Source organism: Flavobacterium agri, assembly GCF_013401995.1.
Taxonomy (GTDB): domain Bacteria; phylum Bacteroidota; class Bacteroidia; order Flavobacteriales; family Flavobacteriaceae; genus Flavobacterium; species Flavobacterium agri.
The window spans coordinates 494905-552358 of record NZ_JACBJI010000001.1; the positions used below are offsets into that span (position 1 = coordinate 494905).

The following is a 57454-nucleotide window of genomic DNA, read 5'->3' on the forward strand; positions in this document are numbered from 1 at the left end:
TAAACATCCTGACAGCGAAGGAGGAAACTTTAATTCGAGATCTTTCTGTCCATTCTGTCAATATATAGAACAGATCCATTTTGTCAAGCATTTCACATTTTACATTTCACCAATTACCAATCACGAATCACCAATCACTATTCACCAATCACTATTCACCACCAATCAATCAAAAAATTCCCTAAATTCGCCCCCATGCTGGTCAACCGCCCAAACATCACCGAAAAGAATTATCGCAAGCTCAGTGTCCGTGTGCGTCCCGACGGTTTTACGTTCTGTACGACCGATACGCTAAGTGATACTATATTGTCTATGAAGGACATCCGTTTTACAGATGTGGGCAACGGTCACAATGCCGAGGATTTTTATTCGAAGGCGTTTACCCAACACGAGGAGCTACACCAAAAATACGACGAGGTCGTGGTCACGCACGAAAACGGCTTGAGTACGTTTGTGCCACAGGCGCTGTTCGACGAGAATTTCCTCGGGAGCTACCTGCAATACAACGTCAAGGTTTTCGAAACCGACCTTGTGGCGTTCGACGAGCTTCCGAATTACGGCATGAACAACGTGTATCTTCCGTTTTCGGGTATCAACAATTTCCTGATCGACAAATTCGGCGATTTCGAATACAGGCACGTGAGCAGTATTTTGGTTTCCAGATTGCTCGATTCCTCTAAAAATATCGAAGAAAAACAAGTGTTCGCACATTTTACCGATAAGCGCTTCGACCTCGTGGTCGTACAGAACCAAAAGCTGTTGCTGTTCAATACCTTCGAGTACAGGACCAAAGAAGACTTTATTTATTACCTTTTGTTTGCGGCCGAACAGCTCAACCTGAATCCCGAATTCTTTAAATTGCAGCTTTTGGGAGATATTTCGGAAGAAAGCGACTGTTACCGGATTGCCTACACGTATGTGAGGCACGTGTCGCTTCTCGACGTTTCGCGTCTGCAGTTGCGCAACGAGTTTACCGAAGCCGACAATCGCAAGCACTTCATACTTTTCCAATCGTGAGGATCATTTCCGGACAATTCAAGGGCCGTCGCATCAGCGCGCCCAAAAATCTTCCCGTGCGTCCTACGACCGACATGAGCAAGGAATCGTTGTTCAATATCCTCAACAACCATTTCGATTTCGACGGATTGCGCGTGCTCGACCTTTTTTCGGGAACGGGCAACATCAGTTATGAGTTCGGATCGAGAGGCGCGGGCCAGATCGTTTCGGTGGATGCCGATTTCGGTTGCGTCAAATTCATAAAACAGACTTCGGCCGAATTCGATTTTCCTATAACGGCCATCAAAAGCAACGTGTTCGCGTTTTTGGAAAAAGCCTCGGGCGAATACGACATCATTTTTGCCGATCCGCCTTACGACATGGCACAAAAAGACTTCGAAAAAATCGTGCTTTCGGTTTTTGAAAAAGGATTGTTATCGCCAGAAGGCATGATGGTCATCGAGCATTCCAAATACACGAAAATGGAAAGCCTGCCCAATTATTCGTTCCAGAAAGGATACGGAGGTTCGTTTTTTACGTTTTTCGAATTCGCTTCAGAAGACGAATAATCAAAGCAATTCACCTACATGCCTGCGGATGTTCTCCGAAATCTTTCGCGTAGGCAAATCGTTTTCGTCGTCTCCGAACGGTTCCTCGATTTCTTCGGCGATCAATTCCAAACTGGCCAATACGTAAAATATGAAAACGACCACGGGAACTACATAATAACCCAGGCTGAACGCGTATCCGAACGGCAAAGTCAATACGTAAATAAAGATGAATTTCTTGATGAACGCGCTGTACGAATACGGGATCGGCGTGTTTTTGATGCGTTCGCAAGCCCCGCATATATCGGTAAACGACTGGATTTCGGCATTTAGGATGATCAATTGGTCGCCCGTGATTTTCCCTTCGGCATACAACGCATTGACGCGCTCGAACAATTGGGCCGCGATCTGGTTAGGTTTGTGCTTGTGATGGTCGATTTCCAAATCTAAACCGTCGAACAATTGCTGTGCGGTTTCGCTGTCGTTAAGGTGCGTATGCAACACGGCCGCGTAATCGGGAATCATTTTCCTGAAAAAAGCCTTGTCGTTCTCATTTTTGAGGATCACACCTAGTTTTAGCGCAAAATTGCGGCTGTTGTTGACCAATCCGCCCCATAATTTTCGGCCTTCCCACCAACGGTCGTAAGCGGTATTCGTCCTGAAAACCAGCAATAACGAGATTACGAATCCGAGCATGTTGTGCATCAGATTGATGTTCCGGATATAGTTTTTCTCGGACAATTGCCAATATTCCACTTCAAGCCATCCGATGACGCCCGAATAAACGCCGATGCCTAACATGAGTGGCCACAGTTTATGGAACGTGTCCGATTTTTGGATCAGGAAAATAAACGAAAACCAATCTTTGGTGTTGTACGAACGCATTCGGCAGTTTTGAGTTTGAGTTATAGGTTATGGCTTGGCCGATGCGAATTTCTAAATTTTGGATGGAAATACGAAATCAGAACGTCAAGTTTCCTGCAAGTTCGCGCAACGTGATTTCCGAAACCTTGGCGTTGTACTTGGCGATGCTGTGACGCACTTGGGCATTCACATAGTTGAGTTGGGCCGTTCGGTATTCGATAGTCGGAATCGTGCCGATGCGGTATTTGTCCATCGTGATGTCGAGGTTTTGCTTGGCGATCTGCTCGTTTTTCGATTCGAGCTCGATCAAGCTGATGTTCGTCAGATACGTCTGGTAAGCCGAATTCAATTGAGATGAGATCACCTGTGTTTGCTGGTCGATCAGCAATTTGGAGTTCTCGATCTGAAGTTTGGCGACCTTTTCGTTTCGGTTCTGGTTGAATCCGTTGAAGATGTTCATGCTTGCCGCGAATCCGTACGCTAGACCATTTGCTGAAGTTCTCGACGTAAACCCAAGGCTGTTGCGCGTTTCCACGAAATTATAACCGGTACTCACGCTCACGACCGGCAAACGTTGGGCTTTTACGGCCTTGAGGTTGTATTCGGCTATGTTTTTATTGATGAGCTGCAATTGTAATGACGGATTCTGTTTTTGAGCCAAATCTTCGAGAGTAGGAAGCAACAGTGCATTGTCTACCGAAATTTCATCGGCGACGCGGAAATCGGTCTTGACATCGCGTGCCATCAATTGGTTGAGCGCGATCTTGGAATTGGCGAGCATTTCCTTGGCGCGCAACAGGTTGGTCTGGTCGGTGTTCAAATCGACCTGCGCATTGAGTTCCTCGAGTTTGCTCGCTTTTCCGATCGTATAACGGTTGTGCGCCAATTCGACCCGTGCGCGCGAAATGATAAGCGTAGAATCGAGAGCGGCCAATTGTTGTTGCTGTTGCACAAGGTCGTAATACGCGGCCAGCACATCCGAAACGCGTGTCATGACCATAAGCTGCAATTCGACCTGTCCTTGTTTCTCTATGGCTTTGAGTTGGTCGTATCTCGCGAACATGCCGAATCCGTCAAAAACCGTCCAATCGAGCGCGACGCCGTAATTGAGGTTGCTGTTACGCGCATTGTCGAGTTCCTGTGTCGTGCCGTCGCTGCGCGTTTGCGAACTGCTTTGGATGCTGTTATTATCGGTGACACTTCCGACTACGCTTGGCAACATGCCCGCATTGCCGATCGTATTGTTGGTCTTGTCAATGTTCAGGTCGTTTTTCGCGATGCGGATGTCGTAATTGTTTTCGACGGCAATCTTAACGGCATCTTCGGGCGTAATTAATTCTTGCGCGTCCGCACCGAAATAAATAATTGAAATAAAAAATAAAAGAATACTTCTCATATAGCGGCCTGGCTTTCTTTTTCATATTGTTCGGCGTGTTCGAATTCTGGACGATGCACGCGCTGTTTTGACCAAAGCGAATAAATCGCGGGAATCACGTAAAGCGTGAGCACGAGCGAAAAGATCGTTCCGCCCACGATCACGACGCCCATTCCGATACGGCTTGTAGCGGCGGCACCTAACGACAACGCAATCGGCAAAGCACCTAACGCAATGGCCAGACTCGTCATCAAAATAGGACGCAGACGCGCTTCGGAAGCTTCAATGATCGCTTCCATTTTAGGTTTGCCTTGTTCGCGCAACTGGTTCGCGAATTCGACGATCAGGATTCCGTTCTTCGTCACGAGCCCGATCAACATCACCGTTCCGATCTGGCTGAAAATATTCCACGTCTGGCCGAAAAGCCACAGCGACAATAAAGCTCCGGCAACCGCCATCGGTACGGTCAAAATGATGATGAACGGATCGAGGAAACTCTCGAATTGGGCCGCGAGGATCAGGTAAATCAAGAGCAACGCCAACCCGAAAGCGAACAACGTATTCGACGAACTTTCTACGAAATCACGCGATTCTCCACCCAAATCGGTGGTAAAAGTATCGTCGAGCACTTTGGCTTTGATGCGATCCATGGCCTCGATACCGTCGCTGATCGAATTTCCGGGAGCCAAACCTGCAGAAACCGTCGCCGACATATAACGGTTGTTGTGATACAACTGCGGCGGACTGCTTTGTTCGTTGACTTTTACGACGTTGTCCAGCTGGATCAGTTGCCCGGCCGAATTCTTGACGAACATAGACGTCAGATCAAGCGGTTTCGAACGGTCGACTTCCTCGAATTGGCCCATGACCTGATACTGTTTGCCGTTTCGCATAAAATATCCGAAGCGTTGTCCCGACAGCGAAAGTTGCAACGTCTGGGCGATGTCCATAACCGAAATGCCAAGACTTTCGGCCTTTTCACGATCGATCGTCACGTTGATTTCGGGTTTGTTGAACTTGAGGTTGACATCGGAATTCGAAAACGTGGGATCGTTGCTGACTTCGTCCATAAATTCGGGAATCTTTTTCTGCAATTGCTCGAAATCCTGCGCTTGAATGATGTATTGGATCGGGAATCCGCCGCGACGGTTCACCGCAATCGTCGGTTGCTCGGAAACGCTGACTTTGGCCTCGGGGTAACGCTTGGTCCATTTGGTAAGCTTGTCGGCGATTTCCTTTTGGGTGCGATCGCGTTCGTCTGGTTCGGTGAGTGCGATCCTCACGCGTCCGCTGTTGACCGAAGAAGACCCGAAACCGGGAGAAGTGATCACGAGCGACACTTTCTTTTCGGGAATCGAATCGTCTATCAATTGCGACATTTCGGTCATGAAACGATCCATGTATTGATAGGTCGCGCCTTCAGGTCCGGTAATGTTCATCCCCACGAAACTGCGGTCGTCGTAAGGCGCGGTCTCTTTCGGAAGTATCGTGTAAAACAACACGATGAATCCTATACACACGACGATTATCGGAAAACTCAGCCAACGCCTGCCCATGAATTTTTGCAGTGATGCGGCATAGCCTGAATTGAGTTTTTCGAAATAGGGTTCGGTGAATTTATAGAATCTGGATTTTTTTTGTTCGCCTCCTTTCATCAGGTACGCGTTGAGCATTGGCGTGAGCGTCAGGGAAACGAAGGCCGAAATCAGGACCGCCGCGCCGATCACGACGCCGAATTCCCGGAACAATCGCCCCACGAAACCTTCGAGGAAAATGATCGGAAGGAAAACCGCGGCAAGCGTGATCGAAATCGAGATCACGGCAAAGAAAATCTCGTTCGAACCGCGAATCGCCGCTTCGATCGGAGACATGCCTTCCTCGACTTTCTTGAAAATGTTTTCGGTGACGACGATTCCGTCATCGACGACCAACCCCGTGGCCAAAACGATAGCGAGAAGCGTCAAAACGTTGACCGAAAACCCTAACAAATACATGATGAAGAACGTCCCGATAAGCGAAACCGGAATGTCGATCAACGGTCGGAACGCAATCGCCCAATCGCGGAAAAACAGGTAAATGATCAGGATGACGAGCACGAGCGCAATTCCTAACGTTTCCACCACTTCGGTCACCGATTTCTTGATGAAAACCGTATTGTCGATCGCGATGTTGAGCTTCAAATCTTTCGGAAGCGTCTTTTTTAGCTGGTCGTATTGTTTGTAGAATTGGTCGGCGATGTCGATGTAATTCGTCCCAGGTTGCGGCACGATCGCCAAACCGACGAGCGGCAAGCCCGAAGACGTCATTTTCGTCTCGAGGTTTTCGGGACCGAGTTCGGCATAACCAACGTCGCTCAAGCGCACGATCTTTTCGCCTTGCGCCAGTATGATGATGTTGTTGAATTGCTCGGGTTCAGACAGGTTTCCCATTGTCTTGACGAGCAACTCGGTATTCTTTCCCGTGAGTTTTCCCGACGGAAGTTCGATGTTCTGTGCGTCCAAAGCGGTGCGTACGTCCGAAACGGTAACACCGTATGAATTGAGTTTTTCAGGGTCGAGCCAGATGCGCATCGCATAGCGTTTCTGTCCCCAAATCTGTACCGAGGAAACGCCCGGAATCGTCTGCAAACGCTCGGCAATCACGTTTTCGGCATAATCGGAAAGTTCGAGCGGGTCGCGCGAATCGCTTTGTACGGTCATCGTGATGATCGGTTCCGAATCGGCGTCGGCTTTAGAAACCACGGGCGGCGCATCGATGTCCTGAGGCAAACTTCTCACGGCTTGAGAAACCTTGTCGCGCACGTCATTCGCGGCTTCCTCAAGATTTTTTTCGAGCTCGAATTCTACCGTGATGTTGCTCGAGCCTTGGTTGCTCGACGAGGTGATGTTTCGGATTCCGTCTATCGAATTGATCGCTTTTTCGAGCGGTTCGGTAATCTGGGATTCAATGATGTCGGCGTTCGCTCCCGTGTAATTCGTGCGCACCGAAATCTGTGCAGGATCGATCGACGGAAATTCGCGCACACCCAAATACGTGAATCCGACCACGCCGAAAAGGATGATCGCCAGATTCATCACGATCGTCAACACCGGACGTTTGATACTCAGCGTCGAAAGGCTCATGATTTGGTCGTTTTTTGGATTCGGACTTTTACGGGCGCTTCGTCCTTGAGTGTCATGACACCGGTCGTGATTACGGTATCGCCGGCTTTAAGACCGGAAAGGATCAGGATTTCGGCATCGGTTCTCGTCGCGGTCTCGACCTTGATTTCCTTGGCTTTTCCGTTATCCGAGATAAATACTTTTTTTCCGTTTTGGATCGGTACGACGGCTTCGGTAGGAATCACGATGGCGTCCTTGATTTTTTGAAGTGGCAACTGCACATTCGCAAATGTTCCCGGAAGCAGTTTTCCATTGGGATTTTGGGCAATCGCGCGCATCCTCAACGTTCTCGTGTCTACGGCGATTTCGGGTTCAATCGCGTAGATTTTGGCCGATAAAGTATCGGTATTTCCGGCAATGGTAAAGGCCACAGTTGAATTGAGCGTCATTTGGGATGCGTATTTCTCGGGCACAGAAAACGTGATTTTCACATCGGAACTGTTTACGAGTTTGGCGACGATGGTTTCGGCCGTCACATATGTTCCGGGAGAAATCGAGCGCAGTCCGATTTTGCCCGAAAAAGGGGCGCGTACCGACGTTTTTCCGAGTTGCGCCTGTATCAATTGGGTTTCGGCTTTCGCGGATTTGAAATCGGCGCTTGCTATGTCGTATTCTTCACGGCTGATGGCTTCTTTCTCGAGCAGCAGTTTGGCGCGTCTTTCGTTTTCAGACGCCAATTGCTGTGCGGTCTGTGCTTTCGAAAGTTGGGCGCGCAGCTCTACATCGTTTACTTTAAAAAGGATTTGGCCTTTAGAGACGACCATACCCTCACTGAAAAAGATTTTCTCTACGATTCCGGCGACTTCACTGCGCACGTCTATCGATTCGTTGGCTTCGATCGAACCCGAAAGCGATAAGTTATTGTCAAAATCCTGAGGCTTGGCAATGACGCCGGCGACCGTTTGTGGTTTCTTCGGGCCTTTGTCTTCTTTCTTGGCTTCTTTGTTGGCCGAAATCCGATAGAAAACCAAAGCGCCGACACCTACGGCCAAAAGTGTATAAACAATGTATTTAACCTTCATTTTTGTGGGAGCGAATGTGAGTTTCACGTACAAATCTAAGCGAATGCAAAACGGTTTTCGGGAGTGTTAATTTTTATTTAACAACTGTTTGGGAAACAGCTAAATCCCGCGTTGTTGCTGGAAAACTCAATAAGACGAAGGCTTTTGGTAAAGGTTTAAACGGTTGGATGTTAATTTTTGCACTGTCAGAATTAATTTTCTGAAATACAGCGGTTTGTGTTTGGTTTGTTTTAAGCCCGAAAAGTAGAAATCCGTTCTGTTTTAAATCAACTGATATAATTCCAGATATTCTTTTTCCTCGTCAATTCCATATACACCTGACGCATCGTAGCATGTTCGGGTTTTTGCATCGCCGGATCGTCCTTTAGGATTTCGAAGGCGAAATTGCGCGCATGGGCCAAAATGTCACGGTCGCGCACGATGTCGGCGATCTGGAGGTTCAAAACGCCGCTTTGTTGCGTTCCCATCATGTCGCCAGGGCCGCGCAGCTTGAGGTCGACTTCGGCGATTTCGAAACCGTCGTTGGTGCGCACCATGGTTTCCATACGCGTTTTGGAATCGTGCGAAAGCTTGTGTCCCGTCATCAAAATACAATAACTCTGTTCGGCACCGCGACCGACGCGACCTCTTAGCTGGTGTAGTTGCGACAATCCGAAGCGTTCGGCCGATTCGATGATCATCACCGAAGCATTGGGCACGTTCACACCGACCTCGATCACCGTCGTGGCGACCATGATGTTCGTCTTGCCTTTTGAGAAGCGCTCCATTTCGGCGTCCTTGTCGGCGGGTTTCATCTTTCCGTGGACGATGGAAACCGAATATTGCGGCAACGGGAAATCGCGCGAGATGCTTTCGTATCCGTCCATCAAATCTTTGTAATCCATTTTGGATGATTCCTCGATAAGCGGATACACGATATAAATCTGTCGTCCTTTCGCGATTTCGTCCTTTATGAATTTCCACACTTTGAGGCGATTGGCGTCGTATCGGTGAACCGTTTGTATAGGTTTGCGTCCCGGCGGAAGCTCGTCGATGACCGAAACGTCGAGGTCGCCGTACAAACTCATCGCGAGCGTACGCGGAATAGGAGTGGCGGTCATCACCAGAACATGGGGCGGAATGTCGTTTTTCTTCCACAGTTTCGACCGTTGCTCGACTCCGAAGCGATGTTGTTCATCGATCACGGCCAAACCTAAATTGTGGAATTTGACTTTGTCTTCGAGCAACGCGTGCGTACCGATCAGGATGTGCAACGAACCGTTTTCAAGTTCCTCGTGAATGATTTTCCGATCTGGAGCTTTGGTTGAACCCGTGAGGATTTTAATATTGATTCCCAATCCGGTAGCCATTTCGCTCAATCCTTTGAAATGTTGGTTCGCGAGGATTTCGGTCGGCGCCATGAGACAGCTTTGGAAACCGTTGTCGAGCGCGATCAGCATACTCATCAAAGCGACCATCGTCTTGCCCGAACCTACGTCTCCCTGAAGCAGTCGGTTCATTTGGGCCTCATTGCCCATGTCGTTGCGGATTTCCTTGATCACGCGTTTTTGGGCGCCAGTGAGTTCGAACGGCAGGTGGTTTTGATAAAAATCGTTGAAGTATTTGCCGACTTGTTTAAACGGATGGCCTTTGATTTTATGCTTGCGGATCAGGTTTTTCGTAATCAGCTGCAATTGGATGAAGAACAGTTCCTCGAATTTGAGGCGAAATTGCGCCTTAGCCAAAACCTCGGTACTTTTCGGGAAATGGATGTTGAACATCGCGGCTTTTTTCGGGATCAGATGCGCGTCCTTAAGCAATTGTTCGGGCAACGTTTCGGCAAAATTCGCCTGTGTCTCCAAAAACAATTGTTGCATCATTTTATTCACGGTACGATTGCTGATGCCGCGATTGGTAAGGGTTTCCGTCGACGGATAAACGGGTTGCAAAGCCGTGCGCAGACTTTGTTCGTGTTCGGTGAGCAGTTCCATTTCGGGATGCGCGATGTTGTAAAATCCGTTGAAAGCCGTAGCCTTTCCGAAAACCACCAAAGGAACGCCGATCTTGATGCTTTCGCGAATCCATTTGATGCCCTGGAACCAAACGAGGTCCATTTGACCCGTATCGTCGGCGAAACTGGCGACCAACCGTTTGCCTTTGCCTTGCTCGACGGTTTTGACGTGTACGATTTTGCCGATGATCTGTACTTCGGCATTGCTCTGGTTGAGCTCGTTGATCTTGTAATATCGCGTGCGGTCGATGTAGCGGTTCGGGAAGAAATTCGCGAGGTCGGCATACGTCGAAATCCCCAATTCCTTGCGCAATAGCTGTCCGCGCGCCGGTCCGACGCCTTTGAGGTATTCGATAGGAGTTTGCAGTAAGTCGGCCATGGGAATCGTATGCGAATATAGTGAAATGTCGAAAGTCGAAAATCGAAATGTCGTCGGCACCGATCTAAAATTACGTTTCCCAAAAACAACATCATTATAGTTTTTCTGCCTCAAATCATAAATTCTCAAACTCTTGCAATCTTTCCACCTCAAAATACCTTCCGTCATTTCCCAAAAACTTTTCCTATTTTGGACACATGGAAAACCAAAACTCAAGCCGTCGCCCGATTGCTTCAAGAGATTCGGGTTGGGCACGTAAAACCGCAGCGGCATTGGCATCGGCGGGATTGACGCCTAATTTCATTTCGGTCCTCAGTATCGTATTCGCAGCGGTTTCGCTTGTCGCTTTCGTACTTTGGAAAGATTGCGGTCTTAGCGGATTCGTCGCGTTCCCGCTTGCGATAATCGGTATCCAGGGTCGTTTGGTGATGAACTTGTTCGATGGTATGGTCGCGGTAGAATACGGCAAGAAATCGGCTGTCGGCGGATTGTACAATGAAGTGCCCGACCGCGTGAGCGACACGTTGATCCTGATCGGCGCGGGTTATGCCGTAACCGATATGCAATTTGGCATGACGCTCGCGTGGGTAGCGGTTTGTCTTTCGGTTGCGACGGCTTACATCCGCACTTTGGGCGCATCGCTCGGAACGCCTCATTATTTCATCGGGCCTATGGCCAAGCAACATCGAATGGCCTTGCTGACTCTGGCTTGTGTCGTGGCTTTGTTTTACGTTCCCGCGATTTGGTATGCGCTGATCGTGATGAATGTCGGATTGGTCGTGACGTGTTTCCGTCGGCTTTCCAAAATCTCCAACTATCTCAACACCAATTTCCCCGTAGACAATGGATAAGATTTTCCGCCTCGATTTTTGGCAAAAGAACGACCTCATGATCGTCGTTTCCCTGATTTTCGCGATTTTGATTTTCGCGACGCTGCTGTTTTTCGTCATGGGATTGATAAAATCCAAAGCCAATCTCACAGAACTCAAGGCCAGGACGCGTTCGTGGTGGTTCATGTCGTTGATTTTCATAGGAGCGACGCTTATCAACAGCACGATTTCGTATTGCGCACTCGCGTTACTGTCGTTTTTTGCGTTCCGCGAACTGTATTCCCAACTCGATTTCAGGCATTCGGACAGGCGTGCGGTCTTTTGGGCATTTTTGGCGATCCCGATCCAGTATTATCTCGCGTATATCGGTTGGTACGGCGCGTTCATCATCTTCATTCCGGTGGTAATGTTCCTGTTTTTGCCGATGCGTCTCGTACTCAAAGGCGATACCGACGATATCATCAAATCGATGTCGCTGTTGCAATGGGTGTTGATGCTCACGGTTTTCGGAATCAGCCACATGGCGTATTTGTTGTCGTTGCCCGAAATCCCGACGTTCGAAAGCGGTGGCCGAGGATTGCTGCTGTTTCTGGTTTTCCTCACCGAAATCAACGACGTGATGCAGTTCACTTGGGGAAAATTGCTCGGCAAACACAAAATTATCCCGAAAGTGAGCCCGAACAAGACTTGGGAAGGTTTTATCGGCGGTATTTTGTCGACGACCGTCATCGGATATTTCCTTGCGTTCCTGACACCTCTCGAACCGTTGACGTGCGCTTTGGTAAGTTTCGGTCTTGCGATTTCAGGATTCGTGGGCGATATCGTGATGTCTTCGGTAAAGCGCGACATCGGAGTCAAGGATTTGGGTACGTCGATTCCGGGACACGGAGGCGTTTTGGACCGTATCGATTCGCTCGCGTACACGGCTCCGGTTTTCTTTCACCTCGTTTATTATCTCGCTTATTAGATATGCAGAAATACGTTTTGCGTTTTACGTACAAATGGGCATTGCGTCCGTTTTTGAGGTTGTTCGTCGGCGTGAATTTCGACGCGCCCGAATTTCCGCCGGCGGGCGAAATCTTCATCGTCGCGGCCAACCACAACAGCCATCTCGACACGATGACGATCATGGCGTCTCTGCCGCGTTCTGTGTTGCACAAAGTACGTCCGGTTGCGGCCGCCGATCATTTCGGAAAGACGAAAACGAAGGAAAAACTCGTCAATTATTTCGTGAATACATTGCTTATCCAACGTAAACGCGACAAAGACAACCCCGAAAACGATCCGATCAACCGTATGATAAAAGCCATAGACGACGGATATTCGCTCGTGCTTTTCCCGGAAGGCACGCGTGGAGAACCCGAAGTGCGGCAACCGTTAAAACCCGGAATCGCACACGTTCTTAGAGCGCGTCCGCACGTGCATTACATTCCGGCCTATATGAGCGGTATGGGAAAAGCGATGCCCAAAGACGACAGCCTGATCGTGCCTCATACTTCGCGCATCGTGTTCGGGAAACCGCAATTGGTCGGCCAACACGAGATCGAACACATCATGGAACGCATCGAATCGGACTTCGAATCGTTGAAAGCGCGAATCAACCCTGTTAAAAAGACACCGTAGTTTTTGGCTTTTCCGATTGCGCGCGTTTTTCTATTTTTACCGTGATGCGATCCAACTACATTTTTTTGCTGCTTTTCGGCACTTCTATTTTTGCACAGGTGCCGAATCCGGTCGATTTCAAAACGGCCAACGGAAATCTTTTCCCCGATTATGCCAACCGTTCGATAAAAGGCGAGGCGCGTTATGAATTCGACGTGGCCAAAAAGCCCGATACGATTTTCATCGATGCCCAGAATATGGATTTTTCGGAAGTGGAAATCAACGGAAAAGCCGTCAAATTCGCGCATTCGGCCAAACAACTCAAGCTTTTCCAAGGTTACAAAAAAGGCAAAAACGTACTTACGCTGCAGTATTCGGCCAAACCCAAACAGACGCTGTATTTCGTCACGGCCGGAAACGACCATCAAATCTGGACGCAAGGACAGGGAAAATACACGAGCCATTGGTTTCCGAGTTTTGACGACGTAAACGAGAAAGTCGTTTTCGGATTGACGATTACTTACGATAAAGCCTACCAAGTCATCTCGAACGGTTCGCTTCAAAGCAAATCAAGCGACGGCCAATCGACCAAATGGAGTTTCCAGATGAAACAACCGATGAGTTCGTATTTGCTTATGCTCGCCATCGGGAAATTCGAACGGCACGACGTGGTCGCCAAATCGGGAACGCCTTCGGAATTGTATATAGAACCCGGCGATGCGTCCAAATTCGAACCCACGTATCGCTATTCCAAACAGATTTTCGATTTTTTCGAGAAGGAAATCCAGTTCGATTATCCTTGGGACGTGTACCGACAAATTCCGGTGCGCGACTTTTTGTACGGCGGAATGGAAAACACCACGGCCACGATTTTCACTCGCGATTACGTTTGTGACGACATAGCGTTCAACGACCGCAATTACGTGAACGTAAACGGACATGAGCTCGCGCACCAATGGTTCGGAGACGTGGTCACGGCAAAATCGGGCAAGCACCATTGGTTGCAGGAAGGTTTCGCGACGTATTACGCACTTTTGGGCGAACGTGAGGTTTTCGGTGACGATTATTTCTACTCCAAATTATACGATATGGCCATCAACCTGCAACAGGCGGCCAAAACCGACACGATTCCCGTGATGAACGAAAAGGCGAGTTCGCTTAGTTTTTATCAGAAAGGCGCGTGGGCGTTGCATGTTTTGCGCGAGAATGTCGGTGCCGATAATTTCAGGAAAGCCGTAAAGACGTATCTCGAAAAATACAAATTCCGAAATGTGGAAACCGACGATTTCCTTAACGAGATCGCCAAAGTCTCGAATTACGACGTGGCGGCGTTCAAGAAACGATGGTTGGAAACCGCCGGATTCGAAGTCAACGAAGCGATCGGACTTTTGAAAAAGAACGCCTCGATGCAAAAGTATTTCGAAACGGGCGAGATGGGAAGCCAACCGTTCGCCGAAAACAAATCGGCGTTCGAGGATTTGATGCGTTCGGATGCGTATTTCCCGATCAAGGAACAAGTCGTTTATTTGGTCGGAGACGTGCCGTTCGAACAAAAAAAGGAGCTGATCGATTTGGCGATGAAGACCAACGAGGTCAACGTACGCCAAGCCGTCGCACGTACGACCAAGAAAATCCCGGCGGAATTCCAGGCGCAATACGAAACGCTGCTCGACGACAAATCGTACATCACACAAGAGATCGCATTTAACGCATTGTGTCGTGATTTCCCTGAAAACCGAGCGAAATATCTCGACAAGATGGACGGGCGCATCGGCATGAACGACAAGAATATCCGGCTGTTGTGGCTCGCGCTCGCATTGTCGACAAAAGAATACCGACTCGAAAAAAAAGCGGGTTATTACGACGAACTTTTTGGTTATGCGCAGGCCGGAGAAGAAGCATCGGTGCGACAGGATGCGATCGAAAAACTGTTGTACATTGATAAAGGCGACAAAAACGTGCTGCCGTTGCTCGTCAATGCGACCGTACACCACAAATGGCAATTCTCGAAATACGGACGCGACAAGATCCGCGAAAAGCTCAAATTGCAGAACACGCGCAAATTCTACGAGGAATTGCTGCCGACATTGCCCGAAAACGAAAAAGCCCAACTTCAACGCTTAATCGACGAAAAATGAGAGCGCTCGTAATATCCGGAGGCGGAAGCAAAGGCGCTTTCGCAGGCGGCGTCGCCCAATACCTGATGGAAGTCAAAGGCCATAAGTATGACTTGTTGCTCGGCACATCGACGGGAAGTTTGTTGATTCCGCACCTGGCGCTTGGCAAAGTCGAAAAGATTCACGGGATTTACACCAATGTCACGATGGACAAGATCTTCAACGTGAATCCGTTTATCGTCAAAAAACGCGATGGCGTGGAAACCGTCGCGATCAACCACTTCAACGTGATCTGGCAATTCCTGCGCGGAAGAAAGACGTTCGGCGAAAGCAAGAAGCTGCGCAAATACATTCGCAAAAGCTTTACACGGGCCGAATTCGAAGAACTCAAACACTCGGCCTGCAACATCGTCGTCACGGTTACGAACCTGTCCAAAAACGAATGCGAATACAAGTGCATCAAGGATTTTTCGTACGATCAATTTTGCGATTGGATTTGGATTTCATGCAATTACGTGCCGTTCATGAGCCTCGTCAAAAAAGGCAAATCGGTTTACGGAGACGGCGGATTTTCGGCACTTGTCCCGATCCGTGAAGCCATCCAAAGAGGCGCGACCGAAGTAGACGTCGTCGTTTTGGAGACTGAAACCTTGACTTCGCCGAGGGCCGTCGGTAAAAATCCATTCTCGCTAATGGTCGATTTGTTCGGGACGTTGCTCGATCAGGTCGAAAAGCACGACATCACGATCGGAAAACTTTCGGCCAAGAACAACAACGTCAAACTCAATATTTTCTACACACCGACTTCGCTTACCACAAACGCGCTGGTCTTCAATAAGGACGCGATGAAAAAATGGTGGGAGCAAGGGTATGAGTACGCGCAGAATAAGAGTGAGATCATGAGTGAGGTGAAGGAGTTGTAGGATTCCAAGCAGCAAATTCCAAATTCCAAATTCCAAATTCCAAATTCCAAATTCCAAATATTTCCGTTACTGGACCGGAATACTAAGTTTACACGCAGAATGAGTGAAGTGAATGAGGCATCGATTTAACATTGGTATTTGGAATTTTATTTTTTGGAATTTTCTACGGTAGGGTATTTCCATTTTCAACTGTTTGGTTACTATCAACTAAAACCATAACGTATGAAAAAGACCAAATTACTCTTAGCCTTGTTTTGCGCCGCGAGCCTTTTCGTGAGTTGTAACGAAGATGACGGAAACAACAACGGCGGGCCGTCGGGATCCGATTTCGAACAGAATTTCGGCGCTACCGTTTCAAGAGATTTTATCGGACAGGTCGTAAACGTCAACAACCAGGCGGTTTCCGGAGCGACGGTAAAAATCGGTTCGACGACCACACAAACCGACGAGCGCGGCATGTTCGCGATCAACGGTGCTTCGGTACACGAAAAATTCGCGTATATGACCGTCGACAAGATGGGTTATTTCCAGGGTTCGCGCTCGCTTGTGCCGACTTCTGGCAAGAACAGCGTGAAAATCATGCTCGTTCCGAACACGCCGACCGCAACCGTATCTTCTGGAGCTTCAAGTGAGGTCACGACCGATTCGGGCAGCAAAATCCTTTTTGACGGATCGTTCGAGGACGAAAACGGAAATGCGTATTCGGGAGACGTTTCGGTTTCGGTATTCCATCTGAAACCGTCTGATGACAACATTTCGAGCCTTATGCCAGGCATGTTGTACGCCGAACGCGAAAACGGAAACGAAGCCGCGCTCGAGACTTTCGGTATGATCAACGTAGAACTTCGCGGAAGCGGCGGACAGATCCTGCAACCGGCCGAAGGACATCCGGCAGGTATCGAGGTCGCGATCGATAATGCGCAGATGGCATCGGCTCCAAGCACGATTCCGTTGTGGCATTTCGATGCTGCCAAAGGTTGGTGGAAAGAAGACGGTGTGGCCATTCGCCAAGGAAACAAATACGTTGGTGAGGCTTCCCATTTCTCATGGTGGAACTGCGATGCTCCGTTCCCGACGACACAACTCACCATAACTGTCAACGACGCCGACGGAAATCCCATCGCAAATGCGGGAGTAGGCATCACGTTCGGAGGCTGGAATTGGCCGAATATCGGCTACACGAGTATGAACGGACAAGTCAGCGGATTGGTTCCTGCAAACGAAACTCTAACGATTACTGTTTACGACATCTGCGGAGGTATCGCTTACACGGCGACCCAAGCCCCGATTTCATCGGCTACTTCGGTTACGCTTACGGTTTCGGGTGGTTCGGCACAAACGACTTTGGTCGAAGGGACGCTTCAGGATTGCGACGGGAATAACGTCACCAACGGCTATATCTACATGCATTACGGAAATACGTCGAGCTGGGCGAACGTGACCAACGGCAATTTCAGTTTCACGACTTTGGTGTGTAGTCCGGGACAGACTTTTACGTTGCAGGCTGTCGATTTGGCGAACTTCCAGGAAACCGATTCGATCACGTACACGTTCACGACTCCTGTGACCAACGTCGGCAATATCCAGACTTGTAATGCGATCGACGAATTCATTTCTTACCAGGTAGACGATGAACCGACAGTATATATCGTACAGGAAGTGAGCGCCTATCTCGGCGGACAAGGCCAGGTGAACGGCCTAACCATTTCGGGTTGGAACGAAACCCCGAACACACCGAACGGATTCGAATCGCTTTACATCTACAGCGGAAACACGAACGTTCCGGGTGTGTATTCGACGGCACAATTTTCACTCGAGGGCACTTTGGGATACATTTTCTCGGGCACGACGAACGATATCGTGTTCAATTTGACCAGCGTTGGTGCGGTCGGCGAATATGTAGACCTGAATTTCAGCGGAACTTACGTCGGACAAGACATGCAAACCCATACGGTTACCGGTGTCGCCCACGCGATCCGGACGAATTGATGAAAAAGAAGTTTTTAAGAGCCTTCCAGTTTGGGAGGCTTTTTTTTACTTGATCGAAAAAGAAAAGCCTCCGTATTTGGAGGCTTGCTTTTATATCAAATCCCTGACTTCATTCCTGATGTAAGCCAGCGCCGCCGTACTCGGGCTCGGATTGTCGAACGATCCTTTTATCACGGCTTCGCGAAGATTGTCGGCATCGGTGACTTCGGCCTGGGCCGCATATTTGCGCAACAATTGAACGGTAGCGTTTTTGGCCGTGACGACAACGCCCCAACATTCGTCGCTCATGTAAATCTGTTGGGTCAGGTTGTGCTCGAATTCCTGGTCGATCTGGGCGACCACATAATTTGCGTAATCTTCTTTCTTGTCTGAAATCGGAGCGACGCGAATCAGGATTTTTGCCGGGTCGATGCGCTCCAAAAACAAGGTCATGCGCTCGTACGCCTGTAATTTCAACGGAAGCGAATCCTGTCGGTTCTGTCGCAACAGCGCGAAACGTCTTTTATTTTCGTCGTTCTTCATGAAATTGTTGAAAACTCCGTAAACCGTAACCGCGGTGATTGCAGCGGGAAGGCAGTAAAAAAGCAGTTCGAATAATTTGTCTTCGTTCATTATTGATGTCGTTTGAAGGCAAAAGTCGGAATTAACCCGCAATCTGCCAATGTTAGCGCAAAGATTTAAAAATTCTGTCGAGTTGGGTTGTATCGATGGCACAAAATTGAAAAGTAGGAATTCTGGAAACGTTTGGCGCGTGGTGACTTCCGAACTTTCCGATTGTTAATAAAAACCACTCGATTTCTTTTCGGACTTATCGGTTTTTTAGCACTTTGCCATTTGGAATTTGCCGTCCGGAACTTTAATTTTGCGCGCTTGGAACCTATCGAAAAATACATCTCCGGACTTAACGACGCCCAACGCGCCCCGACCTTGCAGAAAGACGGCCCGATGATCATCATCGCCGGTGCGGGATCAGGAAAAACGCGTGTACTGACCATCAGGATCGCCTACCTGATGTCTCAGGGAATCGACGCCTTCAACATTTTGGCTCTCACGTTTACCAACAAGGCGGCACGTGAAATGAAATCGCGTATCGCATCCATTGTGGGAAACAACGAGGCAAAGAATCTTTGGATGGGAACTTTCCACTCGATTTTCGCAAGGATTTTGCGTGCCGAATCAGACAAACTCGGATATCCGTCGAATTTCACGATCTACGATACTCAGGATTCCGTTAGGCTTATCGGAGCGATCATCAAGGAAATGCAGCTCGACAAGGATATTTACAAACCAAAGCAAGTTTTGGGCCGTATTTCGTCGTATAAAAACAGCCTGATCACGGTCAAGGCATATTTCAACAATCCAGAGCTTCAGGAAGCCGATGCGATGAGTAAAAAGCCGCGTCTCGGAGAAGTCTACCAAAATTACGTCGACCGCTGTTTCAAGGCCGGTGCGATGGATTTCGACGATTTGCTTCTCAAAACGAACGAGCTTTTGGCGCGTTTTCCCGATGTCCTGAACAAATATCAAAACCGCTTCCGATACATCCTCGTGGATGAGTACCAAGATACGAACCATTCACAGTATTTGATTGTTCGTGCTTTGTCGGACAAATTCCAAAACATTTGCGTGGTCGGTGACGATGCGCAGAGTATTTATGCGTTCCGGGGCGCGAACATCAACAACATCCTCAATTTCCAAAAGGATTACGAAGGTGTGCAGACGTACCGCCTCGAGCAGAATTACCGTTCGACGCGCAACATCGTCGAAGCCGCGAATTCCATCATAGACAAGAACAAGACCAAGCTCGACAAGGTCGTTTGGACGGCCAACGACGACGGGCCGAAAATAAAAGTGCACCGTTCGCTTACCGACGGTGAAGAAGGCCGATTCGTGGCCGGCGAGATTTGGGAACAGAAAATGCAGCAACAGTTCAACAACGGGCATTTTGCGATCCTGTACCGAACCAACGCCCAATCGCGCGCCATGGAAGACGCCTTGCGCAAACGCGACATCCCGTACCGCATTTATGGCGGCTTGTCGTTTTACCAGCGCAAGGAAATCAAAGACGTTTTGAGTTACCTGCGGTTGGTCATCAATCCGAAGGACGAGGAAGCTTTGGTGCGTGTGATCAATTATCCGGCACGCGGTATAGGCGATTCGACTGTGGAAAAACTTACGGTCGCGGCCAACCATTACAAGCGCTCGATTTTCGAGATCATGGAAAATCTCGACAGGATCGATCTCAAACTCAATTCGGGTACACGCAAGAAACTCGACGATTTCGTCACGATGATCAAGAGTTTTCAGGTGCTTAACGAAACCCACGATGCGTTTTTCCTGGCCGAACACGTGACCAAGAAAACCGGGCTTGTCATGGAACTCAAAAAGGATGCGACGCCCGAAGGAATCGCACGTATCGAGAACATTGAAGAGCTTTTGAACGGTATCAAGGATTTTATCGAAGGCCAGAAGGAAGTGGACGGCGCCAGAGGAGCGCTTTCGGAATTCCTCGAAGACGTCGCGCTTGCCACCGATCTCGATAAAGATACGGGCGATGACGACCGTGTCGCACTCATGACGATCCACTTGGCAAAAGGACTTGAGTTTCCTTATGTTTTTGTCGTCGGGATGGAAGAAGACCTGTTTCCGAGTGCGATGAGCATGAACACGAGAAGCGAACTCGAGGAAGAAAGACGTTTGTTCTATGTAGCGCTCACACGAGCCGAAAAACAGGCGTACCTAACCTATGCGCAATCGCGTTACCGTTGGGGAAAACTCACCGACAGCGAGCCTTCGCGTTTCATAGAGGAAATCAAACCCGAGTATCTCGAATACCTCACGCAGCCCGAAACGAATTACCGTTACAAGCCGATGATCGACATCGACATTTTCGGTGACGTCGACAAATCGAAGTTGCGCCAGACCAAGCCTACGAACGGCACGCCTCCGAAATGGGTTACCGATAACGAACCGAAGCCGGACATGAACATCCGTAAGCTGAAACCTGTGAACAGTAGCGGTAGTAGTGGCAGTTCCGCGAATCTTTTCGACGGAAAGCTCGTTCCCGGAAATATTGTGATGCACGAGCGTTTCGGCAAAGGCGAAATCCTCAATCTCGAAGGAGTAGGAGGCGACCGCAAAGCCGAAATCCGATTTGAAGTAGGCGGAATCAAGAAATTGTTGTTGCGTTTCGCGAAGCTTGACGTGATCGGGTAATTTTTGGTGGATTCCGTTTATCTTGCAAGGATAATAATCAATCATGGAAATAACGATCCGATACAGGAAGAATCAAGTGTTGTGGCCGTTGACCATAGGTTCGTCCCTTGTCGTTTGCGGTGTAGTGTCACGGTTTTACGGCTCATCCGAAGTGGTCGGATTTATTGGCATCGGTGCGCTATGGATCGGCATAGCGCTTCATAAATGGCATTCTGGCTACCTGACATTGGGCGAAAATTTCATCCGACGCAATGATTCACCTTTTTTCAAAAAAATCGAGTTGTCTCAAATTACCGAAGTGAAAAAGTTCGCGGGCGACTGGATCATAAAACACGGAAATAGCAAAGAACTTGTGATTTCTCCTCAAGTCATGGATGAGCAAGGTCTTGCCGATTTTGAAAAATTCCTCACGAAATTGGATTGCGCTAATGTTTAGAAGACTGTTTCCCATATTCGCCATTTTGATGGTTTGCGGTGTGCAAGCCCAGGATTTCCGCGAACAATTTAATGGGTTTTTCAAAGACAAGGACACGATCGGCCAGCAAAAAACACTTAGAGAATGGGAAGCGAAACGAAAAAACGATCCCGAATTGTACGTGGCGCGTTTCAACTATTACTTTTCGAACGCGCGCCAGGAATTGCTGCATCTGGGCAATAATCCAGAAGGGAAAGAAGCTTTTGCGCTACAGGATTCCACAGGAAATACAGTAAGTTACCTGTATCAGGGCGACACGAGTTACGATCCGAAAAAGTTGGGATCGGCGATGAAAACCATAAACGAGGCGATCGCCAAATTTCCAAAAAGGCTCGACATGCGTTTCGGAAAGACATACGCACTTGGCGAACTGCGCGATTGGAAAAACTTTACCGACGAAATCATCGCGACCATCGATTATTCGGATAAAATCAAGAACCAATGGCTTTGGCGCGACGGTAAGCCTGTAGACGACCCTAAAAACTTTATGCTCGGCAGCATCCAAGGCTATTTCAACCAATTGTATGAAACCGAAGACGACGCGCTTTTGGTCAACATGAGACGTATCTCGGAAACGGTTCTTAAGTATTATCCCGACGACGTGATGAATTTGTCGAACCTTGCGATCCTCAAACTTCTCGACAAGGATTTCGACGGCGCATTGGTACTGTTGCTCAAAGCCGAAAAACTCGCCCCCGACGATACGGTCATTCAGAACAACATCGCGATGTGCTATTCCGAAAAAGGCCAATACGACAAAGCGATCGCTTATTACGAGAAAATGTTGCCTAAATCGGATGAGGAAAGCAAAGTGAGGATACAAAAACGCATCGAGGTGCTTAAGCAGAAGAAATGACTTCTTCTATTTGAAACCGGCACAACAGGAATCCATCTAAAGTATTCCGGCCGTCTTAAAATTGCGATTTCAGATTTTTGGTCGTATCTTCATTAGCAATTGAAATCATCATTCAATATCCCAAAATGGCCCAATTCATAAAAATATACGAAGACAAACCCAGTGAAGCCGCCATACAACGCGTCGTCAAAATATTGCGCGAAGGCGGCCTCGTGATTTATCCGACCGATACGGTTTACGGTTTGGGTTGCGACATCACGAATTCGAAAGCGCTCGAGAAAATCGCGCGCATCAAAGGAATCAAGCTCGAAAAAGCGAATTTTTCTTTCGTGTGCAGCGATTTGAGCAATCTGTCCGATTACGTGAAACAGATCGACACGGCCACGTTCAAACTGCTCAAGCGTGCGTTGCCCGGCCCTTATACGTTCATTTTGCCCGGAAACAACAACCTTCCGAAGGAATTCAAAAAGAAGAACACGGTCGGTATCCGTGTGCCCGACAACAATATAGCGATAGAAATCGTGCGTCAGTTGGGCAATCCAATTGTTTCTACCTCTATTTACGACGAAGACGAAGTGCTCGAATATTCTACCGATCCCGAATTGATTTTCGAAAAATGGCAGAATCTCGTAGACGTCGTCGTCGATGGCGGCTATGGAGGCAACGAAGCGTCCACTATCATCGATTTGTCGGGTTATGAGCCTGTCGTAGTTCGTGAAGGTAAAGGCGACGTGGACATTTTTTAGTTTGGCCGCGAATGACACAAATTTCACTAAATCTATTTGTGATATTCGTGTCATTTGTGGCTAAATCATTTAATGCGCAGCTTTTTTAGGCATATAGACATCTTGCACTTTAGCGCTCCATCACTACCTTTGCCCAAATGAACAACTCCCGCTACTACCTTAGTGCCGTTTCGGCTTTCCTCATTTGGGGATTGTTCAGTTTGGCGCTGCGTCCGATCAAACAATTTCCACCACTCGAAATTTTGTTCTACCGCATCATCACGTGTTTGGTTTTGCTTGTGGTGTTGGTATTCGTATTTCGGAAGAAATCGGTTTCGGACACGAAAAATTTCCTCAAGAATCTGTCGGTTACCCAAAGACGCAGCCTTATCCTGTGGAATCTGCTCGCCGGACTATTGCTGACTTCCAACTGGTTCATCTTTATCTACGTGATGAATTTCGTGAGTGTGAAAGCCACGTCGCTCGCGTATCTCGTATGTCCGATATTGACGGCCGTCCTGGCCAATCTTCTGCTCAAGGAACAGATGAAGAAACTGCAATGGGTCGCGCTTCTCGTTGGCGCAATCGGTTGTTCGATGCTCGCGCTGGGTCATTTTATGGATTTGCTGCTGAGTATCTTAATTGCTTTCTCGTATGCGTTATACTTGATTTTGCAGAAAAAAAACGCCGGTATCGACAGTTTCGTAGTCCTTACGCTACATGTTTCCATTGCGGTTTTGGCGCTGTTGCCGGTACTTCCGTTTTTCGAGGTAGGAATGCCCACGGAGCCGAAATTCTACACGTTCATCCTGATTATCGCGACCTGTTTTACCATTTTCCCGATGTTCCTGAGTTTGTACGCGCTTAAAGGGATAAAATCGTCTACCGTCGGTATGCTGATGAACATCAACCCGATCATCGCCTTCGCGCTTTCGGTGTTCCATTTCAATGAAGAAGCCGATGCGTGGCAATATGCGGCGTATTCGGTGGTTTTCGTGTCGGTGGTTTTGTTCAATATTCCGGCTTTGATAGGAAGAAAAGAAATTGCTGCCTGACGAAATTGACCGTTCGCTTGCGCCAAATCGCCATTCGCCTTTTTTCTTTTTCTACCGCTTTTTCACAATCGTAGGTTTGCCAAATAAATTCCGACGTTATGAAATCTCTTCGTTTGTTCCTTTCGCTTTGGCTGATACCTTTGGCAATCTCAGCATTGATCATGTTTTTGGAAGGCGGTTTTTCAGATCATCTCAATTGGCCGGCCATGCTCATGGTGGCTTGTATCCTTGGTATTCCTGCAGTTGGCGTGGCATTCGTATTGCCCGTTTTTGAAAGTAAGATAGGAAAGCGATTTGCTTCCGTAGCGCTTACGGCTTTCGCCATGGGATTGGTGTCGATGCTTTCGACGGGGATTTTCTTTTATGCCACAGGAAACGACGACAAGCCCGAACTTCCTGTTTTCCAAGGCATTTTCTGTATTTGTTTTTTCCTGACCGAAGTTTTTCTCACACGTATCAGGTTTACAAAATCCCAAGCATCATTGTTTACATTCGTGTTGACACCAAAATTTGCATTGAGGTTGTTGTTTTGGGTCGCTTTACCCGAATCGGTTTTTTGTTCAGTATTGCTGTTGTACGAATTCCCGACAGATCCTACCATAAGCGGTTATATGCTTTTCATACTTTGGATTGTAACCTATTCAATTTTGACGAATGCCGTGGCTTTATTCGCGATCTGGATCGGTTCACGAATTGACTTTTTGGCAAAGCGAACGCTTCTCGTAATCCTATTGGCAACCGCTTTGACGCTTTTGACGGGATTGGTGATGGTACAACCTTGGCAGTCCCAAATAACGATAGGAATTTTGATGACGTTGTTGTTCCCGTCTTTGTTTTCTGCGTCGGCACTGTTGTTCCTAGTGCGTCAAAAAGCCGAATCGGAAGCAAAAGATTACAAATTGCGTTCATTGGGTAAATCGTTGGTGAACAAACAATCGGAATACGACCAATTGAAGCGTCACGTGAATCCGCATTTCTTTTTCAACAACCTGAACATGCTGATTTCATTGATCGAATCCGATCCGAAAAAAGCTTCTGAATTCGGGCAACGGCTATCAAATGTCTATCGCAAATTCTTTTCGGAAAACGACGAAGATTTCATCGCACTTTGGAAAGAACTCGATTTCATATCGGAGTATATAGAAATTTACCGAGCTAAATTCGGCGATTCGTTTTCGATTGAGATCAAACCCGAAAATCCTGTGAACTATCATATTTTGACCGACGCGCTTCAGGAAATCGTCGACAACATTTTCAAGCACAACATTTTTGAAGATGAAAATCCGATTGCGATAGAGATTTTCCGCGACGACATGAATCTCGTCATCCGAAATTCAAGAGTGCCCAAAATCGCCGTGGATTCTGAAAAAACCGGTCTCGAAAATATCCGCAAACGCTACGAATTGCTTACGGACGAGCGCATCTCCGTTTCACAAACCGACCGGATCTTTGTCGTGAATTTGCCTATATTGTCTTTCGAATGATCAAAACGGCCGTCATAGCGGAAGACGAAATCCCAAGCGCGCAAAGGCTCGAAAGGCTTCTCAAGCAAAGAGGTTTTACCGTGTTGCAGGTTTGTGCGTCGGTGAAAAAACTCAAATCGTTCCTTGCGGAAAACGAGCATCCCGATTGGCTTTTCCTCGACATAGAACTTCGGGACGACAATGTGTTCGAGGCTTTGAAGAAAATGCTGGTCGCATCGCGAATCGTTTTCACGACGGCTTATCCCGACCGCGCCCTCGACGCGTTTCGCCACGGCGGCATCGACTATCTTTTGAAACCGATTGACGAGACCAAGCTCGATGCCGCAATCGGAAAAGTTGAGCGTTTCGGCAATCTTCTCAAACCCGAGACGATACCATCAGAAGAGAAATCGATTGTGGTCGCTGCAGGCAAAATCCTAAAGAAAATCAAACTTTCGGATGTCGCTTTTTTCTTTAGTGAAGAGAACGTGACGTTTTTGAAATCCAGCGAAAGGAATTATCCGATAGGGAAATCGCTCGACAAACTCGAACGTGAACACGATTCCTTTTTCAGGATCAGCCGCAAATACCTGGTGAACATCAATTTCATAGATAAAGTCATCGGAAGTGATATTTTACTTAAATCGGGCGAAAAATTATCCATGAGCCGACAGCGCAAAAAAGACTTCCTGACTTGGTTCGCCCAATAAAAAACCCGCTCAAACGGCGGGCTTTCATTTACTATTTCTATAAATCTTAGAATCAATTCCTCGCAAAAGGCGGCAGCAATTTACTGCTCACTTCTCCAAATCCGATCCTCACTTCGGCATTCTTGCAATAGCCGCGCATGATTACGGTGTCGTTGTCGTTTATGAATTTGCGTTCGCTGCCGTCATTCATTTTGATCGGGTTTTTTCCGCCCCAAGTGAGTTCGAGCATCGACCCGAAACTGTCTTCGGTCGGACCTGATATCGTTCCCGACCCCATCAAATCACCCGAGTTCACGCGGCATCCGTTCGAAGTATGGTGCGCCAATTGCTGGCTCATGCTCCAATACATGTATTTGAAATTCGATTTGGAAACGATGGTTTCTTCGGCTTTTTCAGGTTTTATGGAAACCTCGAGGCAAATGTCGAACGCGTGCTTCCCTTTCTGTTGCAGATACGGCAGCGGCATCGGATTTTGTTTCGGGCCTTTGGTACGGAACGGTTCGAGAGCGTCCATCGTAACGATCCAAGGCGAAATAGACGTCGCGAAATTCTTGGCGAGGAACGGCCCAAGCGGCACGTATTCCCATTTTTGGATGTCGCGCGCGCTCCAGTCGTTCAAAAGCACCATTCCGAAAATGTGTTCTTCGGCTTCGTGAACCGGGATGTTTTCGCCCATGATGTTCGCATCGGTCGTGATAAAACCGGTTTCCAATTCGAAATCGACAAGGCGCGAAGGCCCGAAAACAGGCGTAGTTTCACCGTTCGGAAGCGTTTGTCCCATCGGCCTGTGGACCGGAATCCCAGACGGCACGATCGTAGAGCTTCTGCCGTGATATCCGACAGGGATGTGAAGCCAGTTCGGCAACAACGCATTTTCGGGATCGCGGAACATTTTTCCGACGTTGGTCGCGTGTTCACGGCTCGAATAAAAATCGGTATAATCGCCTATGAGCACGGGAAGTTGCATTTCTACGTCCGATACGTTGAAAATCACGACTTCGCGGTGTTCTTTATTGTCGCGCAACTTCGGATTTTCGGCGTCGAAAATATCGGCGATACGGTTGCGCACCTGACGCCAGGTCTTGTGCCCGTCCGAAATGAAGTCGTTGAGCGTGTCCTGCATGAACATGTCGTCTGTGAGTTCAATCCCTTCGAAATAATCGAGTTGCTGAAGCGCACCGAGGTCGATGGCGTAATCGCCTATTCTCGTGCCGATCGTAACGACGTGTTCTTTGGTTAGGAAAACCCCGAAAGGGATGTTCTGTATCGGAAAATCGCTTTCGGAAGGAACGTCCAACCAAGATTTACGATGCGGGTCATTAGCGGTTATGGCCATGTTTTATTGTTGAGTTTGGTTGCAAAACTAGTGCAAAAAGGTTGTTAAAATTGGGCAATCAAATTTAGAATTAACATTCATTTTACCAAACGTAATTCGTATTTTTGCGCTCACTTTAACGAAACTTTATAACATGCGCAACGACCAGGAAATTTTCGATTTGATACTTGACGAACAAGACAGGCAAATTCACGGATTGGAGCTTATCGCTTCCGAGAATTTCGTGAGTGACCAAGTAATGGAAGCCGCCGGATCTTGTCTTACGAATAAATACGCCGAAGGTTATCCGGGTAAGCGTTATTACGGCGGATGCGAAGTGGTCGACATCATCGAGCAGATCGCGATCGACCGTGCAAAAGCGCTTTTCGGTGCAACTTATGCCAATGTGCAGCCACACTCGGGTTCTCAGGCCAATACGGCTGTTTTCGCGGCTTGTTTGAAACCGGGAGATAAAATACTAGGATTCGATCTTTCGCATGGCGGACACCTTACGCATGGTTCGCCCGTGAATTTTTCGGGTAAACTTTATCACACGTCGTTTTACGGTGTAGAAAAAGAAACCGGACGTTTCGATTACGACAAAATACAGCAAATAGCCACAAAAGAACAGCCGAAACTCATCATCGCGGGCGCATCTGCGTATTCACGCGATATGGATTTCAAGCGTTTCCGCGAAATCGCAGACAGTGTCGGAGCTTTGCTTTTGGCCGATATTTCGCATCCGGCGGGGCTTATCGCAAAAGGTTTGATGAACGACCCGATCCCACATTGCCATATCGTGACGACGACCACGCACAAAACGTTGCGCGGACCTCGAGGCGGGATGATCCTGATGGGCAAGGATTTTGAAAACCCGTGGGGATTGACAGGTCCGAAAGGTGAAATCAGGATGATGTCGACATTGCTCGATTTGTCTGTTTTCCCGGGTAACCAAGGCGGTCCTTTGATGCACATCATCGCCGCTAAAGCGGTTGCTTTCGGAGAAGCGTTGACCGACGAATTCTTCCATTACGCGATGCAGGTCCAGAAAAACGCGAAAGCGATGGCCGAGGCTTTCGTGAAACGCGGATACGACATCATATCAGGCGGAACCGACAACCATATGATGCTGATTGACCTCCGCAACAAAGGCATCACCGGAAAAGAAGCCGAAAATGCGCTTGTAAAAGCCGAAATCACCGTAAACAAGAACATGGTGCCTTTCGACGACAAATCGCCGTTCGTGACTTCGGGCATCCGCATCGGGACACCTGCGATCACGACAAGAGGTTTGGGCGAGGCCGATATGGAAACCGTCGTAGAGCTTATCGACCGTGTGCTTTCGAACATCGGAAATGAAGAGATCATCGCCGAAGTAGGAGAGGAAGTAAACGCTTTGATGAGCGAGCGCGCGATTTTTGTTTTTTAACTTTTAGCCACGAATGACACGAATTTCAATAGTCAATTTGTGAAATTCGTGCCATTCGTGGCCTAATATTCCACTATGTCCATCCTCCGTCTTCAACTTCCGACCGATCCGCGCTGGGTCGAACTCGTCGAATCGAACATAGAAGAGATTTTGACCGATCACGCGTGGTGCGAACAAAAAGCCGCGACGAATGCGATCACGATCATCACTATCAATTCCGATTACGAAGATTTGGTGACCGATATGCTCAAGATCGCACAGGAAGAAATCGCGCATTTCGAAATGGTGCACGACATCATTAAAAAGCGCGGCTACAAATTAGGTCGTGAGCGCAAGGACGATTATGTGGGCGAACTCGCCAAATACATGAAAGCCAACACCAACGGCAGCCGCGAAAACGGATTCGTGGAACGTATGATGTTCTCGGCCATGATCGAAGCCCGCAGTTGCGAACGTTTCAAAGTGCTTTCCGAAAACATAAAAGACGAAGAACTTTCAAGATTCTATCGTGACCTTATGGAAAGCGAAGCCGGACATTACACGACTTTCATCACTTACGCACGCAAATACGGTGGCGATATAGACGTTGAAAAGCGCTGGAAGGAATGGCTCGCGCACGAAGCGACGATCATTGCGAGATACGGTAAAAAAGAAACGATCCACGGATAAACCGATATGGCTATGAACGTTTTCATTCTCGATGACTACCAACAAGCCGTAACTCGTCTCGATTGTTTTAAGCTTCTCGACGGTTTCGACGTCACTGTTCTTACCGAAACCGAAAAAGATCCCGAAAAACTTTCTCAAAAGATTCAGCAAGCCGAGGTTTTGGTGCTTATCCGCGAGCGCACCGAAATCACCGAAGCGTTGTTGTCGCGTCTGTCGAATCTCAAACTCATCAGCCAGACCGGAAAAATTTCGAATCATCTCGATCTAAATGCCTGTACGAAACACAAAGTAGCCGTAGCCGAAGGGATCGGCTCACCAATTGCGCCTGCAGAGCTCACGTGGATTTTGATCATGAACGCGCTCAGGAAAATCCCTCAAGCTATCGAAGCCATGAAAAAAGGCGAGTGGCAAACCAATATAGGAACGATGGTATATGGTAAAAAGATCGGGATTTGGGGTTACGGAAAAATCGGCAAAAGGATTGCCGGTTATGCCAAGGCTTTCGGTGCTGAAGTCGTGATTTGGGGAAGCGAATCCTCACGCCGGAATGCGATTGCGGACGGTTTTGCAGCCGCACAATCCAAACAGGAATTCTTTTCAGGTTGCGATGTCGTAAGCCTTCATTTGAGGTTGAACCCTGAAACTTCCGGGATAGTCAAATCTTCCGATCTCGAGTTGATGAAGACAACCGCAGCTCTGATCAATACTGCGCGTGCCGAACTTATCGAACCCGGTGCGCTTTTACACGGTTTAAAGAACGGACGTCCCGGTTTTGCAGGAATCGATGTGTATGAAAGCGAACCGCTTTACGATATCGAAAACCCGCTTTTGAAGATGCCAAACGTCGTATGTACGCCTCATTTGGGATATGTCGAGCAAAACGGGTATGAACTGTATTTTTCGAAAGCGTTCGAAAATGTGGTGGCGTTTGCCGATGGAAACCCTGTGAATATTGCAAATCCCGAGGTTATTTGACGAAATCCAAATTCCATCCCGAACAAATTCCAATCTTTTTAATGACAAGTCAACAATGACCATAAAACCTGCTTTTTCCGACGAATTCAATATCATCCAATCGATTGCAGCACGCACTTGGCCGATTACGTATGGCGAAATCCTATCGCCCGAACAGTTGGCGTATATGCTCGAAATGATGTATTCCGTAGAGGCGCTCGACCGAAACGACAAAGATGGCGTGCGTTTCATTTTGGCCGAAGAAAAAGGCGAATATTACGGTTTCGGAGGTTTTGAACATCATTATAAAGGCGAAAACCGTACGCATATCCACAAAATTTACGTGTTGCCCGAGGCTCAAGGCAAGAATGTGGGCAAGCTGTTGATGCATGAGATGGAACGGCAGGCGATTGAATCCGGTTCCAGAAGCGTCACTTTAAACGTGAACCGACACAACAAAGCGCAGCATTTCTACTCGAAATTGGGTTATGAGATTGCGGAAACAGTCGATATTTCGATCGGGAACGGTTATCTCATGGAAGATTACGTGATGCGCAAACGGTTGTAATCAAGGCTTCGGATTCTCGTCTGCAGGAAGTTCTTTAGACGGAATCGTAGCTGCCGGGTTTGGCTTTTTATCGAGTGCGGGCTGGTCTTGTTTGGGAATCGTCATGCCCGAACCTTTTTCGTTTGGATCGACTTTGCCGGCTTTGGTCATTTTCGTTTTCTTTTTCGATTTGATCGTTTTCTCTTTTTTTACCTCCGATTTTTTATTGACGGGTTTGGTCTGGGCCGACACACCGAAAGCAAAGAAAAATGCGATTATGAAAAGAATCCGTTTCATGAATTGAAGGTAGCGGTTTTGTAGGAAACGCGATGGCTTTTTCGGATTAATTTAACGTGAGTGCTTATTTTCAGCGACTTCGGTGGATATCCTGCAACTCTTAAAGCGAAAAATGTAAGTGTCGCCAACCCAAAATATCGTCAATTTGTAAGAAACAGGCAGAGCCGAATTTCATTTGCTATGATGACAAATTCCTCAACCTTAACGGTAAAATTCAATGCGTTGATCGAGACGCCTCCGGCCAATAATCGTGAGCATTTCCGCGAGTGCGTGATCACGACGCTGCTGTCTGTGCTCAAGACCCAGAATGTAAGTGTAGAATACATCGGCTACAAACCTGATCCTGTGGGCGTACATCACATCAATTCAACGAAAATTGAGTATGAGGACGTGGTTTTTGCGAGTTTGGCGGTGAACAATAAATCGTTGCTTATATCAGAGTCAGACAACCGCAAAGACGAAATTCTAAAAGCATTTGTGGAAACGTTCGAAAACAAGACGCATCGTCACTTGGAAATCGAATCGGTTAAAGAAGATTTCAAAAGCCATGACATAGAGATTGAGATGAGCAGCGATTGGAAGCTGTATTTGAAGCAGGGTTGATAGTGAGTAGTGAGGACTTGTTTAATCTGCGGCGGGAGTTGTGGATTTTTTTTTTGGATGTTGATTAAGCGTAAGAAAGAATTTTTAGATAGATGCTTCGAGATGGAGTAGGAGATTTTGGATATTTTATCGATAGGATTGCTTCGCGATCCTGATTGAGCTCCGTTTTGAGAAAGGAAAATCCTTGCGGCTTTTGCAAAGCCGCGATTTTTTGTTTTGAAAAAAATACCTTGAAAGCTGAAAAAGCTTTCGGCATTTTTTCCAAAACAAAAAATCCGCTCAACTGAGCGGATTTTCCTTTTATTCGTGACCTCGATAGGATTCAAACCTATAACCTTCAGAGCCGTAATCTGATGCTCTATTCAGTTGAGCTACGAGGCCGGCTTGCATTGGCGTTGTACGCTGTTTGCGGGTGCAAATATAGGACTGAATTCCGTATTTGCAAGACATTTTTCGCAAAAATTATTTATTTTCTTCTAAGGCTCTGGTTGTCACATAATAGCGCCAGGCGATAATTGCCTTCTGGAGTTTGCTGGCTTTGGCCAAATCGAGTTTTTGGCGCGTAAGGCTCGGCAGCAGCCATTTGTTGAGCTTGGCAAGCAATCGGAACATGAGAAATGTATTTATGGATTCTGACCATAATTTACGAAAATTACAGACATTTGCGACACAATCGACGTTATGATCCGCTACACCGCCAATCGCACTTTCAAAGAAGCCTTCAAAGCCGAAGACATCATGTATACCGATTTCGAGAACTGCATTTTCGACGGATGCGATTTTACGGCCTGTAATTTCACGGGCGTAGTTTTTATTGATTGCGTGTTCCGGGATTGCAATTTCGCTTCGGCCAAAATCCATTACGTCGCTTTAAGAGGTGCGGCGTTTATCGCTTGCGATTTTACCGATGTCAATTTCGCTATGGTCGACCCGTTGCTGTTCGACATCAGTTTTACCGATTGCGTACTCGATTACGCCAAATTTTACACGTTGAAACTGCCACGTACGGTTTTTACGAATTGTAGTATCGTCGCTTCCGATTTTATGGCTTCCGACCTTACCGATGCCATTTTCGACCGTTGTAACCTCCATAAAACGGTTTTTATCGACACGATCGCGAACAAAACCGATTTCACGACGAGTTTCAATTTTACGATCGATCCCGAAAAGAACAAGCTTAAAAAGGCGATGTTCTCCAAAGATGGACTGATCGGATTACTCGCCAAACACGAAATTATTGTGAAATAGTTAGCCACGAATGACACAAATTTCACTAATCTGCATCCATTAGTGTTTTTCGTGTAATTCGTGGCCATAAAAAAAGCCCCGATGCAAATCGGGACTCATTTCCAAAAAGTAATTCTTATTTCTTCGCTTTGGCGCGTTGTTCTTTTTTCATATCGGCGCGCATCTTCTCGATTTCGGCTTTGGCTTTTTTGATTTCGGCTCTTGCGGCTTCGATTTCTTTGCGAGCTTCTTCCATTTCTACTTCAGAATCGTCTTCTTCGTGGGCGCGTCTCATTTCGATTTGTGAACGTCGCATGTCGGCTGCCGAACGTTTCATTGCAATCCTTGAACGTTTCATGTCGGCTCTGGATCGCTCCATCGCGATTTTGGCTTCTTCCATCGCCTTGTCGGTAAGTTCAGAAATCTCATCGCTGGTCATGTCGAACACTTTTTCGCCGTTCACGATAACGGTGCTTCCGTGCGGTCCGTTTTTGATCGTACGGATTTCGATAGGATCCAATTCGTCAAGACCGTTTTCGGTATCGATATCGGCTTCGGCCACGACCTTGCCGTTCACGATGACTTTCTGTTTGCCTTTTTTGAATGATTTCACGACAACTTTGTGTTCACCTGAACTATCTTCTTCGAATTCGAAAGGTTCGCCGACTACGACGACATCGGTATCCACATCTACATCAGGTTCATTGAAAGCGAACGAGAAATTGTGGTTTCGGTCGTCGTTACCGTTTCGGCTGATGCGGAAATTTTTGGCCAATCTCACGTGATCCGACGAATTCCCGAATCCGATCGTGTTGTCGTTCTTGAAGAAACGGATCGGTTCGATAGGCTTGTCGCCACTGATCATGGTCGTTCCTTTCTTGCCGTTCTGGTCTTTGAACTCGGCCTTGATGCACACGATTTCGCCGGCCGAGTTGCGTTTTACTTTCGAGAATTTGAGTTTGATGCCATGGTTTTTCTTCAAATCCTCGGCGTGTTGCTTGAGCTCGGCGTCGCTGGTGTTCTTGTCTACCACGACTTCGACGCCTTCTTGCGCGCCTTTGATGAAAAAGACATCGGAGTGTTTTTCCTGTGCGACCACTTTCACCTGGAAATACAGCATAAATGCGGCCAAAGCGGGAACGATGAGTAGGTACTTGCAGGAATTCCACTTGCTCGATTGGTTTTTGTTAAGCATAACGATACGTTTTTTGATTAATGATTGAAAAAAATGATTAGTGATTGAAACGCAACTTTCGTGCGTGGTTATCTTAAGCAGTGTGAACTGATAGGCTTTGATGTCAGGTATTTTTTTGGCAGCCTCGCTGTCGGCGATGAATTCGAGGTTCTGTACGATTGCTTTCTTGTAAAACCACACGACCGGATTCCACCAAAACGCGATGCAGATGATGCGTGAAATCAACACGTCCAGCGTGTGTCGTTGTATGCTGTGCACTTTTTCGTGCTCCAGAATATTGATCAGCTCATCATGGCTGAACATGGACGAATTGTACACGATATAACTGAAGTACGAGAAAGGCGCCACGTTTTCGGGTACGTCTACGAACTTATAACCCGAACGTCTCTGGACGGTTTTTCCTTTGAGCAATCTGCGCAAAGCGAAGAAATCGCGCATGAACTGGACCGTAAGTGCTAATGCAACCAATCCGTAGATGACGATGGCTACCAACATCCAATCGACTTCGAACGAAGGCTCGGGCGTCGCGGCCATCGCAAATCCCGCAGCGTCCATTTCAGAAAGTCCTGAATCCGATACTTGTGCAAGCTCCAAAGGAACCACTGGCGTAATCGGGGCTGCGGCTTCTACCCAAACCACTCTCTTAAAAGTAACCAAAGGCAGTAATAACGAAGTAACTAACCCAAGCAACAAATACCAACGGTTACTTTTAAAAAAGGTCTCGCGTTTAAGAAGCAGGTGATACGCGCCCAGGAACAGCGCCATCAATGCCGCCGATTTTACCAGATACAAGGCCAGGGTTTCCATCAGTTGTCGCGTTTTTCGATGGTGTTCAGAATCTCACGAAGCTCGTCGGCCGAAATTTTTTCCTCTTTCGCAAAAAACGAAACCATGTTCTTGTACGAAGAGTTGAAGTAGTTGTCTATCGCGACCTTCATAAAACCTTTGCGATAGTCTTCTTTCTTGACCACCGGGAAATATTGGTGCGTATTCCCGTATGCCTTATGCGAAACATACCCTTTTTCCTCGAGGTTGCGGATGATCGTAGACAAGGTGTTGTAATGCGGTTGTTCGTCTGTGATCTCGGCCATCACATCCTTTACGAACGCTTTTTCAAGTTTCCATAAGATGTGCATAATTTCTTCTTCTTTGTTGGTCAGCTTTTGCATGCTATGTATTTTTTATTCTTTATCGTTATTTTTTTATTGGGGACGTTGCGGATCGGGCAGGGAATATCTTCTCCCGAACCTCAATCCAAACGTACAACTATATTTTTAGTTTACAAACTAATTTTTTAGTTATTTAACGAATTTTTGGGAGTGTTGGTTTGGAGGCGGTTAGGTGGTTGGTGGTGATTGGTGATTGGTGAAAGGTGAAAAGTGAAATGTGAAATGTGAAATGTTGTATCAGAACACAGAGATAATATGTGACGTTGCGTATCTTGAGAATCGTGATGTTCTTAACTTCTTAAAATTGTAAAAAGTAGCGGAGCCGCCAAACCCTCGAGTGCCTTAATTTCCTTAACTGTCTTAATGGTTTAAAAAAACAGAAGCACAACGAAGCTGTAAAAATCATGTTTTATAACGGCATCACCGAACTTCTTCGGCGGTGAGCTTCATTACATAAGCCGTAAGTCCGCAAGCGAATAATCCGAAAGCGGCCATGAATCCCCAATTGGCCATATAACCGAAATTCGACACGATTCCCATGCCGATTTTCGAATTGAGCATGTGTGCCAAACTGAACATCATCGTATACAAACCCATATAAGCACCCGCTTTTTTCTTGGGCGCGCGGTTCTGTACGAAACCGTTCGAAAAAGGGAACGCAAAGATTTCCCCAAAAGACAAAAAGACGATGTTGATGAGCAATACGCCCGCCCATCCGTCAAAAAGCAACACGACGAAACCGAGCACCATGCAAAGCGCACCCAGGAAAACGGGACGCAATTTGTCGATGTTCTTTCGTTCGCAAAAGCCTACGATCGGCATCTCGAACAAAAAGACGAGCAAGCCATTAAATGTAAGCAGCAATCCCGTCTGGAATTCGGTCAAACCGTATTTTTCGTAATGATAGAGCGGGAGTGTGGTCAAAATCTGGAAAAAGACCATCGACACGGCAAAACTGATGAACAGGAAAATTAAAAACACCTTGTCCTTCCAAATCGAAGTATCAGGTTCATTTTCGTCTTGATGATGCGCCACCGCCGTCTTTTTCTTTTCCTTGACAAGCAACGCGAAAGCGAGGATGGAAACGATACAGGTCGTACCATCGGCCCAGAACAAGCCGCGATAGCCGATTCCCATGATGATCAATCCGCCCATAGCCGGACCGGCCGCAAATCCTAAATTGACCGCCAATCGTACCAAAGTAAACGCGCGCACTCTGTTTTCGGGTTTGGCATATGTACCGATCGAAACGAACATGGCCGGCCGGAACATATCGGCGATCAACATGATCCCGAACATCGCAAAACAAAGCGACTCGAAACTCCGCGCGTATTGGATCGCGAAAAACAAACATCCGCTCGTAAACAGGCTGCCGACCATTATTTTATAGAACCCGAATTTGTCTGCCAACCTTCCGCCGAGCCACGAACCCAAAGCCGAGCCTAGCCCGAAGAAAACCATAACGGTCCCGATTTGCTCGTAACTGAATTTAAGGTCTTCGCGCATATATTTGGTCAGGAACGGCAAGACCATCGTTCCGGCGCGATTCACGAAAGTAATGATCGCCAATATCCATATCTCGCGTGAAAAGCCTCGGAAATTGTTTATGTAACGGGAAAAAGCGGTCTGGAGCATTGGGAATGTTTGCCCCGTAAAGTTACGCAAAGGAAGGCAGTTAAAGGCCACGATTTTCACGAATGACACAAATAAAATAGCCGCATTGGCATCGGAAAATGGACAAAAAACTTTGGCAATTCCTATTTTTGCAAAAAAGGAAACTATGAGACTTCTGTCGTTCTTCTTGTTATTCGTGTCGTGGTTCGGAATCGCCCAGGACAAATTCGATACGGCCGCTTCGTCGGCTTACCAAAAACAGCTCGACAAAGAATACGCCGATCCAAAAGAATCGCCTTTGATGGAACAAGATTTCAAAACGTTCAAAGGTTTGGATTTTTATCCGATCGACGCCAAATATATCGTACAGGCGAAACTCGTAAAATCCCAAAGCGAAAAACCGTTCGAGATGAAAACCACGGGAACGCGTCGCCCGATGTACGTCAAATACGGTGAAGCCCGTTTCATCCTCGACGGAAAATCTTGCAAACTCAACATTTACCGCAACATCGAACTGTCCAAAAAAGAAGGCTACCACGACTATCTTTTCCTGCCGTTTTCAGATTTGACAAGCGGAAAGGAAACCTATATCGGAGGCCGTTATATCGAATTACGCGAAACCAAGGGCGAAACCGTTACGATAGATTTCAACCGTGCGTTCAATCCGTATTGCGCTTACAACCACAACTATTCGTGTCCGATCGTGCCGCTCGAGAACGATTTGGCTGTAGAAATCAAGGCTGGCGTCAAGAAATTCCACGATTGATGAAACTGCTCAACCTGCACACGCATTCCCAAACGGGCAATCCCGATATTTTTGAACTCGTGAACCAATATCCGGACGAGTTTGACGATTCGGTTGCATATTTCTCGATCGGTATCCATCCTTGGCGCATCGACGAAAACCGCCTGCAATCGGATCTGCAGGTTCTGGAATCCAAGCTTGCGGATAAAAGGTGTCTCGCAATCGGCGAATGCGGTCTCGACAAAAGGATCGAAACCCCGATCGGATTGCAGCTAGAGGTTTTTGAAGTGCAATTGCTTTTGGCTGAAAAATACAAAAAGCCGGTCGTCATCCATTGCGTGGCGGCTTATCAGGAAGTGATCGAGACCAAAAAGCGCATGAACATTGAGGTTCCGATGATCATTCACGGGTTTTCAAAAAACGAACAGGTCGCCAGATCGCTTGTAGACAACGGATTTTATTTGTCGTTCGGAAAATGGCTGTTGCGGAATCCGGAATTGGAATCCGCTTTCAATTCGGTTCCCGACGATCGATTCTTCCTGGAAACGGACACGGCCGAAGAAAGCATCGAACAGGTTTACGGACTTGCGGCGAAGTACAGGAATGTAGATTTGGAAGCATTCAAACTCAATGTATCCGAAAATTTTAAAACCGTTTTTAATTTTGCATTGGAATAACCACGAATCATTAGTGAAATTCGTGTGATTCGTGGCCAAAATCCAAACTCAAAAAAAACTAATAAACGCAAAAGTTAATGGCTAAATGGCAAGAAAGAGCCGAACTGCTCTTCAAACCCGAAGGATTGCAAAAACTTAAAAACGCCAACGTACTCGTCGTCGGGCTTGGCGGAGTAGGCTCGTTCGCGGCCGAGTTCATCGCCAGGGCAGGCGTCGGGAAAATGACGATCGTAGACGGAGATACGGTCGACATCACGAACATCAACAGGCAATTGCCGGCATTGCACTCAACCGTCGGAATGCACAAGGTTGACGTCGTCGGCGACAGGCTGATGGATATAAATCCGGAACTCGAACTCACGCGCCTCAACGAATTTTTGTCGCCCGAACGCGCTTATTCGCTGGTAACGAAGGAATTCGACTATGTTGTGGATTGCATCGACAGCGTGACGCCCAAACTCAACCTGATCATTTCGGCCAAACGCCAGAAAATCAAAGTTATTTCGAGCATGGGCGCGGGCGGGAAACTCGAAGCGTCTAAAGTGAAGGTCGCCGACATCAGCAAAACCGAGAACTGCATGCTCGCCAAAGCCATCAAAAAACGCCTCAAACGCGAAGCCAAAATCGACCGCGGCATCAAAGTCGTGTTTTCGAACGAAATCCAGGACGTGGAAAGCCTGAAAGTCACCGACGGGAAAAATTTCAAGAAGTCGTTTTACGGCACAAGCAGTTATATGCCGGGATTGTTCGGGTTGTATTGCGCCGAGGCCGTAATCCGTGGGATTTTGAAGAAACCATAACTTCAACATTCGTTGTTCGGTATTCGTTGTTCGACATTCAAAAAATTTAGAAAATTTTTTAAAGTGCCGAAGAATTTGAGCAACAGATAGAAGTGTTGAACTGAAACGAACAAAGGATGGAATATCGAATATTGAATAACGAACAACGAATAACGAACAGTAAGTAATGATAAAAACCGTCATTTTCGACATGGATGGCGTGATCGTAGACACAGAACCCGTGCACCATTATGCGTATCACGAGCATTTCAAGCAGCTCAATATCGAGGTAACACCCGAGCTGTATTGGAGTTTTACGGGGAATTCCACGAAAAACGTGTACGAGAAACTCAAGCAGATTTTTGGCATCGATACCGATATTTACGACCTGATCCAGGTAAAGCGCGCACTTTTCAACGATGCGTTCGACACCAAGCAAGATTTGTATTTGCTCGAAGGAGTCGAGGATTTGATCAAGAATTTGAATGTGAACGGGATGCAGTTGATTTTGGCGTCGTCTGCGGCAAAGGTTACGATCGACCGCGTGTTCAGGCGCTTTGGATTGTATCAGTATTTTTCACATATCGTGAGCGGTGAAGATTTCCCGAAGTCGAAACCCGATCCCGCGATTTTTGTCGAGGCGTGGCGTTTGTCGGGCCATGAAAAATCGGAATGTATCGTCATTGAAGACAGCACCAATGGCGTGAAAGCGGCTAAAGGCGCGGGACTTTTCTGCATCGGATATGTGAGCGAAAACTCGAAAAGCCAGGATTTGGCCGAAGCCGATTTGGTTGTGGAGCATTTCGATCAGTTGGATTTCGACCGGATCAAGCTTTTGTGTTTCGGTCAGTAACGCTGAAAACACAGATTTACGTTGATTTTCGCAGATTGCTTGCGTCATAGGAAATCAGGAAAATCAGCGTTTTATCGGCGTCATCAGCATTACAAACAAATTATAGCAGAAATCACCGATTCAAACCTTCCTTGTAAACTTTAAGACAACGTTCACGCGCTTCTTTATGGTCGACGATCGGTTCGGGGTATTCGAAAGAGTCGTATTCGGGAATCCACTTTCGCACATATTTCAAATCCTTGTCAAACTTTTTGAGCTGTTCTTCAGGATTGAAAATCCGGAAATAAGGCGCCGCGTCCACACCGCTTCCGGCTGCCCATTGCCAGTTGCCGACGTTGCTCGACTGTTCGAAGTCAAATAGTTTTTGGGCGAAATACGCTTCGCCCCAACGCCAGTCCAACAGCAAATGTTTGCACAGGAAACTGGAAACGACCATACGCACGCGGTTGTGCATGAAACCGGTCTGGTTGAGTTCGCGCATTCCCGCGTCGACCATCGGATAACCCGTTTTCCCTTCACGCCATTTCTCGAATTCCTTTTCGGCGTAACGCCATTTGATACGGTCGTATTCGGGTTTGAACGCTTTGGTTGCCGTGTGCGGGAAGTGCCACAGGATCTGCATGAAGAATTCGCGCCAAATCAGTTCTTTGAGGAAAGTGTGGTTGTTTTCCGCAGCTTTCGCCACGACTTTACGGATACTCAAAGCACCGAACCTCAGGTAAGGACTAACTCGCGAAGTGCCGTCGATAGCCGGAAAATTGCGGTTGTTTTCGTACTCTTTGATGATTTTTGGCGTCAAGCGGTAATCAAAAATATCGAGTTTGGATGTTTCGAATCCGATGTATTCGAGCGATAGGAATTTATAGTGGTGATTGGCGATTTTCGATAGATGTTTCTCGGACGGAAAATTCGGCAAACTACACTTTTTAAATGCCTCAAGCCAGCGTTTCGAATAAGGGGTGAACACCACATATGGCTCGCCATTGTCTTTTACGATTTCCGATTTCTCGAAAATCACCTGATCCTTGAACGTCGCAAAACCGATGTCGTGTTTTTTGAAAAGCTTTGCGATCGCCTCGTCCCGCTTGGTTGCATACGGTTCGTAATAGTGGTTCGCAAATACGTTCTCGATTTTATGTTCTGCGATGAGTTTGGCGAAAATATCTTCGGGACTGCCATGAAAAACCGCAAGTTTGCGATCGTGTTTTTTGAGTTCCGAATCCATTTGTTGCAAGAGTTGATGGATGAAAGTGATGCGATGGTCGTCTTTCGGAAGTTCTTCGAGAATGTTCGAATCGAAAATAAAAACCGGAAGCACTTGCTGGTTTGTGCTCAACGCGTGGAAAAATCCGCAGTTGTCGTGTAGTCGCAGGTCGCGTCGGAACCAGAAGATGTTCATTTTTAGACTTTAAGATTATATGACTTCAAGACTTAGTATTTATTGTGAATCTTTTTCAAATTTCTCCGAAGAGTTCGATCAGTTTTTTGTGTCGGAATTCAAAGATTTCCTCAAGTTTCGGACGCACGAGGATAGGATGGGCGAGGTGTCCGAGAAATCCCATCGGGAGTTTGTAATGTACGACATCGATCATTTCGCATCCGAAGTCGGTTTCTTTCAAAAAATGTTTGTGATGCCAGAACGCATAAGGCCCGAAGCGTTGTTCGTCTACAAAATATTTTCCTTTTTCAACATGCGTGATTTCGGTGACCCAATGCAGTCTGATGCCAAACAGAGGTGTTATCGTATAATCGATGATTTGCCCCGCGAACATCGGGGAATCGTCACCCGACAAAGTGTTGAATCCCATATTCGGAGGCGTGATCACGGTAAGATTTTTGGGTGTCGCTATAAAATCCCAAAGTTTTTCGGAAGTTGTCGGAAATTTTTGAATGGCTTTGAGTTCGTATAGTTTCATATCTTAAAGATAAAAATTGTTTAAGCAAAAAGCCTTATTTCTTAGACAAAATTCGACTTGAATTAGGGAAAAATTAACAATTGACGCATAGGTAATTCGTAATTTTGAAGGATATCAAAACCAGCATCAACATGAAAAAAATTATCATTGCCTTGGCGATCCTCATCGCAAATTACACGATCGAAGCCCAAGTGAAAGCACCGGCTGCGAGTCCGAAAGCGAGTTTTTCGCAAGTGGTCGGCCTAACTGACGTAGAAGTGGAATATTCGCGTCCGAGCCTTAAAGGCAGAACCGTTTACGGCGATCTTGTACCTTTTGGGAAAGTGTGGCGTACGGGAGCGAACAATTGTACGACAATCAGTTTCAGCGAAGACGTGACCATTGACGGCAAAACCTTGAAAAAAGGGAAGTACGCGCTTTACACAGTCCCAAGAGTTGACAATTGGGATGTGATTTTTTACGACGAGACGTCAAACTGGGGTACTCCCGAAAATTGGGACGAATCCAAAGTCGCGCTCAAGACTTCGGCAAAACCGTTCCAATTAAACCGCACGGTCGAGTCGTTCACGATCGACATCAACAACCTCGACAACAACTACGGCGTACTCGAGATAATGTGGGAAAAAACGTTGATTCCGGTGAAATTCGAAGTGCCGACCGCAAAAACCGCGATGGCGAGTATCGACAAAACCTTGAACGGACCTTCATCAACCGATTATTATTCGGCAGGCACTTATCTTTACCAATCGAACGGCGACATGAACAAAGCGCTTTCGTACGTGAACAAAGCGCTTGAATTGAGCAAGGAAAAACCGTTTTGGATGTTGCGTCAAAAATCGTTGATCCAAGCCAAACTCGGCGACAAGAAAGGCGCTATCGAAACGGCGAAAGTATCGTTGGCTTCTGCTCAAGCCGCTAAAAACCAAGATTATATCAAGTTAAACAACGATAGTATCGCGGAGTGGAGCAAAGGCTGATTTGCAGAAAGCAGTAGCAGTAGCTGAAAGGTGGTAGTATCAGTTACAGAAAAGTTGCTGCCATTGACATTGAAATAGAATCCGGGTTGGGAAACTGATCCGGATTTTTTATGGCTTTTCGCGATCGAGGTTGAGTTCGCGTTCGATCCATTTACGGGTGCCATACATTGGCCAGAAAACGAGAACGAAATTGAGTAAAGCGAGAATCGGGAAAAAGAAGAACAGTCCCGCGAGCAATTTCGTCACGATGTCGCCACTTTGAAAACTTGAGAGTAATGTGATAAACAATGCCGGAAGTACGAAGAACACGACCAATCCGGTGCGGTTTGGGCTAACGGTTATTTGGAGTTTTCCCGGAGCAAGAAGCCGTGCTGAAATTCGAGGCGGAATTTTCTCGAATTTTTTTGCGGTCTTTATTTTCCTGATGCGAAATCCGTCGGCTGTTTTTTTAGTTTTATAGACGCGCATCTTAATCAGGAAACCTTGCCTTTGGGCAGCTTTCCTGTCTAGCCATTCGTAAAGTTCTGACTTGGAAAGTGAAGTTCGGTAGGTATTTTTAAGCATCGATCTCCTGTGTTTGCTTTTTGCGGAATATCGTAGCCTCGAACAAGATCGACAGCAGTACCGCCATTACCGCTCCGATGAAATTAAGCCAAAGATAAGCCACGGTCTGTGAAATATAAACGACGATGACGGCAATCTGCGTGATACAGGCCGCGTAAAAAATGGCTTTCGCGCGCACATATTTGACGTAGAATCCGACGATGAAAATACCGAGAACCGTTCCGTAGAAAATCGATCCGACGATGTTCACGAGCTGTATCAGGTTTTCGGACAAAGCACTGAAACATGCGAACAAAATGATGATGAATCCCCAAACGACGGTGAAGAACTTCGTCGCGTTCAGGTAATGCTTTTCCGATCTGATGCCTTTTACGTTGCGTTTGTAAATATCGATCGCCGTCGTAGAAGCCAATGCACTCAATCCGGAAGCCGTGCTCGACATGGCCGCAGAAAGAATCATCGCGAGCAACAATCCGACAAGGCCATGAGGAAGGTAATTCAGGATGAAATGCAGGAAAACATAGTCCTTGTCGTTGGCTTCGGCCTTCGAGTCGGCTTTTTTGATAAGCTCGCGTCCTTGTTCGCGCAAATCGCTTTCACGTCCGGATAAGGCGACGAGTTGGCGACGTAAAATCGGGTTGTCGTAACCTTGGTTGAGATGGTCGATGTAAATCAGGTTGATTTCCTTTTTCTCGTTGTTGACTTCGGCCAATTTCTTCTCCAAACCGTGATATTCATCCGCGTAAGCCGATTTTTCGATCACGGCCTTGCTGTTCGGATTGAAGTTCAAAGGCACAGGATTGAACTGGAAAAAAACGAAAACCATCACGCCCGTAAACAAAATGAAGAACTGCATCGGGACTTTGAGGAAACCGTTCATAATGAGTCCCATCTGGCTTTCGCGTATCGATTTTCCAGAAAGATAACGTCCGACCTGCGATTGGTCCGTGCCGAAATAGGCGAGCGCGAGGAAAAATCCACCCGCGATGCCGCTCCAAAGCGTGTAACGTTCCTCGGGATCGAAACTCAGGTCCACGATGTGCATCTTGTCGTTCGCGCCCGCAATGTGCATGGCATTTGTGATCGACATATCGTTCGGCAGATAGTAAATAATCAGGAAAAAAGCGACGAACATACCGAACATGATCACGAACATCTGTTGTTTTTGTGTGACGTTTACGGCTTTCGTCCCACCCGAAAACGTGTAAATAATAACCAAAATTCCGATGATGATGTTGAGCAACGTCAAGTTCCATCCGAGCAAAGAGGATACGATGATCGCCGGCGCATAAATTGTGAATCCGGTTCCCAGTCCGCGCTGGATAAGGAAAATGATGGCCGCAAGCGAACGGGTTTTCACATCGAAACGCTGTTCGAGGTATTCGTAGGCCGTAAACACGCGCAATCGCTGGAAAATCGGAATGAACGTAAGGCTGATGACGACCATCGCGAGCGGCAATCCGAAGTAATTCTGCACGAATCCCATACCGTCGGCATAAGCTTGTCCCGGAGTCGAAAGGAACGTGATCGCGCTGGCCTGTGTCGCCATGACCGAAAGCCCGACGACGTACCAAGGCGTCTCGTTATTGCCGAGGATATAATCTTCGACGCTTTTGCTGCCGCGCGTCTTCCAAACCCCGTAACACACGATGAACAGCAGCGTAACCGACAGGATGATCCAATCTATCTGATGCATTTACGAGAAGATTTGCATTAGGAAATAGAAAATGACGATGTAGGCTACGTTGGCGAGTAACATCCATGTATAGTTTTTCTTCCAGTTCTTTACGTTCTTCTCTCTCATAGTTGTTTGGAGTTGCCTATAGAAATCATGTTGGCCATGAGTCGGAACGCTCCCGAAACGCCTTCGGGCAATTCACGGAAAAAGCTCAAACCCGTATAAATGTAATGTCCGTTGCCGTATTGTGCCACGAGGATCGCTCCGTTTTTGGCCGATTCGCCTTTGTCGTTCGAGGAAATCACGGGTGTGAAAGCCTTGTCCCATTCGCCCGGATAGTACAAACCGCGTTCCTGTGTCCATCCGGTAAAATCGGCCGAAGTTATTTTATTCGGCGAGGTCAGGATCGGATTTTTCGGATCGAGGAAACGCACTTCGGCATCTTCTTCTGTGACGCGGTCGCGCGATAATTTGAGCGGATACGGCGACATCTCTTTCGAAGTCAAATCGTCGAGCGTATTGTATTGCACGATCATCGTCTTTCCCGATTTTACGAAATCGAGTAGCGCGGCCTGTTTGAACTCAAGTTCCTTGACGACGTTGTACGCGCGGATTCCCGTCATCACGACATCGAAATCCTTGAGTCGTTCCAGATTGATTTCGGCCGGCGTCAGGATCACGACATCGTAACCCATCTGGCGCAGACTGTTCGGCACTTCGTCTCCGGCGCCCATGACGTACGCGATTTTTTCCTTGCCCGTCTTGATGTCGAGGCGGATGAATTTGGCTTCGGCGTCCTTGATGACCTGTTGTTTCGAAATATGCGGATATGAAATCGCCGTGCGTTCCTTGTCAAGCTTTTGGCCATTGACCGTCACTATGCTTTTTACGTGGATTTCACCGGCATTTTCAGAAGGCGTAATCTCGAACGTCGCTACCGTCGACTCGCCTTTCCTTGAAAGCGAGAATGGAGCGGAGGCGGGGCTCGCTTTCCAATCTTTAGGAAGTTCGAGCGCGAGATTGCCGTTTACGTCATTTTTACCCGAAGTGACTTTTACACTGATTTTCTTGGGTTTCCCGTCTCCGAAAATCGCGACTTTGTCAAGGATGGAAGTCGTTACGGCGGGTACGATGTCGAACGGTTCGTAGACTTCGCCTTTCACATCGTCGTTGTATTTGTAGATGATCGTACGGTCGAACGGAATCGTCGTATGGCCGAAACCGATGTTGAACGTCACTTTTGCCTGACGCGTGATATCGGGATTGCCGATGAGTTTCGGATCGTCGACCTTGTACATGCCGACGCTGCCTTTTTCGGAAAGCCAGTACGGTTCTGTGTATTTCATGTCGGACGGGAGTTCGAGTTGCAAATCGAAAGTCCTGTTTTCATTGTATTTAAGATCGGTCACCTGAAGTGTTGTCATCGATGAAGGAAAGGTCGTGATGCCGTTCAATTGCATCGGAACCTGGCTTCTGTTGATCGCTTCGATTTTTACTTTGACGGTCGATCCCGGAGTCGCTTCGGCATCCGAGGCAACCGCTTCGAGATACAAGCCGGCACAGGCCGCTATAACCGATTTTATTTCTTCGGATTTGAGGTTTTTCCAATACTCGTCCTCGAGGGTTTGGATGCGCTCGTAAGCACTTACCAAACCTGGAATGCTGTTGGCCGGATTTCTGAAATCGAATTCCTTCTCGACTTTCGCGAGGATTTCGCCAATCACTTTTCCGCCTTTTACGCGATTCCACGAGGTGTCGATCCCTTCGAACAAATCGGTTTTGTCGTTCGGTCGATCGCCTTTGAGGAATTCGAGATATTCGGAATCTTCACCGCGAACGCCTGTATTTCCGAACCCTTGCGATTTGTGGCTGCTTCGGCTCAAGGCCGCGATTTCCTGGTTCGATTTGCCCAACGACTCATAATAGACGCCGGTTGACAATTGGGCGAGGTTGGTCTTGTCGGCTTTGTCGAATTTCTCGTGGCTGCCGTAAAACCACCATGACGTGTTCATGTACAGGCGTTTTGGCTGCCAGGTCTGCGTCAGTTTAAGTTGGTTCGGATAGGATTTCGGGTTGTTGGACAGATCGAAAGCCTCGACGCTTAGCATGGCCGACGACGTATGATGGCCGTGTGTGCTTCCCGGAGTTCTATGGTCGAAACGGTTCACGATCACATCGGGACGGAATTTGCGGATTACGTATACGACATCGGACAGCACTTCGTCCTTGTTCCAGATCTTGAGCGTCTCATCGGGATTTTTGGAATAACCGAAATCGTTGGCACGCGAAAAGAACTGTTCGCCACCGTCTATTTTCCGTGCTTCTATCAATTCCTGTGTACGGATAACGCCAAGCAGTTCGCGCAGTTCAGGACCGATAAGGTTCTGTCCGCCATCGCCTCGCGTCAACGAAAGATAACCCGTACGCGCGTGCTTTTCGTTGGCGAACCAGGAAATCAACCGCGTGTTCTCATCATCGGGATGCGCCGCGATATATAAAACCGAACCCAAGAAATTGAGTTTTTGGATTTTTGCATAAATCTCGGCGGAATTCGGTTTCTGTGGCTGTGCAAACACCGATTGAAGTCCGAAAAAGCAAAACAGGAAAACGGAAAATAAACGTCTGGGCATTGAATGTAGTGTGGTTAAAGCAGTGGATTCCAAAAGTAGTAAATAACGACTAACAAAAAAAGACGCCATAGAGGCGCCTTTGTGTTAATATCTGCGGTAATCGTGATGTTTGTGGTGTTTTTTGTGATGGCCGCGTCCGTGTCCGTGGTGTTCTTTCACATAGACTGTGCGTACGGGAGCGTAATGTCTCGGCGCATATCTCACGCGGTGCGTCCTGTAAGAATGGTACGGAGCGTATCCGCGGTAATCGGTAAGGCAAACCGTACGTCCGTGATACAGGTCGTAATCGCGGTAAGCTACCGGCAAGTGACGCGCGCGAATCCATGCGCCTCCGCTCATATAGATGAATTGGGCGGCCGGTCTGTCGTAATATACCTGGATATCGGGTAAATAATAAAATCGTGCGTCGGGAACGGGAGCCGCGATCCAGCCAGGAGCCGGTACATTGATATTGACGCTGACCGAAACCTGGGCTTCGGCAGTAGTGGCGATTGTCGTAAGGAATAATCCGAGGGTTAAGAATTTGAGGGTTTTCATAACGTAACGTTTTAGGTTAATGTTACGATTGGCCTTTCAACGACCGTGCCAAACGATGGCAGCAATACAGTAATAATCCGATTAGCATTGACAATCAATTATTTATTTTTCATTGTTTATTCGACCGATGCCGTTGCGTTGCGTTGGCGCTTCAGTGAATTGTACGGATACTTTTTACGATGGGCTTCGAGGAACTGTGTAGGATCTTCATCGTCGTAATCGTTTATGGCGATGTGGGCTTTGTTGAAAAGTCCGTAGCCGCGATATCCGCTCGGGATTTCCTTTTCCTTTACCCAAATCCCTTTGTCCTTGAAAATGTAAATGCTGTTCAGGTTGTCGAAATACGCTTCGAGGTTCGGGTAATAGTAATATCGGATTTGACAGTTGGTTTCGGCATCAAACGGCAATCTTTTCACATCGTTTTGCTCTTGGCCGAATACGTTGGCACTCAATATGAGAAGTAGTGCGATCAGGAGGTTTTGAAATGGTTTCATGGTTTGGTTGTTTAGTGTTGTGTATTTCGTCGGTAAAAATATAAAAATAATCGATAAAATACACGAAACATCGATAAAATACACTTTCTAACTATGCAATGAAATATTAATCTTACATAAACTTAGTATAGGCATAAAAAAAGCAGAACCGTAAAGTCCTGCTTATCAGATAAATTATGTTTTTGGGTTTATTTCATCGCCACCATATCGGTCGGTTTTTCCTTATCGTTTTTAGGTTGCCTCCTGCTCGAATAATTGGCCGGATATTGCTTCATGTGCTCTTTTACCAATTCATAAGGAGAATCTCCGGCATAATCGGTAAGCGGCACTCTTTTGTTGTTCGCCACCGAATATCCGCGCAAAGCGTTCGGCAGTTTCGAGCTTTCGATCCAATCCTGTCCGTTGCGGCTGTATAAATAAGTGGAAGTCTGACGGTCGAAATAGGCCTGTAGGTTCGGATAGTAAAAATAACGTACGTTCAACGCGTTTCCCGAATCCATCATACTTTCGAGTTCAAGCGTCGTTTCTGCATTTGTGGTATATTGGTTTTGCGCTTTGGAAATGTTTGAGCCGAACAACATCAAAGCCAGTGCGAGGTAAGAGATAGTTTTCATTGCATTCCTTTTTCTTGATTTTCTACATTACAAAGTAACGACGCCCATGAATCAAATGTTTTACAGGTTTATGCGCCACATTTTATAGAGTTATCACGCTTTTTAATGTCGTTTATATTTTAATCTCCAGACTTTACAGATAAAGCATCACTAGTCAATGGCAAAAAAAAGAGGCCCGATAAAGCCTCTTGATTCTTTGGTGTTTTCGATTTTACGACGCGTCTTTGGTTTGTTTGATGAGACCGATTCCCGAAACGAAAAAGATCAATCCCAAAATCCCGTAAATGGCGAGCGCTTTGATGTCGCGAACTTTGCCGCCCGTGTTCATAAAGACATAAGCCGCATAGATAAGACCGACGATGCCCAAAATGGTCAATATCGCTCCGAAAATTCTTTTCAAGTTCATGGCTGAGTGTTTTGTGTATTGCCAGATAAAATTCCGAAATCCAGCCAAAAAACGCATTACAGCATTCTCACGACAGTTTACACGATTGACCTATTCGTAAAGCACGGTGCGCGGTTTGGCGAGCTCGAAGTCCATAAGGCCGAAATCGTCTGTGCTGAACGCGTTGGTCTTGAAGATGCCGCGGTCGCTGTCGGGCATGGTCGGATAGAACGAAAACGAAAGCTGGAACGTACTGAACACCAAATAATCGTTACTGATAAGCACGCCCACGCCAACCTGCGAGTACGCCTTGCTCTTCGTGAAGCCGTTCGGGCCGTCGCCGAGCATGCCGATGCTGTAACCTAAAAACGGATTGAGTCGGAACCCCATTAAATTCCATGGCGCGTACGATTGGGTCTGTGCCGTCACAAGCCATTTTTTCGTACCGTATAAAGTGCGGCTGTCGAATCCTTGGATGCCTTTCGGGCCTTTAAGCGTAAGCATGTCACCCCAAGACGGTTCGCGGTCGTTACCGATGACGAGACTTCCTTTTATGAACTGCCTGAATTTCCATTTGCCCGTTTCGTACAAAGGCGTGAAATAATTCGCCTGTAGCGAAGCCGCGCTTTGTTCGGAATCGCCGTCGCGTAAATACGTCCCGAATTCGAGATTGGCACTCAAATAACCCCAGTTGTAGTATTTTCCTTGTGTGAAGCGTGCTCCGAGATAGGTTTTTTCATTTCCTCGCTTGCGCTGCACGCCGCCTGTAATCCCGAACGCTTTTCCGACCGGGACGTCTTCGATGATGCCGTAGTTGAACAAATAATGATCCTGCACGAACTGACGCGAAGAAATCCCCAAGCCGGCCAAATAATTGCGTTCGGTCGCATAGAAATTGATCGTGTCGTGAGCCACGTCGGGCGATTCTACGAAATGCACCTTGTAATAGCGGGCTGTAGTAATCAAGCGCGTGGTTTTCTCGTCTTCGGATTCGCCTTTGAAAATCCGGATCGCATGGCCGGCCCATAAATCGGTAGCGTTCGACTTGAAATTCTGCCATTCGAATTCGTTGTTGGCGTTGGGTAACGTATCCTGCCTAAAGCGCTGGTCGAAATACATACCCGCGGCCCATCGCGCATAAGGAGAGAAGAACGGCCTTTCGATGTTCACGCTTTTCACGTAATTCTGCTTGAGGTCGATCTGATACGAAAAAATCGACTTGACATACGTGTTCAGGATGTTCGGGATCGTGTATTTCACGCTGTACGCATCATCGCCGTCGCGCAGGTCTTTCTGGTAATTCTGTTCCACCTGATGACCGAGTCCCAAAAAATTGCGTTCGGTAAGTTCGTATTCGGTTTTCGAAGTCGATGCCGAAAAATCGGGGATAAGCGACCAGGAATCAAGCTCGCGTATCTCGATATCGACCGAATCCTTGTATGGAGTGGCTTTAGGAGTGATCATGACGCGCCTTACATAGCGTTGGGCACGGATCAGACGTTCGGATTCTTTTACAAGCAGCGAATCCAAAGGCTTGTTGCGTTTGATCAGCAGCAAATTCAGGATCGTGAGCCGCTTGGTTTTGAGATGCAGACGGTTGCCGACTTTTGAAAGCGTTTTTTCGGGTTGTTTCGTGCTGTCGATTTCTGAAAATCCGAAAGGATCGAGCGTGACGATGTCGATCTTGCGTACGATTTTGCCTTGGTAATCCTTGAATCGCCGGGTTTGGGCACGTTTCCTGGCTTTGAGTTTTTTTGGTGTGAGCGGTTCGAAGACCAATCCGTGCACGAACGACGTCCATTTGCGCTTTTTGGAATACTTCTCGATCTTGCGGTACACGGCAGCCGAATCCTTTTTGGCTTCCTTTTCGGTATTTTGCCCGAATGCCGAAGTGCAACAGCACATCGCAAACAACAAAAGGCAATACGTTTTCAGGATTCGCATCTGCAAAAAGGGTTAATCGTACTTTCGGTTAAAAATGACAAATCCGAAGAAACAAATAAAATCACTATTCCCAAACGGAATCTTCGCAATCTTATTTGCCTTTTCGGAATATTTATCCGACCGGCTTGTCTTACTTGCCGATCTTGAGTTTCTTAAGTAAGTTCGACAAAAGCGGAGCTCCTTTGTGTTGGATCGCGTCGGTGCCTTTGTAGGCGAGGCTCGTCGCTCCGGTTTGGGCAAGCGTTCCTACTACTTTTCGTGCCATGCTTCCTGAATTCCCGATAATGAGTTTGCGCGTCAGGAATCCCGTGGCCAAACTCAACAATCCTTTTAACGCACCCGAACGCACATCGGAAGAAGTGAACAAATCTTTTACGCCATCCTTCACCAAACTTAGCGGATTCAGGTTTTGGCGCGTATGATCCCATTGTTCGCGTAACGCAATACTTTGATTGTCTTTTTGGCGTTCCAAGTTCAGGATGGCTTCCTGCAGGTCGTTGTCGTTCTTAATTCGGAGCATGGTCTTTTTCTTTAAAGATTTGGTTCACGATATAATTGTTGAAGAACACTTCGAGCACTTGCTTGCGCATGATTACGAGAATGATCGCGAGCAAGGCGTAGAATCCGGCCACGGCAAAGAAGCCCAAGTACATTTTGCCAAGGATTTCACCGAGCCAAAGCGAAGTTCCTATCGAAAGTATGATCAAAAGGAAGGTAATGATGATCAGGATCACGACTCCTGCGGCCACAGACGAGAACACATCGGTTACCTTGTCGATGGCCTTGAGGCGATACAGTTGGATGTTGGTCTTGGCGAATTGCTCGGCCCTATCCATCAAATCTTTGAGCATCATTACTTTCTCTTTCATTTTTGGTGCTTTTGGTTATGTTTTATACCGTCGTGCTCACGCTGTCGGGCATTTGCGCTCCTTCTTCGGCCAGTGCCTCACTTTTGCGTTTGATCCCGTCGAGTTTCGAGGTGATCGAATCGATCGCGCCGTTGTATTTATCCTTGAGGTCACCCAGGTAACCGTTGCCCTTGTCGGCGATTTTCTTGCGGGTGCTTGAGCCTTTATCCGGTGCGAACAAAACTCCGAGAGCGGCTCCGATCGCCAAACCTGCCACAGCTCCCAACACTACTTTTCCTGTACTCATGATGTTTGTTTTAAGAGTTATTATTAATTCGTTTATTACAAAGTTGGGTTTTCGCGATGGTGGAAGCGTTACAGGAAAAATGGGTTGTTTTGCAATATTTGAAGATTGGGGTTGAATTAGATTCGTGATGGTGAAATGTAAAATGTGAGATGTGATATGTAAAATGTGAAATGTGGTTTGTGAAAAGTAAAATGTTGTTTTCGAAATGAATCTGGATAAGGAAAGAGAAAGGCATTTTGATTGAGAATTTATTTTGACTTCAACATCCACCAATCACCAAAAACATATCACAACTCACCCCTCACAACCAATCATTTCTTCTTTTGCTTCTTCTCCGCCTCTTCCTTCGCCTTTTCCGCCGCTTCCTCACGCGCTTTCGCTTCTTTCTCGGCCTTTTCCTTCTTGGCTTTTTCTTGCTTCTTGAAATAACCTCTCAGCAGGAAGTTGTGTTTGGCGGCTTCCATGTTCTGGTCGAGTTTTTTGGTGCTCGTTCGAAGGTTCACGATCGTTTTGTCGATGTTTTCGGCCATGGTCGTGTCGCGTATCAACCGACCCAAAGTACCGCGTCCTTTGTTGATGTTTTCGAGCATTTCGCTGATTTGGCCGGTCGCGACCGCAGCATTGTCGGCCGTAATCGAAAGACTTTGTATGATGGCGTCGGTTTCGGTAGGTTCGGACGAGGCGATGACTTGCCCTTCCTGGATTTTCGGGGATGAAACAGATCCGCTCGACAATACCACGACACGGTCGCCGATGATGCCTTCCGATCCGATGCCGGCCTGGGAATCTTTCTTGATGAATTGCTGCACGTCTTTTTTGATGAGCATGTCCACGCGCACCGTCGTGTCGTTCACGATCTGGATGTTGTCGACCGTACCCACGTTGATGCCCGAAAACCGCACCGTGTTCCCGACCTGCAATCCGCTTACGTTTTCAAAATGTGTGTAGAGTTTGAACACCGGATCGAACAGGTTTTTTTGTTTTCCGATAAAGAAAATGGCCAGGAAAAACAATAGTATTCCCACCGATATGAACAATCCCAGACGGACTTTGAAATTTGTGCTTCTCTCGTTCATGATTTCTGTTTTTTCGTTTTAAGTTGGTTTGGGCTGTAGAAAAAGGAGGATACGAATTCGTCATCGTCGTCTACGAAATCTTCTAAAGTCCCGTCTTTATAGACTTTCCCGTCCTTGAGCATCACGATTCTGTCGGCGACGGTTTTGGCGCATTCGATGTCGTGCGTGATGATGATCGACGATGTCTTGAGTTTCTTTTGCAGTTCGAGTATCAATTGGCTGATTTCGTCCGACGTGATCGGATCGAGTCCCGTCGTCGGTTCGTCGTACAAAATGATTTCGGGATCGACGATGATCGTGCGCGCCAATCCGACGCGTTTTCGCATTCCGCCCGAAAGTTCAGACGGCATTTTGTCTATGGCATCGGGAAGGCTTACGTTTTCGAGCGCTTCGACGACTTTTCTCTCGATTTCCTCTTCGGATAATTCCTTTCGGATGCGCCTCAGCGGGAATTCCAGATTCTCACGAACGGTCATCGAATCGTACAACGCACCGCTCTGGAACAGGAAGCCGACGTCTTTTCGCGTATCGTCAAGCTCCGATTTTTTCATCGCCGTGATTTCCTTGCCGAACACTTTTACGCTTCCCGAATCGGGACGAAGCAATCCGACGATGCATTTTATCGTGACCGATTTTCCGGTTCCCGATTTTCCGAGCACGACTAGATTTTCCTGTTTGGCAAGCGTCAAATCAAGTCCTTTAAGGATTTCGTTTCCGCCGAAACCGATGTGTAGGTCGTTGATCTCGACCACGTTTCCTGTATGTTCTTCTTTGGCGTTCATCTCAAAAGGTCGGTTATCTGTACGGCCACGAGGTCGACCAGGATTACTAAAAACGAGGCGGTCACGACGGCCGAATTCGCGGCTATCCCGACGCTTTCGGTTCCGCGACCGGCGTTGAAACCTTTATAGCAGCCGACCAATCCGATCACCATCCCGAAAAAGAACGATTTGATCACGGCCGGAATGAAATCCATAAAATTCGTCGCGCCGAACGCCTGGTTGATGAACAGCACGAAACTCACCGAACCTTTGATGTTCGCGCCGGCCCAACTTCCTAAAATTCCGAGCGCATCGGCATAAATCGCCAAAATCGGGATCATCAAAGTCGAGGCGAGTACTCTTGGGACGATCAGGAATTTTATAGGATTCGTAGACGATACTTCCATCGCGTCGATCTGTTCGGTCACGCGCATCGAACCCAATTCGGCACCCATGCTCGAACCGATTTTTCCGGCGCAGATCAAGGCCGTGATCACGGGTCCCATTTCGCGTATCAACGAAACGGCGACCATTCCGGGCAGCATGGATTCGGCTCCGAAATCGACGAGAACCGGGCGCGATTGTATCGTGAGCACCAATCCGATGATCAGGCCCGTGACCGAAATCAGCGTGAACGATTTGTTGCCGATCTGGAAACACTGCTTGAGCAATTCGCGGAATTCGAAATCGCGCGAGAACGTGTTGCGGAAAACGCGCGTCAGGAAAAGCGACACATCGGCCACGTTCACGAGGAATTTCTTGAGGAACGCGCCTTGTTGCATGGTCGTGTCGTGCACTTTCACCGAGCGTTTGGCGGCATAACTGCGGAATGACTTGACGGCTTTCATTGGTTTTGGGTCGTGGTTTCTGTAAATAAAGGTTTCGCTTTTTTGGAATCGCCGCTTACTTCGAGCGTTGTTTCCATTGTGTCGTGGTCGTAACGCGGCAGTCGCAGCCTGTGCCACGAATAGGTTTTGGGAAGATCGTCGCCGAAAAGGTAGCCCCAAGGTTCAAGCGGTCGGATGCGGTCAAAGATTACCTTGAGGATCGCGATCATCGGAATAGCGAGGAACATGCCCGAAATCCCGCCGAGCGCGCCTCCAATGATGATTCCGACAATCGAAATAAATGCGTTTATCTCGACTTTGGAACTTACGATCAAAGGCACGAGCAAATTATTATCGATGAGTTGGACGACGATATTCACGACGACCACGCCGATCACGAGCGAAAAATCTGTATTGGTCGTAATCGAGGCGACGACGGCCAAAACGCCCGCTATCGTAATTCCGATGTACGGAATGAGATTCAGCAATCCGGTAAGCACGCCGAGCATAATGGCGTATTCGAGTCCGATGATCATGTATCCGGCGCCCGTCAATACCGAAACGAGAACCATTTCTATCATCAATCCGATGATGTAACTCTGGACGGAAACTTTGATTCTCACCAGAATGTCCTCAAGTACGTCGCGCTTATCGTTCGGGATCAACTTGGCGAGAAATCTTAGGAAATGCGTGCGATAGAGTAGGAACAGGAACGTGTAAATCGGAATCAAGATCAAGTTGAGCAACATGTCGCTGAAAGACGTGAGCGTACTTCCGACGATCGATTTTCCGGTTTCCATCGAATCCTTCGTCGCGTCGTCTATCATCTTGTTCTGCTCGCGTTTACTCAGGTTGAACGTATCGTGCACGTAATCCTGCAAGTTGGCCATGTGTACCGAACAGTTTTTCTTGATTTTGTCCCAATCGTTCACGATATCGGCTATTTGGTACGAAAGCAGAATGAAAATGCCCAATATCAGCAACACCATCACGGCAACCGAAGCCATCGAGGCGATCACATGCGGGAATTTCAGTTTCGTGCGGAAAAAGCGCGCCACCGGACGCAGCAAGATCGCGAACAGCAACGCCAGCAGCACAGGCATTATGATGTCCTGGGCCACATAGGTCAGCCCTAAAAGCAGCGATATACACAGAAGTGTGTAAGCGAGCTTGGCGTTAAATGGAAGTTTAGTAATGTTTGCCATGATTTTCGGGCGTTTTCGCAATGGTTCGAGCGAATACGCGATTCCAACATGGCTAAATTCAAAAAATTAACAAGTGAAGCCGTTATAATCTGACGTGTAAAGCTTACAGGATTTTCAGCCTAGTCGGTGAATTCCTGTGGCTCGTACCAATTCTTGACGATCGTGATGCCTTTCTGCAAAAGCAGGTTGTTCGGATACGTGATGTACTGCCCGTCCTGCGTTTTCAATAAAGTATGAAAGGTTCTGATGTCGTCGATTTCGGCCTCGATGGGAAAATCTTTGTCATGGATGCGGATGATGTCGCCAATCTTGAACGGGAAGC

Annotated in this window: 56 protein-coding genes and 1 tRNA gene (1 of these 57 cut by a window edge); 26 read left to right on the forward strand and 31 right to left on the reverse strand. The window is 47.4% G+C overall.

Features of this window, described 5'->3' with window-relative positions; all coding sequences use genetic code 11:
- Window positions 1-195: 195 nt before the first annotated feature.
- Together HZF10_RS02375 and HZF10_RS02380 are read left to right on the forward strand one after the other, a co-directional pair.
- Window positions 196-1017, forward strand: coding sequence for a DUF3822 family protein (locus HZF10_RS02375; protein WP_176004577.1), 822 nt, complete (start codon window positions 196-198; stop codon window positions 1015-1017).
- Complete coding sequence (locus HZF10_RS02380) at window positions 1014-1565, forward strand: RsmD family RNA methyltransferase (RefSeq protein ID WP_176004578.1); 552 nt, start codon at window positions 1014-1016, stop codon at window positions 1563-1565. The genes HZF10_RS02375 and HZF10_RS02380 overlap by 4 nt, the downstream gene beginning before the upstream one ends.
- On the opposite strand, the gene HZF10_RS02385 is transcribed toward HZF10_RS02380, so the two are convergent.
- From HZF10_RS02385 to recG, 5 genes are all read right to left on the reverse strand, one after another.
- On the reverse strand, window positions 1566-2429 hold the full coding sequence (locus tag HZF10_RS02385; RefSeq protein ID WP_176004579.1) for a bestrophin family protein: 864 nt from the start codon (window positions 2427-2429) through the stop codon (window positions 1566-1568).
- Between the two features lie 76 nt (window positions 2430-2505).
- Window positions 2506-3804, reverse strand: a complete 1299-nt coding sequence (locus HZF10_RS02390; protein WP_176004580.1) for a TolC family protein — start codon at window positions 3802-3804, stop codon at window positions 2506-2508.
- Complete coding sequence (locus HZF10_RS02395) at window positions 3801-6905, reverse strand: efflux RND transporter permease subunit (protein WP_176004581.1); 3105 nt, start codon at window positions 6903-6905, stop codon at window positions 3801-3803. Before HZF10_RS02395 ends, HZF10_RS02390 begins: the two co-directional genes overlap by 4 nt.
- Window positions 6902-7966, reverse strand: a complete 1065-nt coding sequence (locus HZF10_RS02400) for an efflux RND transporter periplasmic adaptor subunit (RefSeq protein ID WP_176004582.1) — start codon at window positions 7964-7966, stop codon at window positions 6902-6904. The genes HZF10_RS02395 and HZF10_RS02400 overlap by 4 nt, the downstream gene beginning before the upstream one ends.
- A gap of 266 nt (window positions 7967-8232) precedes the next feature.
- A complete protein-coding gene (gene recG / locus HZF10_RS02405; protein WP_176004583.1) occupies window positions 8233-10335 on the reverse strand; it encodes an ATP-dependent DNA helicase RecG in 2103 nt (700 codons plus the stop codon).
- A 197-nt stretch (window positions 10336-10532) separates the two neighbouring features.
- Between recG and HZF10_RS02410 the strand changes: the two genes are divergently transcribed.
- The 6 genes from HZF10_RS02410 to HZF10_RS02435 all read left to right on the forward strand — a co-directional run bounded on the left by HZF10_RS02410 (window position 10533) and on the right by HZF10_RS02435 (window position 17796).
- The gene (locus HZF10_RS02410; RefSeq protein ID WP_176004584.1) at window positions 10533-11186 is read left to right on the forward strand and encodes a CDP-alcohol phosphatidyltransferase family protein; all 654 of its coding nucleotides are present in this window, start codon (window positions 10533-10535) and stop codon (window positions 11184-11186) included.
- Entirely contained in the window at window positions 11179-12132 is a 954-nt protein-coding gene (locus tag HZF10_RS02415) for a phosphatidate cytidylyltransferase (RefSeq protein ID WP_176004585.1), read from the forward strand. The genes HZF10_RS02410 and HZF10_RS02415 overlap by 8 nt, the downstream gene beginning before the upstream one ends.
- A 2-nt stretch (window positions 12133-12134) precedes the next feature.
- Window positions 12135-12788, forward strand: coding sequence for a lysophospholipid acyltransferase family protein (locus tag HZF10_RS02420; protein WP_176004586.1), 654 nt, complete (start codon window positions 12135-12137; stop codon window positions 12786-12788).
- Between the two features lie 44 nt (window positions 12789-12832).
- Window positions 12833-14905 carry a M1 family metallopeptidase gene (locus tag HZF10_RS02425; protein WP_176004587.1) on the forward strand — a complete coding sequence of 691 codons (2073 nt, stop codon included), beginning with the start codon at window positions 12833-12835 and terminating at the stop codon, window positions 14903-14905.
- Window positions 14902-15807, forward strand: a complete 906-nt coding sequence (locus tag HZF10_RS02430) for a patatin-like phospholipase family protein (protein WP_176004588.1) — start codon at window positions 14902-14904, stop codon at window positions 15805-15807. Before HZF10_RS02425 ends, HZF10_RS02430 begins: the two co-directional genes overlap by 4 nt.
- A 222-nt stretch (window positions 15808-16029) precedes the next feature.
- Entirely contained in the window at window positions 16030-17796 is a 1767-nt protein-coding gene (locus HZF10_RS02435; protein WP_176004589.1) for a hypothetical protein, read from the forward strand.
- Window positions 17797-17886: 90 nt separating this feature from the next.
- Here HZF10_RS02435 and HZF10_RS02440 read toward each other — a convergent pair whose 3' ends face one another.
- Entirely contained in the window at window positions 17887-18408 is a 522-nt protein-coding gene (locus tag HZF10_RS02440; protein WP_176004590.1) for a DUF7935 family protein, read from the reverse strand.
- A gap of 267 nt (window positions 18409-18675) precedes the next feature.
- Here HZF10_RS02440 and HZF10_RS02445 point away from each other — a divergent pair, with 267 nt between their 5' ends.
- The 7 genes from HZF10_RS02445 to HZF10_RS02475 all read left to right on the forward strand — a co-directional run bounded on the left by HZF10_RS02445 (window position 18676) and on the right by HZF10_RS02475 (window position 26296).
- The gene (locus HZF10_RS02445; protein WP_176004894.1) at window positions 18676-21012 is read left to right on the forward strand and encodes an ATP-dependent helicase; all 2337 of its coding nucleotides are present in this window, start codon (window positions 18676-18678) and stop codon (window positions 21010-21012) included.
- 43 nt (window positions 21013-21055) lie between these two features.
- Window positions 21056-21448 carry a PH domain-containing protein gene (locus tag HZF10_RS02450; RefSeq protein WP_176004591.1) on the forward strand — a complete coding sequence of 131 codons (393 nt, stop codon included), beginning with the start codon at window positions 21056-21058 and terminating at the stop codon, window positions 21446-21448.
- Window positions 21441-22343, forward strand: a complete 903-nt coding sequence (locus HZF10_RS02455; RefSeq protein WP_176004592.1) for a tetratricopeptide repeat protein — start codon at window positions 21441-21443, stop codon at window positions 22341-22343. The genes HZF10_RS02450 and HZF10_RS02455 overlap by 8 nt, the downstream gene beginning before the upstream one ends.
- Before the next feature lie 125 nt (window positions 22344-22468).
- Window positions 22469-23089, forward strand: coding sequence for an L-threonylcarbamoyladenylate synthase (locus tag HZF10_RS02460; protein WP_176004593.1), 621 nt, complete (start codon window positions 22469-22471; stop codon window positions 23087-23089).
- 137 nt (window positions 23090-23226) lie between these two features.
- On the forward strand, window positions 23227-24123 hold the full coding sequence (locus HZF10_RS02465; protein ID WP_176004594.1) for an EamA family transporter: 897 nt from the start codon (window positions 23227-23229) through the stop codon (window positions 24121-24123).
- A 98-nt stretch (window positions 24124-24221) separates the two neighbouring features.
- Window positions 24222-25607 carry a sensor histidine kinase gene (locus tag HZF10_RS02470; protein WP_176004595.1) on the forward strand — a complete coding sequence of 462 codons (1386 nt, stop codon included), beginning with the start codon at window positions 24222-24224 and terminating at the stop codon, window positions 25605-25607.
- Complete coding sequence (locus HZF10_RS02475) at window positions 25604-26296, forward strand: LytR/AlgR family response regulator transcription factor (protein WP_176004596.1); 693 nt, start codon at window positions 25604-25606, stop codon at window positions 26294-26296. The genes HZF10_RS02470 and HZF10_RS02475 overlap by 4 nt, the downstream gene beginning before the upstream one ends.
- A gap of 52 nt (window positions 26297-26348) precedes the next feature.
- Here HZF10_RS02475 and fahA read toward each other — a convergent pair whose 3' ends face one another.
- The gene (gene fahA, locus HZF10_RS02480) at window positions 26349-27632 is read right to left on the reverse strand and encodes a fumarylacetoacetase (RefSeq protein WP_176004597.1); all 1284 of its coding nucleotides are present in this window, start codon (window positions 27630-27632) and stop codon (window positions 26349-26351) included.
- 133 nt (window positions 27633-27765) lie between these two features.
- Here fahA and glyA point away from each other — a divergent pair, with 133 nt between their 5' ends.
- The 4 genes from glyA to HZF10_RS02500 all read left to right on the forward strand — a co-directional run bounded on the left by glyA (window position 27766) and on the right by HZF10_RS02500 (window position 31231).
- On the forward strand, window positions 27766-29040 hold the full coding sequence (gene glyA / locus HZF10_RS02485; protein WP_176004598.1) for a serine hydroxymethyltransferase: 1275 nt from the start codon (window positions 27766-27768) through the stop codon (window positions 29038-29040).
- A gap of 81 nt (window positions 29041-29121) precedes the next feature.
- Window positions 29122-29709 (forward strand): MiaE family protein, encoded by a 588-nt coding sequence (locus HZF10_RS02490; protein WP_317171586.1) that lies wholly within the window; start codon window positions 29122-29124, stop codon window positions 29707-29709.
- Between the two features lie 12 nt (window positions 29710-29721).
- Window positions 29722-30684, forward strand: a complete 963-nt coding sequence (locus HZF10_RS02495; RefSeq protein ID WP_176004600.1) for a D-2-hydroxyacid dehydrogenase family protein — start codon at window positions 29722-29724, stop codon at window positions 30682-30684.
- A 55-nt stretch (window positions 30685-30739) separates the two neighbouring features.
- The gene (locus HZF10_RS02500; protein WP_176004601.1) at window positions 30740-31231 is read left to right on the forward strand and encodes a GNAT family N-acetyltransferase; all 492 of its coding nucleotides are present in this window, start codon (window positions 30740-30742) and stop codon (window positions 31229-31231) included.
- Here the strand turns inward: HZF10_RS02500 and HZF10_RS02505 are convergent, their stop codons facing one another.
- Window positions 31232-31507, reverse strand: coding sequence for a hypothetical protein (locus HZF10_RS02505; protein ID WP_176004602.1), 276 nt, complete (start codon window positions 31505-31507; stop codon window positions 31232-31234).
- Window positions 31508-31687: 180 nt separating this feature from the next.
- Between HZF10_RS02505 and HZF10_RS02510 the strand changes: the two genes are divergently transcribed.
- A complete protein-coding gene (locus tag HZF10_RS02510) occupies window positions 31688-32110 on the forward strand; it encodes a hypothetical protein (protein ID WP_176004603.1) in 423 nt (140 codons plus the stop codon).
- 307 nt (window positions 32111-32417) lie between these two features.
- On the opposite strand, the gene HZF10_RS02515 is transcribed toward HZF10_RS02510, so the two are convergent.
- Both HZF10_RS02515 and HZF10_RS02520 read right to left on the reverse strand, forming a co-directional pair.
- Window positions 32418-32491 (reverse strand) — tRNA-Arg (locus HZF10_RS02515).
- An 81-nt stretch (window positions 32492-32572) separates the two neighbouring features.
- The gene (locus tag HZF10_RS02520; RefSeq protein WP_176004604.1) at window positions 32573-32722 is read right to left on the reverse strand and encodes an SsrA-binding protein; all 150 of its coding nucleotides are present in this window, start codon (window positions 32720-32722) and stop codon (window positions 32573-32575) included.
- A gap of 69 nt (window positions 32723-32791) precedes the next feature.
- On the opposite strand from HZF10_RS02520, the gene HZF10_RS02525 reads away from it, so the two are divergent.
- A complete protein-coding gene (locus tag HZF10_RS02525; protein ID WP_176004605.1) occupies window positions 32792-33358 on the forward strand; it encodes a pentapeptide repeat-containing protein in 567 nt (188 codons plus the stop codon).
- A gap of 115 nt (window positions 33359-33473) precedes the next feature.
- Here HZF10_RS02525 and HZF10_RS02530 read toward each other — a convergent pair whose 3' ends face one another.
- The 3 genes from HZF10_RS02530 to HZF10_RS02540 form a co-directional block, all read right to left on the reverse strand.
- Window positions 33474-35339: a M56 family metallopeptidase gene (locus tag HZF10_RS02530; protein WP_176004606.1), complete on the reverse strand. Its 1866-nt coding sequence runs from the start codon at window positions 35337-35339 to the stop codon at window positions 33474-33476.
- Window positions 35339-35701, reverse strand: a complete 363-nt coding sequence (locus tag HZF10_RS02535) for a BlaI/MecI/CopY family transcriptional regulator (protein WP_176004607.1) — start codon at window positions 35699-35701, stop codon at window positions 35339-35341. Before HZF10_RS02535 ends, HZF10_RS02530 begins: the two co-directional genes overlap by 1 nt.
- Before the next feature lie 420 nt (window positions 35702-36121).
- Window positions 36122-37336, reverse strand: coding sequence for an MDR family MFS transporter (locus tag HZF10_RS02540; protein ID WP_176004608.1), 1215 nt, complete (start codon window positions 37334-37336; stop codon window positions 36122-36124).
- Between the two features lie 145 nt (window positions 37337-37481).
- Between HZF10_RS02540 and HZF10_RS02545 the strand changes: the two genes are divergently transcribed.
- The 4 genes from HZF10_RS02545 to HZF10_RS02560 all read left to right on the forward strand — a co-directional run bounded on the left by HZF10_RS02545 (window position 37482) and on the right by HZF10_RS02560 (window position 40369).
- Complete coding sequence (locus HZF10_RS02545) at window positions 37482-38081, forward strand: DUF1684 domain-containing protein (RefSeq protein ID WP_176004609.1); 600 nt, start codon at window positions 37482-37484, stop codon at window positions 38079-38081.
- Window positions 38081-38737, forward strand: coding sequence for a TatD family hydrolase (locus HZF10_RS02550; protein ID WP_176004610.1), 657 nt, complete (start codon window positions 38081-38083; stop codon window positions 38735-38737). Before HZF10_RS02545 ends, HZF10_RS02550 begins: the two co-directional genes overlap by 1 nt.
- A gap of 77 nt (window positions 38738-38814) precedes the next feature.
- A complete protein-coding gene (locus tag HZF10_RS02555; protein WP_176004611.1) occupies window positions 38815-39537 on the forward strand; it encodes a tRNA threonylcarbamoyladenosine dehydratase in 723 nt (240 codons plus the stop codon).
- A gap of 166 nt (window positions 39538-39703) precedes the next feature.
- A complete protein-coding gene (locus HZF10_RS02560; RefSeq protein ID WP_176004612.1) occupies window positions 39704-40369 on the forward strand; it encodes an HAD family hydrolase in 666 nt (221 codons plus the stop codon).
- 112 nt (window positions 40370-40481) lie between these two features.
- Here HZF10_RS02560 and HZF10_RS02565 read toward each other — a convergent pair whose 3' ends face one another.
- Together HZF10_RS02565 and HZF10_RS02570 are read right to left on the reverse strand one after the other, a co-directional pair.
- Window positions 40482-41768 (reverse strand): cryptochrome/photolyase family protein, encoded by a 1287-nt coding sequence (locus HZF10_RS02565; RefSeq protein ID WP_176004613.1) that lies wholly within the window; start codon window positions 41766-41768, stop codon window positions 40482-40484.
- A gap of 55 nt (window positions 41769-41823) precedes the next feature.
- Window positions 41824-42285 (reverse strand): SRPBCC family protein, encoded by a 462-nt coding sequence (locus HZF10_RS02570; RefSeq protein ID WP_176004614.1) that lies wholly within the window; start codon window positions 42283-42285, stop codon window positions 41824-41826.
- Window positions 42286-42416: 131 nt separating this feature from the next.
- Here HZF10_RS02570 and HZF10_RS02575 point away from each other — a divergent pair, with 131 nt between their 5' ends.
- On the forward strand, window positions 42417-43262 hold the full coding sequence (locus tag HZF10_RS02575) for a DUF2911 domain-containing protein (protein ID WP_176004615.1): 846 nt from the start codon (window positions 42417-42419) through the stop codon (window positions 43260-43262).
- 108 nt (window positions 43263-43370) lie between these two features.
- Here the strand turns inward: HZF10_RS02575 and HZF10_RS02580 are convergent, their stop codons facing one another.
- From HZF10_RS02580 to HZF10_RS02655, 16 genes are all read right to left on the reverse strand, one after another.
- Window positions 43371-43826: a hypothetical protein gene (locus HZF10_RS02580; protein WP_176004616.1), complete on the reverse strand. Its 456-nt coding sequence runs from the start codon at window positions 43824-43826 to the stop codon at window positions 43371-43373.
- On the reverse strand, window positions 43819-45522 hold the full coding sequence (locus HZF10_RS02585; protein WP_176004617.1) for a sodium:solute symporter family protein: 1704 nt from the start codon (window positions 45520-45522) through the stop codon (window positions 43819-43821). Before HZF10_RS02585 ends, HZF10_RS02580 begins: the two co-directional genes overlap by 8 nt.
- A gap of 104 nt (window positions 45523-45626) precedes the next feature.
- Entirely contained in the window at window positions 45627-48134 is a 2508-nt protein-coding gene (locus tag HZF10_RS02590; protein ID WP_246282450.1) for a PIG-L family deacetylase, read from the reverse strand.
- 84 nt (window positions 48135-48218) lie between these two features.
- The gene (locus HZF10_RS02595) at window positions 48219-48671 is read right to left on the reverse strand and encodes a hypothetical protein (protein ID WP_176004619.1); all 453 of its coding nucleotides are present in this window, start codon (window positions 48669-48671) and stop codon (window positions 48219-48221) included.
- A 116-nt stretch (window positions 48672-48787) separates the two neighbouring features.
- Window positions 48788-49165, reverse strand: coding sequence for a hypothetical protein (locus tag HZF10_RS02600; protein WP_176004620.1), 378 nt, complete (start codon window positions 49163-49165; stop codon window positions 48788-48790).
- A 188-nt stretch (window positions 49166-49353) separates the two neighbouring features.
- The gene (locus HZF10_RS02605) at window positions 49354-49779 is read right to left on the reverse strand and encodes a hypothetical protein (protein ID WP_176004621.1); all 426 of its coding nucleotides are present in this window, start codon (window positions 49777-49779) and stop codon (window positions 49354-49356) included.
- A gap of 211 nt (window positions 49780-49990) precedes the next feature.
- Window positions 49991-50185, reverse strand: a complete 195-nt coding sequence (locus tag HZF10_RS02610; protein ID WP_176004622.1) for a hypothetical protein — start codon at window positions 50183-50185, stop codon at window positions 49991-49993.
- A gap of 90 nt (window positions 50186-50275) precedes the next feature.
- On the reverse strand, window positions 50276-52108 hold the full coding sequence (locus tag HZF10_RS02615) for a BamA/TamA family outer membrane protein (RefSeq protein ID WP_217703332.1): 1833 nt from the start codon (window positions 52106-52108) through the stop codon (window positions 50276-50278).
- A gap of 130 nt (window positions 52109-52238) precedes the next feature.
- Window positions 52239-52628, reverse strand: coding sequence for a hypothetical protein (locus HZF10_RS02620; protein ID WP_176004623.1), 390 nt, complete (start codon window positions 52626-52628; stop codon window positions 52239-52241).
- Window positions 52615-52977, reverse strand: coding sequence for a hypothetical protein (locus HZF10_RS02625; protein ID WP_176004624.1), 363 nt, complete (start codon window positions 52975-52977; stop codon window positions 52615-52617). The genes HZF10_RS02620 and HZF10_RS02625 overlap by 14 nt, the downstream gene beginning before the upstream one ends.
- A gap of 22 nt (window positions 52978-52999) precedes the next feature.
- The gene (locus HZF10_RS02630; protein ID WP_176004625.1) at window positions 53000-53263 is read right to left on the reverse strand and encodes a YtxH domain-containing protein; all 264 of its coding nucleotides are present in this window, start codon (window positions 53261-53263) and stop codon (window positions 53000-53002) included.
- 311 nt (window positions 53264-53574) lie between these two features.
- A complete protein-coding gene (locus tag HZF10_RS02635) occupies window positions 53575-54339 on the reverse strand; it encodes an MlaD family protein (protein WP_176004626.1) in 765 nt (254 codons plus the stop codon).
- The gene (locus HZF10_RS02640) at window positions 54336-55121 is read right to left on the reverse strand and encodes an ABC transporter ATP-binding protein (RefSeq protein ID WP_176004627.1); all 786 of its coding nucleotides are present in this window, start codon (window positions 55119-55121) and stop codon (window positions 54336-54338) included. Before HZF10_RS02640 ends, HZF10_RS02635 begins: the two co-directional genes overlap by 4 nt.
- Window positions 55118-55882: an MlaE family ABC transporter permease gene (locus HZF10_RS02645; RefSeq protein ID WP_176004896.1), complete on the reverse strand. Its 765-nt coding sequence runs from the start codon at window positions 55880-55882 to the stop codon at window positions 55118-55120. The genes HZF10_RS02640 and HZF10_RS02645 overlap by 4 nt, the downstream gene beginning before the upstream one ends.
- A 62-nt stretch (window positions 55883-55944) precedes the next feature.
- Window positions 55945-57132 (reverse strand): AI-2E family transporter, encoded by a 1188-nt coding sequence (locus tag HZF10_RS02650; RefSeq protein ID WP_176004628.1) that lies wholly within the window; start codon window positions 57130-57132, stop codon window positions 55945-55947.
- Window positions 57133-57251: 119 nt separating this feature from the next.
- Window positions 57252-57454 carry the final stretch of a mechanosensitive ion channel domain-containing protein gene (locus HZF10_RS02655; RefSeq protein WP_176004629.1) on the reverse strand. The gene runs 337 nt beyond the window's last position, so 203 of the gene's 540 nt are visible here — the last part of the coding sequence; its start codon lies beyond the right edge, outside the window — the gene reads right to left on this strand; its stop codon occupies window positions 57252-57254.

Bases quoted from the DNA above. Each gene is read 5' to 3' on its own strand.
- HZF10_RS02475 (WP_176004596.1), top strand. From the start codon at position 25,604: ATGATCAAAACGGCCGTCATAGCGGAAGACGAAATCCCAAGCGCGCAA.
- HZF10_RS02615 (WP_217703332.1), bottom strand. From the start codon at position 52,108: ATGCGAATCCTGAAAACGTATTGCCTTTTGTTGTTTGCGATGTGCTGT.
- HZF10_RS02400 (WP_176004582.1), bottom strand. From the start codon at position 7,966: ATGAAGGTTAAATACATTGTTTATACACTTTTGGCCGTAGGTGTCGGC.
- HZF10_RS02500 (WP_176004601.1), top strand. From the start codon at position 30,740: ATGACCATAAAACCTGCTTTTTCCGACGAATTCAATATCATCCAATCG.
- HZF10_RS02600 (WP_176004620.1), bottom strand. From the start codon at position 49,165: ATGAAACCATTTCAAAACCTCCTGATCGCACTACTTCTCATATTGAGT.
- HZF10_RS02430 (WP_176004588.1), top strand. From the start codon at position 14,902: ATGAGAGCGCTCGTAATATCCGGAGGCGGAAGCAAAGGCGCTTTCGCA.
- HZF10_RS02535 (WP_176004607.1), bottom strand. From the start codon at position 35,701: ATGCAAAAGCTGACCAACAAAGAAGAAGAAATTATGCACATCTTATGG.
- HZF10_RS02390 (WP_176004580.1), bottom strand. From the start codon at position 3,804: ATGAGAAGTATTCTTTTATTTTTTATTTCAATTATTTATTTCGGTGCG.
- HZF10_RS02630 (WP_176004625.1), bottom strand. From the start codon at position 53,263: ATGAGTACAGGAAAAGTAGTGTTGGGAGCTGTGGCAGGTTTGGCGATC.
- HZF10_RS02470 (WP_176004595.1), top strand. From the start codon at position 24,222: ATGAAATCTCTTCGTTTGTTCCTTTCGCTTTGGCTGATACCTTTGGCA.
- HZF10_RS02465 (WP_176004594.1), top strand. From the start codon at position 23,227: ATGAACAACTCCCGCTACTACCTTAGTGCCGTTTCGGCTTTCCTCATT.
- HZF10_RS02560 (WP_176004612.1), top strand. From the start codon at position 39,704: ATGATAAAAACCGTCATTTTCGACATGGATGGCGTGATCGTAGACACA.
- HZF10_RS02450 (WP_176004591.1), top strand. From the start codon at position 21,056: ATGGAAATAACGATCCGATACAGGAAGAATCAAGTGTTGTGGCCGTTG.
- HZF10_RS02440 (WP_176004590.1), bottom strand. From the start codon at position 18,408: ATGAACGAAGACAAATTATTCGAACTGCTTTTTTACTGCCTTCCCGCT.
- HZF10_RS02460 (WP_176004593.1), top strand. From the start codon at position 22,469: ATGGCCCAATTCATAAAAATATACGAAGACAAACCCAGTGAAGCCGCC.
- HZF10_RS02505 (WP_176004602.1), bottom strand. From the start codon at position 31,507: ATGAAACGGATTCTTTTCATAATCGCATTTTTCTTTGCTTTCGGTGTG.
- HZF10_RS02595 (WP_176004619.1), bottom strand. From the start codon at position 48,671: ATGAAAACCCTCAAATTCTTAACCCTCGGATTATTCCTTACGACAATC.
- HZF10_RS02580 (WP_176004616.1), bottom strand. From the start codon at position 43,826: ATGCTTAAAAATACCTACCGAACTTCACTTTCCAAGTCAGAACTTTAC.
- HZF10_RS02520 (WP_176004604.1), bottom strand. From the start codon at position 32,722: ATGTTCCGATTGCTTGCCAAGCTCAACAAATGGCTGCTGCCGAGCCTT.
- HZF10_RS02415 (WP_176004585.1), top strand. From the start codon at position 11,179: ATGGATAAGATTTTCCGCCTCGATTTTTGGCAAAAGAACGACCTCATG.
- HZF10_RS02385 (WP_176004579.1), bottom strand. From the start codon at position 2,429: ATGCGTTCGTACAACACCAAAGATTGGTTTTCGTTTATTTTCCTGATC.
- HZF10_RS02530 (WP_176004606.1), bottom strand. From the start codon at position 35,339: ATGGAAACCCTGGCCTTGTATCTGGTAAAATCGGCGGCATTGATGGCG.
- HZF10_RS02610 (WP_176004622.1), bottom strand. From the start codon at position 50,185: ATGAACTTGAAAAGAATTTTCGGAGCGATATTGACCATTTTGGGCATC.
- HZF10_RS02620 (WP_176004623.1), bottom strand. From the start codon at position 52,628: ATGCTCCGAATTAAGAACGACAACGACCTGCAGGAAGCCATCCTGAAC.
- HZF10_RS02435 (WP_176004589.1), top strand. From the start codon at position 16,030: ATGAAAAAGACCAAATTACTCTTAGCCTTGTTTTGCGCCGCGAGCCTT.
- glyA (WP_176004598.1), top strand. From the start codon at position 27,766: ATGCGCAACGACCAGGAAATTTTCGATTTGATACTTGACGAACAAGAC.
- HZF10_RS02410 (WP_176004584.1), top strand. From the start codon at position 10,533: ATGGAAAACCAAAACTCAAGCCGTCGCCCGATTGCTTCAAGAGATTCG.
- HZF10_RS02570 (WP_176004614.1), bottom strand. From the start codon at position 42,285: ATGAAACTATACGAACTCAAAGCCATTCAAAAATTTCCGACAACTTCC.
- HZF10_RS02575 (WP_176004615.1), top strand. From the start codon at position 42,417: ATGAAAAAAATTATCATTGCCTTGGCGATCCTCATCGCAAATTACACG.
- HZF10_RS02455 (WP_176004592.1), top strand. From the start codon at position 21,441: ATGTTTAGAAGACTGTTTCCCATATTCGCCATTTTGATGGTTTGCGGT.
- HZF10_RS02495 (WP_176004600.1), top strand. From the start codon at position 29,722: ATGAACGTTTTCATTCTCGATGACTACCAACAAGCCGTAACTCGTCTC.
- HZF10_RS02550 (WP_176004610.1), top strand. From the start codon at position 38,081: ATGAAACTGCTCAACCTGCACACGCATTCCCAAACGGGCAATCCCGAT.
- HZF10_RS02420 (WP_176004586.1), top strand. From the start codon at position 12,135: ATGCAGAAATACGTTTTGCGTTTTACGTACAAATGGGCATTGCGTCCG.
- HZF10_RS02545 (WP_176004609.1), top strand. From the start codon at position 37,482: ATGAGACTTCTGTCGTTCTTCTTGTTATTCGTGTCGTGGTTCGGAATC.
- HZF10_RS02640 (WP_176004627.1), bottom strand. From the start codon at position 55,121: ATGAACGCCAAAGAAGAACATACAGGAAACGTGGTCGAGATCAACGAC.
- HZF10_RS02645 (WP_176004896.1), bottom strand. From the start codon at position 55,882: ATGCAACAAGGCGCGTTCCTCAAGAAATTCCTCGTGAACGTGGCCGAT.
- HZF10_RS02425 (WP_176004587.1), top strand. From the start codon at position 12,833: ATGCGATCCAACTACATTTTTTTGCTGCTTTTCGGCACTTCTATTTTT.
- HZF10_RS02650 (WP_176004628.1), bottom strand. From the start codon at position 57,132: ATGGCAAACATTACTAAACTTCCATTTAACGCCAAGCTCGCTTACACA.
- HZF10_RS02605 (WP_176004621.1), bottom strand. From the start codon at position 49,779: ATGAAAACTATCTCTTACCTCGCACTGGCTTTGATGTTGTTCGGCTCA.
- HZF10_RS02585 (WP_176004617.1), bottom strand. From the start codon at position 45,522: ATGCATCAGATAGATTGGATCATCCTGTCGGTTACGCTGCTGTTCATC.
- HZF10_RS02395 (WP_176004581.1), bottom strand. From the start codon at position 6,905: ATGAGCCTTTCGACGCTGAGTATCAAACGTCCGGTGTTGACGATCGTG.
- HZF10_RS02375 (WP_176004577.1), top strand. From the start codon at position 196: ATGCTGGTCAACCGCCCAAACATCACCGAAAAGAATTATCGCAAGCTC.
- HZF10_RS02635 (WP_176004626.1), bottom strand. From the start codon at position 54,339: ATGAACGAGAGAAGCACAAATTTCAAAGTCCGTCTGGGATTGTTCATA.
- HZF10_RS02525 (WP_176004605.1), top strand. From the start codon at position 32,792: ATGATCCGCTACACCGCCAATCGCACTTTCAAAGAAGCCTTCAAAGCC.
- HZF10_RS02565 (WP_176004613.1), bottom strand. From the start codon at position 41,768: ATGAACATCTTCTGGTTCCGACGCGACCTGCGACTACACGACAACTGC.
- HZF10_RS02590 (WP_246282450.1), bottom strand. From the start codon at position 48,134: ATGCCCAGACGTTTATTTTCCGTTTTCCTGTTTTGCTTTTTCGGACTT.
- HZF10_RS02555 (WP_176004611.1), top strand. From the start codon at position 38,815: ATGGCTAAATGGCAAGAAAGAGCCGAACTGCTCTTCAAACCCGAAGGA.
- fahA (WP_176004597.1), bottom strand. From the start codon at position 27,632: ATGGCCATAACCGCTAATGACCCGCATCGTAAATCTTGGTTGGACGTT.
- HZF10_RS02625 (WP_176004624.1), bottom strand. From the start codon at position 52,977: ATGAAAGAGAAAGTAATGATGCTCAAAGATTTGATGGATAGGGCCGAG.
- HZF10_RS02510 (WP_176004603.1), top strand. From the start codon at position 31,688: ATGATGACAAATTCCTCAACCTTAACGGTAAAATTCAATGCGTTGATC.
- recG (WP_176004583.1), bottom strand. From the start codon at position 10,335: ATGGCCGACTTACTGCAAACTCCTATCGAATACCTCAAAGGCGTCGGA.
- HZF10_RS02540 (WP_176004608.1), bottom strand. From the start codon at position 37,336: ATGCTCCAGACCGCTTTTTCCCGTTACATAAACAATTTCCGAGGCTTT.